The sequence below is a fragment of the Duganella aceris genome (assembly GCF_011090165.1).
Taxonomy (GTDB): Bacteria; Pseudomonadota; Gammaproteobacteria; order Burkholderiales; family Burkholderiaceae_D; genus Rugamonas; species Rugamonas aceris.
This window is the reverse complement of sequence record NZ_JAADJT010000009.1, coordinates 278,848-335,292: the sequence shown is the minus strand read 5'-3', so window position 1 is coordinate 335,292 and position 56,445 is coordinate 278,848. Positions and strand designations below refer to the sequence as shown.

53 protein-coding genes (2 of these 53 cut by a window edge) are annotated in these 56,445 nt (G+C 65.3%); 35 read left to right on the top strand and 18 right to left on the bottom strand.

Annotation, left to right across the window (positions count from 1 at the left end; translation table 11 throughout):
- On the bottom strand, window positions 1-1,130 hold the 5' portion of the coding sequence (locus tag GW587_RS20950) for an FAD-dependent oxidoreductase (RefSeq protein ID WP_166106539.1). Its footprint begins 358 nt before the window's first position; 1,130 of the gene's 1,488 nt are visible here — the first part of the coding sequence; the start codon lies at window positions 1,128-1,130; the stop codon falls past the left edge of the window.
- Between the two features lie 81 nt (window positions 1,131-1,211).
- On the opposite strand from GW587_RS20950, the gene GW587_RS20945 reads away from it, so the two are divergent.
- From GW587_RS20945 to GW587_RS20930, 4 genes are all read left to right on the top strand, one after another.
- Window positions 1,212-1,682, top strand: coding sequence for a MarR family winged helix-turn-helix transcriptional regulator (locus GW587_RS20945; RefSeq protein ID WP_229259569.1), 471 nt, complete (start codon window positions 1,212-1,214; stop codon window positions 1,680-1,682).
- Window positions 1,683-1,738: 56 nt separating this feature from the next.
- Window positions 1,739-2,089 (top strand): hypothetical protein, encoded by a 351-nt coding sequence (locus tag GW587_RS20940; RefSeq protein WP_166106538.1) that lies wholly within the window; start codon window positions 1,739-1,741, stop codon window positions 2,087-2,089.
- 529 nt (window positions 2,090-2,618) lie between these two features.
- On the top strand, window positions 2,619-3,620 hold the full coding sequence (locus GW587_RS20935) for a transcriptional regulator (RefSeq protein WP_166106537.1): 1,002 nt from the start codon (window positions 2,619-2,621) through the stop codon (window positions 3,618-3,620).
- Window positions 3,621-3,717: 97 nt separating this feature from the next.
- A complete protein-coding gene (locus GW587_RS20930; RefSeq protein ID WP_166106558.1) occupies window positions 3,718-4,233 on the top strand; it encodes a YggT family protein in 516 nt (171 codons plus the stop codon).
- Window positions 4,234-4,386: 153 nt separating this feature from the next.
- Here GW587_RS20930 and GW587_RS20925 read toward each other — a convergent pair whose 3' ends face one another.
- From GW587_RS20925 to GW587_RS20890, 8 genes are all read right to left on the bottom strand, one after another.
- Entirely contained in the window at window positions 4,387-5,325 is a 939-nt protein-coding gene (locus tag GW587_RS20925) for a carbohydrate kinase family protein (protein ID WP_166106536.1), read from the bottom strand.
- A 9-nt stretch (window positions 5,326-5,334) separates the two neighbouring features.
- Entirely contained in the window at window positions 5,335-6,912 is a 1,578-nt protein-coding gene (locus GW587_RS20920) for a DUF3426 domain-containing protein (RefSeq protein WP_166106535.1), read from the bottom strand.
- Window positions 6,913-6,920: 8 nt separating this feature from the next.
- Window positions 6,921-7,853 (bottom strand): 50S ribosomal protein L11 methyltransferase, encoded by a 933-nt coding sequence (gene prmA / locus GW587_RS20915; RefSeq protein ID WP_166106534.1) that lies wholly within the window; start codon window positions 7,851-7,853, stop codon window positions 6,921-6,923.
- Window positions 7,853-9,232 (bottom strand): acetyl-CoA carboxylase biotin carboxylase subunit, encoded by a 1,380-nt coding sequence (gene accC / locus GW587_RS20910; RefSeq protein WP_166106533.1) that lies wholly within the window; start codon window positions 9,230-9,232, stop codon window positions 7,853-7,855. The genes prmA and accC overlap by 1 nt, the downstream gene beginning before the upstream one ends.
- Before the next feature lie 111 nt (window positions 9,233-9,343).
- Window positions 9,344-9,808 (bottom strand): acetyl-CoA carboxylase biotin carboxyl carrier protein, encoded by a 465-nt coding sequence (accB, locus tag GW587_RS20905; RefSeq protein WP_166106532.1) that lies wholly within the window; start codon window positions 9,806-9,808, stop codon window positions 9,344-9,346.
- 86 nt (window positions 9,809-9,894) lie between these two features.
- Window positions 9,895-10,332 (bottom strand): type II 3-dehydroquinate dehydratase, encoded by a 438-nt coding sequence (gene aroQ, locus GW587_RS20900; RefSeq protein ID WP_166106531.1) that lies wholly within the window; start codon window positions 10,330-10,332, stop codon window positions 9,895-9,897.
- Between the two features lie 83 nt (window positions 10,333-10,415).
- On the bottom strand, window positions 10,416-10,961 hold the full coding sequence (locus GW587_RS20895) for a TlpA family protein disulfide reductase (RefSeq protein WP_166106530.1): 546 nt from the start codon (window positions 10,959-10,961) through the stop codon (window positions 10,416-10,418).
- Window positions 10,958-11,602, bottom strand: a complete 645-nt coding sequence (locus GW587_RS20890) for a hypothetical protein (protein WP_166106529.1) — start codon at window positions 11,600-11,602, stop codon at window positions 10,958-10,960. The genes GW587_RS20895 and GW587_RS20890 overlap by 4 nt, the downstream gene beginning before the upstream one ends.
- 78 nt (window positions 11,603-11,680) lie before the next feature.
- Here GW587_RS20890 and mpl point away from each other — a divergent pair, with 78 nt between their 5' ends.
- The 9 genes from mpl (at window position 11,681) to corA (ending at window position 20,223) form a co-directional block, all read left to right on the top strand.
- The gene (gene mpl / locus GW587_RS20885) at window positions 11,681-13,045 is read left to right on the top strand and encodes a UDP-N-acetylmuramate:L-alanyl-gamma-D-glutamyl-meso-diaminopimelate ligase (protein ID WP_166106528.1); all 1,365 of its coding nucleotides are present in this window, start codon (window positions 11,681-11,683) and stop codon (window positions 13,043-13,045) included.
- Window positions 13,045-13,623, top strand: coding sequence for a YqiA/YcfP family alpha/beta fold hydrolase (locus GW587_RS20880; RefSeq protein WP_166106527.1), 579 nt, complete (start codon window positions 13,045-13,047; stop codon window positions 13,621-13,623). The genes mpl and GW587_RS20880 overlap by 1 nt, the downstream gene beginning before the upstream one ends.
- A complete protein-coding gene (locus tag GW587_RS20875) occupies window positions 13,620-14,210 on the top strand; it encodes a chorismate--pyruvate lyase family protein (protein ID WP_166106526.1) in 591 nt (196 codons plus the stop codon). The genes GW587_RS20880 and GW587_RS20875 overlap by 4 nt, the downstream gene beginning before the upstream one ends.
- The gene (locus GW587_RS20870) at window positions 14,207-16,213 is read left to right on the top strand and encodes a ribonuclease catalytic domain-containing protein (RefSeq protein ID WP_166106525.1); all 2,007 of its coding nucleotides are present in this window, start codon (window positions 14,207-14,209) and stop codon (window positions 16,211-16,213) included. The genes GW587_RS20875 and GW587_RS20870 overlap by 4 nt, the downstream gene beginning before the upstream one ends.
- A 165-nt stretch (window positions 16,214-16,378) precedes the next feature.
- Window positions 16,379-17,266 carry a TonB family protein gene (locus GW587_RS20865; protein WP_166106524.1) on the top strand — a complete coding sequence of 296 codons (888 nt, stop codon included), beginning with the start codon at window positions 16,379-16,381 and terminating at the stop codon, window positions 17,264-17,266.
- A 3-nt stretch (window positions 17,267-17,269) separates the two neighbouring features.
- Entirely contained in the window at window positions 17,270-18,088 is an 819-nt protein-coding gene (gene aroE, locus GW587_RS20860; protein ID WP_166106523.1) for a shikimate dehydrogenase, read from the top strand.
- Entirely contained in the window at window positions 18,085-18,789 is a 705-nt protein-coding gene (gene mtgA / locus GW587_RS20855) for a monofunctional biosynthetic peptidoglycan transglycosylase (RefSeq protein ID WP_166106522.1), read from the top strand. The genes aroE and mtgA overlap by 4 nt, the downstream gene beginning before the upstream one ends.
- Before the next feature lie 10 nt (window positions 18,790-18,799).
- On the top strand, window positions 18,800-19,177 hold the full coding sequence (locus tag GW587_RS20850) for a DUF4124 domain-containing protein (protein WP_166106521.1): 378 nt from the start codon (window positions 18,800-18,802) through the stop codon (window positions 19,175-19,177).
- Between the two features lie 80 nt (window positions 19,178-19,257).
- Window positions 19,258-20,223, top strand: a complete 966-nt coding sequence (corA, locus tag GW587_RS20845) for a magnesium/cobalt transporter CorA (RefSeq protein ID WP_166106520.1) — start codon at window positions 19,258-19,260, stop codon at window positions 20,221-20,223.
- Here corA and GW587_RS20840 read toward each other — a convergent pair whose 3' ends face one another.
- On the bottom strand, window positions 20,224-21,861 hold the full coding sequence (locus GW587_RS20840; protein WP_166106519.1) for a methyl-accepting chemotaxis protein: 1,638 nt from the start codon (window positions 21,859-21,861) through the stop codon (window positions 20,224-20,226).
- A gap of 277 nt (window positions 21,862-22,138) precedes the next feature.
- Here GW587_RS20840 and GW587_RS20835 point away from each other — a divergent pair, with 277 nt between their 5' ends.
- Together GW587_RS20835 and GW587_RS20830 are read left to right on the top strand one after the other, a co-directional pair.
- Window positions 22,139-23,869 carry an ABC transporter permease gene (locus tag GW587_RS20835; RefSeq protein WP_166106518.1) on the top strand — a complete coding sequence of 577 codons (1,731 nt, stop codon included), beginning with the start codon at window positions 22,139-22,141 and terminating at the stop codon, window positions 23,867-23,869.
- Between the two features lie 10 nt (window positions 23,870-23,879).
- The gene (locus GW587_RS20830; RefSeq protein WP_166106517.1) at window positions 23,880-25,184 is read left to right on the top strand and encodes an ABC transporter ATP-binding protein; all 1,305 of its coding nucleotides are present in this window, start codon (window positions 23,880-23,882) and stop codon (window positions 25,182-25,184) included.
- Between the two features lie 90 nt (window positions 25,185-25,274).
- Here the strand turns inward: GW587_RS20830 and hemL are convergent, their stop codons facing one another.
- Together hemL and thiD are read right to left on the bottom strand one after the other, a co-directional pair.
- Window positions 25,275-26,567, bottom strand: a complete 1,293-nt coding sequence (gene hemL / locus GW587_RS20825) for a glutamate-1-semialdehyde 2,1-aminomutase (RefSeq protein ID WP_166106516.1) — start codon at window positions 26,565-26,567, stop codon at window positions 25,275-25,277.
- A 33-nt stretch (window positions 26,568-26,600) separates the two neighbouring features.
- Complete coding sequence (thiD, locus tag GW587_RS20820; RefSeq protein ID WP_166106515.1) at window positions 26,601-27,455, bottom strand: bifunctional hydroxymethylpyrimidine kinase/phosphomethylpyrimidine kinase; 855 nt, start codon at window positions 27,453-27,455, stop codon at window positions 26,601-26,603.
- Window positions 27,456-27,551: 96 nt separating this feature from the next.
- Between thiD and GW587_RS20815 the strand changes: the two genes are divergently transcribed.
- The 6 genes from GW587_RS20815 to GW587_RS20790 all read left to right on the top strand — a co-directional run bounded on the left by GW587_RS20815 (window position 27,552) and on the right by GW587_RS20790 (window position 37,542).
- Window positions 27,552-27,704: a rubredoxin gene (locus GW587_RS20815; protein WP_166106557.1), complete on the top strand. Its 153-nt coding sequence runs from the start codon at window positions 27,552-27,554 to the stop codon at window positions 27,702-27,704.
- Window positions 27,705-27,767: 63 nt separating this feature from the next.
- Window positions 27,768-28,175, top strand: a complete 408-nt coding sequence (locus GW587_RS20810; RefSeq protein ID WP_166106514.1) for a response regulator — start codon at window positions 27,768-27,770, stop codon at window positions 28,173-28,175.
- 20 nt (window positions 28,176-28,195) lie between these two features.
- Window positions 28,196-28,564, top strand: a complete 369-nt coding sequence (locus tag GW587_RS20805) for a response regulator transcription factor (protein WP_166106513.1) — start codon at window positions 28,196-28,198, stop codon at window positions 28,562-28,564.
- Window position 28,565: 1 nt separating this feature from the next.
- Window positions 28,566-29,135, top strand: coding sequence for a chemotaxis protein CheW (locus GW587_RS20800; protein WP_166106512.1), 570 nt, complete (start codon window positions 28,566-28,568; stop codon window positions 29,133-29,135).
- A gap of 79 nt (window positions 29,136-29,214) precedes the next feature.
- A complete protein-coding gene (locus tag GW587_RS20795; protein WP_229259568.1) occupies window positions 29,215-31,512 on the top strand; it encodes a methyl-accepting chemotaxis protein in 2,298 nt (765 codons plus the stop codon).
- Between the two features lie 39 nt (window positions 31,513-31,551).
- Window positions 31,552-37,542, top strand: a complete 5,991-nt coding sequence (locus GW587_RS20790) for an Hpt domain-containing protein (protein ID WP_166106510.1) — start codon at window positions 31,552-31,554, stop codon at window positions 37,540-37,542.
- Here the strand turns inward: GW587_RS20790 and GW587_RS20785 are convergent.
- Window positions 37,511-38,962 (bottom strand): cryptochrome/photolyase family protein, encoded by a 1,452-nt coding sequence (locus tag GW587_RS20785; protein ID WP_166106509.1) that lies wholly within the window; start codon window positions 38,960-38,962, stop codon window positions 37,511-37,513. The two genes, GW587_RS20790 and GW587_RS20785, sit on opposite strands and share 32 nt — an antisense overlap.
- Before the next feature lie 133 nt (window positions 38,963-39,095).
- On the opposite strand from GW587_RS20785, the gene GW587_RS20780 reads away from it, so the two are divergent.
- The 6 genes from GW587_RS20780 to GW587_RS20755 all read left to right on the top strand — a co-directional run bounded on the left by GW587_RS20780 (window position 39,096) and on the right by GW587_RS20755 (window position 43,707).
- Window positions 39,096-39,752, top strand: a complete 657-nt coding sequence (locus tag GW587_RS20780) for a YqgE/AlgH family protein (protein ID WP_166106508.1) — start codon at window positions 39,096-39,098, stop codon at window positions 39,750-39,752.
- Window positions 39,753-39,824: 72 nt separating this feature from the next.
- Window positions 39,825-40,154 carry a Holliday junction resolvase RuvX gene (gene ruvX, locus GW587_RS20775; protein ID WP_229259575.1) on the top strand — a complete coding sequence of 110 codons (330 nt, stop codon included), beginning with the start codon at window positions 39,825-39,827 and terminating at the stop codon, window positions 40,152-40,154.
- A 3-nt stretch (window positions 40,155-40,157) separates the two neighbouring features.
- Window positions 40,158-40,667 carry a bifunctional pyr operon transcriptional regulator/uracil phosphoribosyltransferase PyrR gene (gene pyrR / locus GW587_RS20770; RefSeq protein ID WP_166106506.1) on the top strand — a complete coding sequence of 170 codons (510 nt, stop codon included), beginning with the start codon at window positions 40,158-40,160 and terminating at the stop codon, window positions 40,665-40,667.
- Window positions 40,668-40,672: 5 nt separating this feature from the next.
- The gene (locus tag GW587_RS20765) at window positions 40,673-41,638 is read left to right on the top strand and encodes an aspartate carbamoyltransferase catalytic subunit (RefSeq protein WP_166106505.1); all 966 of its coding nucleotides are present in this window, start codon (window positions 40,673-40,675) and stop codon (window positions 41,636-41,638) included.
- 11 nt (window positions 41,639-41,649) lie between these two features.
- Window positions 41,650-42,948 carry a dihydroorotase gene (locus GW587_RS20760; RefSeq protein WP_166106504.1) on the top strand — a complete coding sequence of 433 codons (1,299 nt, stop codon included), beginning with the start codon at window positions 41,650-41,652 and terminating at the stop codon, window positions 42,946-42,948.
- 9 nt (window positions 42,949-42,957) lie between these two features.
- Complete coding sequence (locus GW587_RS20755; RefSeq protein ID WP_166106503.1) at window positions 42,958-43,707, top strand: lysophospholipid acyltransferase family protein; 750 nt, start codon at window positions 42,958-42,960, stop codon at window positions 43,705-43,707.
- Here the strand turns inward: GW587_RS20755 and GW587_RS20750 are convergent, their stop codons facing one another.
- Window positions 43,708-44,565, bottom strand: coding sequence for a symmetrical bis(5'-nucleosyl)-tetraphosphatase (locus GW587_RS20750; protein WP_166106502.1), 858 nt, complete (start codon window positions 44,563-44,565; stop codon window positions 43,708-43,710).
- Window positions 44,566-44,706: 141 nt separating this feature from the next.
- On the opposite strand from GW587_RS20750, the gene rfbB reads away from it, so the two are divergent.
- The 8 genes from rfbB to waaA all read left to right on the top strand — a co-directional run bounded on the left by rfbB (window position 44,707) and on the right by waaA (window position 53,208).
- Entirely contained in the window at window positions 44,707-45,780 is a 1,074-nt protein-coding gene (gene rfbB / locus GW587_RS20745) for a dTDP-glucose 4,6-dehydratase (RefSeq protein ID WP_166106501.1), read from the top strand.
- Window positions 45,777-46,673, top strand: a complete 897-nt coding sequence (gene rfbA / locus GW587_RS20740) for a glucose-1-phosphate thymidylyltransferase RfbA (protein WP_166106500.1) — start codon at window positions 45,777-45,779, stop codon at window positions 46,671-46,673. The genes rfbB and rfbA overlap by 4 nt, the downstream gene beginning before the upstream one ends.
- Window positions 46,670-47,218 carry a dTDP-4-dehydrorhamnose 3,5-epimerase gene (gene rfbC, locus GW587_RS20735; RefSeq protein WP_166106499.1) on the top strand — a complete coding sequence of 183 codons (549 nt, stop codon included), beginning with the start codon at window positions 46,670-46,672 and terminating at the stop codon, window positions 47,216-47,218. The genes rfbA and rfbC overlap by 4 nt, the downstream gene beginning before the upstream one ends.
- Window positions 47,215-48,072, top strand: a complete 858-nt coding sequence (gene rfbD / locus GW587_RS20730) for a dTDP-4-dehydrorhamnose reductase (RefSeq protein ID WP_166106498.1) — start codon at window positions 47,215-47,217, stop codon at window positions 48,070-48,072. Before rfbC ends, rfbD begins: the two co-directional genes overlap by 4 nt.
- A gap of 292 nt (window positions 48,073-48,364) precedes the next feature.
- Complete coding sequence (locus GW587_RS20725) at window positions 48,365-49,459, top strand: glycosyltransferase family 4 protein (protein ID WP_166106497.1); 1,095 nt, start codon at window positions 48,365-48,367, stop codon at window positions 49,457-49,459.
- A gap of 77 nt (window positions 49,460-49,536) precedes the next feature.
- Window positions 49,537-50,919, top strand: coding sequence for a phosphomannomutase/phosphoglucomutase (locus tag GW587_RS20720; RefSeq protein ID WP_166106496.1), 1,383 nt, complete (start codon window positions 49,537-49,539; stop codon window positions 50,917-50,919).
- Between the two features lies 1 nt (window position 50,920).
- On the top strand, window positions 50,921-51,931 hold the full coding sequence (gene waaC / locus GW587_RS20715; RefSeq protein WP_166106495.1) for a lipopolysaccharide heptosyltransferase I: 1,011 nt from the start codon (window positions 50,921-50,923) through the stop codon (window positions 51,929-51,931).
- Window positions 51,931-53,208: a lipid IV(A) 3-deoxy-D-manno-octulosonic acid transferase gene (gene waaA / locus GW587_RS20710; protein ID WP_166106556.1), complete on the top strand. Its 1,278-nt coding sequence runs from the start codon at window positions 51,931-51,933 to the stop codon at window positions 53,206-53,208. The genes waaC and waaA overlap by 1 nt, the downstream gene beginning before the upstream one ends.
- A gap of 56 nt (window positions 53,209-53,264) precedes the next feature.
- Here waaA and GW587_RS20705 read toward each other — a convergent pair whose 3' ends face one another.
- The 4 genes from GW587_RS20705 to gmhB form a co-directional block, all read right to left on the bottom strand.
- Window positions 53,265-54,689: an alpha/beta fold hydrolase gene (locus GW587_RS20705; RefSeq protein WP_166106494.1), complete on the bottom strand. Its 1,425-nt coding sequence runs from the start codon at window positions 54,687-54,689 to the stop codon at window positions 53,265-53,267.
- A 16-nt stretch (window positions 54,690-54,705) separates the two neighbouring features.
- Window positions 54,706-55,650 carry a M48 family metallopeptidase gene (locus GW587_RS20700; protein WP_166106555.1) on the bottom strand — a complete coding sequence of 315 codons (945 nt, stop codon included), beginning with the start codon at window positions 55,648-55,650 and terminating at the stop codon, window positions 54,706-54,708.
- Window positions 55,651-55,667: 17 nt separating this feature from the next.
- Complete coding sequence (locus GW587_RS20695; protein WP_371875631.1) at window positions 55,668-56,360, bottom strand: lysophospholipid acyltransferase family protein; 693 nt, start codon at window positions 56,358-56,360, stop codon at window positions 55,668-55,670.
- Between the two features lie 70 nt (window positions 56,361-56,430).
- A protein-coding gene (gene gmhB / locus GW587_RS20690; protein WP_166106492.1) for a D-glycero-beta-D-manno-heptose 1,7-bisphosphate 7-phosphatase crosses the window boundary here: on the bottom strand, window positions 56,431-56,445 show its end. The gene runs 552 nt beyond the window's last position; only the last 15 of its 567 coding nucleotides appear in the window; its start codon lies off the right edge, out of view — the gene reads right to left on this strand; its stop codon occupies window positions 56,431-56,433.

Genomic DNA, 56,445 nt, shown 5'->3' with positions numbered 1-56,445 from the left:
GACAGCGGCGACGAGCGATAACCCAGGTCGAGCTGCTGCGTCTCGCGTCCGCGCCGCAGGTCGCCATCCTTGCGCGCGGCGTCGAGCAGCTTGGCGGAGAGTCCCAGCATGTCGGCGGCGATGCCGCGCCGCTCGGCCTCATAGCTGTCGAGCAGCGCATCCGGCGCGCCGGCCAGCACCGCCGCCAGCTTCCATCCCAAGTTCCACGCGTCCTGCACGCTGGTGTTCAATCCCTGGCCACCGGTCGGCGGATGGATGTGGGCCGCGTCGCCGGCGATGAAGACGCGGCCGACCCGGTAGCGTTCCGCCAGCCGGGAACTCATCGCATATACCGACCGCCAATGCACACCCCGCGCGGCGATGTCGTCACGTCCGGTGCGTTCGGCGATGATGGCGGCGAGTCCGGTATCGGACGCGTCGAAATCACCCTCCAAAGGAATAGGCATCTGCAACTGGAACAGCTGGGTACCCATCAACGGACAGAGACTGATCTGTCGCGGACCATCCCCCCAGCGATGCCACGCCTCGCGCGACAGTCCGGTGAGCGACAGGTCGGCCACCACCGCGCGCATCGCCAGCGCTTCGCCGGCAAAGCCGATCGCCAGCGTCTTGCGCACCAGGCTGCGGCCACCGTCGGCGCCGACCAGGTAGCGCGCCCTGATCGTGACGACGCCGTCGGCCGCCGCCACGCGCGCGTCGACGCCATCCGCGTCCTGGTCGAAACCGTCCAGCGCGTGCGCATAGCGCGGCGCGTGTCCCAGTTCCGCCAGCCGCGCGCGCAGGATCGCCTCGGTCATCTGCTGCGGCAGCATCAGCGGCTGGCCGTATGGTTCGGCCGGCGAGGGCGGCGTCGCTTCGACCACCGGCTGCTCATCGTAAGCACCGTCGGCGCGGTATTTTCGCTGTGGTGGATAGTGGCCGCCGGCGGCGGCCATGCGGTCGGCCACGCCCAGCGCTTCGAAGATCTCCAGCGTGCGCGGTTGGATCCCCTTGCCGCGCGAACCGTCGAATGGCTGCTCCGCCTTATCGATCAGCACGAAGTCGACATGGCGCCGAGCGAGGTCGATGGCGAGCGTCAATCCGGCGGCGCCGGCGCCGCAGATGAGGATGTCGGTGTCGATGGTGTGCATGCTTCACTCCTGTATATGTGTATTATGCACATAATATTCCGACGCCAAAATCGTGTCAATAACTATGTGTATAATGCACATATGAATAAAGATATCCGCGATATGCATGACGCGCTGCTCGACATCATCGGCTTCATGAGCCGTCCCGAGCCCGACGTCGCACTGATGGCCGACATGTCGATGCCGCTCGAACGCGCGCTGCTTCCTTTGCTGGTGCGCATTGATCGTCGCGGTCCGATCGGCGTGGTGGAGCTGGCCGAAGTGGTCGGCCGCGATTACACGACAGTGAGTCGGCAGGTGGCGCGGCTGGACGAACTGGGGCTGGTGGTGCGGCGCGCCGGCGCGCGCGACAAGCGTGTGCGCGAAGCCGAAGTGACCGAGCTGGGACGCGAGATGGCCGACGCCATCGACCGTATGCGCGAGGAACTGGTCGGCGAATTGATGGCCGATTGGAGCGCCGCCGAGCGCCGCGATCTGGCGCGACTGTTGAAGCGCTTCGCCGCCGGCATGAACCACTGGCTGGTCCAGCGCAAGCACGGCGACGCCGAATAATCCTTCACGTCGCGCCGCATGCTGGCCATGCTTAACGCCGATTTACAATCACCAACATGAGCGTGACTGCGCATGCGAAACGCAGACGTGCCGCGGCGCGGCGCAGTATTGTGCTTGCCAATCGTCGCACTCTGTCTCATAATCGCGACGAATTTAAAAACAGTGAGCAGCGACAGCGCGCCAGCGATGCGGCGGCGCTCTCGGATTCGGAAGCGGGTCGCGCGGTGCGCGCGGCGGCGATGGCGACATCGAAGAAACCCAGGCGTCATAAGGCGCGCTTTGATGCGCGGATTTTCCGCGCGACGCGCGCGGCGTCCTTCCGAACACGATTGAGCGCGCACATCGCGAACGCGGCGTCGCAAGCAAGCAGGTGGAAGCGGCGCGCGTATGTGAGTTGGCGAGCTTAAGCCGAAAAAAAAGCGCGCGATATCTATCGTGCCGGTTGCGCTCCGACAAGGTTTTCGTGTACTTTACGAGAATGAAAATGCGTGAATGTAAATGCTGCGTTTTTTAAAGCGCGCAGGCCGCACAAATGATCGCGATACGGGATTCGATTCACACAGATATGCACAAGACCACACCGTTTTTGTTCAACCGTCTTGCCTGATTAGGTTCGGGCTGGGCGGTTTTTTCTTTGAAAACGAAAACCGTGAATGGCTGCGACGTAGGTCCCAGGAGCTGAGTACACGCCCGAGACCACCCGCAACGTCGCAACAAGATTAGTACCTGCACGCCGCGCCGGCCTCGGACGGCGGGCAGGTCGATGGCTGAAGCGCTGCACTCGTGAGGGGTTGCAGCAGTTCAGCCGGCGCCGAATTCATTAGCGCAAACGTCGTTGGTTTGTGCCGATGAATAATTCGCCTGGCCCAATTCCGGGCTGGACGGGTTTAAATCTTGTAATGAATTTTTCCCATCCCCGATGAAGGAGAACTAAAAATGGCAACAGCCGCAAAGAAACCAGCAGCAAAGAAACCGGCCGCTAAAGCCGCCGCCCCAGCGAAAAAGCCTGTCGCAGCGAAAGCCGCCGCCAAGCCAGCAGCAAAAGCTGCCGCCAAACCAGCAGTGAAAAAAGCAGCCGCCAAACCGGCCGCTAAACCAGCCGCGAAAAAAGTAGCCGCTAAACCAGCAGCGAAAAAAGTCGTCGCCAAAGCAGCAGCTAAACCAGCAGCGAAAAAAGTAGCCGCCAAGCCAGCAGCGAAAAAAGTCGTCGCCAAAGCAGCAGCGAAACCAGCAGCGAAAAAAGCAGTAGCCAAGCCAGCAGCGAAAAAAGTAGCCGCTAAACCAGCAGCGAAAAAAGTCGTCGCCAAAGCCGCCGCCAAACCAGCCGCTAAAAAAGCAGCCGCCAAGCCAGTCGCTAAAAAAGCAGCCGCCAAGCCAGTCGCCAAAAAAGCGGCAGCCAAACCAGCCGCCAAGCCAGCAGCTAAAAAAGTAGCCGCCAAACCGGCAGCGAAAAAAGTCGCCGCGAAGCCAGCAGCGAAGAAGCCGGTTGCCAAAGCAGCCGCTAAACCAGCAGCCAAAAAAGCTGTCGCCAAAAAACCAGTGGTAAAAGCAGCAGCCAAACCGGCTGCAAAGGCAGCGGCTAAGCCAGCAGCAAAAAAGCCGGTTAAAGCAGCGGCTAAGCCGGCTGCTAAACCAGTCGCCGCCAAGCCAGCAGCTAAACCAGCCGCCAAGCCAGCCGCCAAGAAGGTCGCCGCCAAACCGGCAGCCGCTCCAGCGCCGGCTCCGGCCGCCGCACCGGCACCGGCAGCAGCAGCGCCAGCCGCCGCAGCTCCAGTAGCAGCTAAACCAGCCGCGAAAAAAGCAGCGCCGAAAAAGCCTGCCGCACCGAAGAAGGAAGCTGTCGCCAAGCCAGCCGCTCCAGCCGCTGCGCCAGCAGCAAAAACCGTGTTGGCGCCGGCAGCAGCATGGCCGTTCCCAACCAGCACGCGTCCTTCCTAAGCGTCCGCGCTTAGGTGCCTGCTGAGGCAACCGGCCGCTGTGTGAGACAATCACACAGCGGCTTTTTTATTGGAGGGGATTCGTGCTTAGTATTGTCATGTTGATTGTCGACGCCATCGCCACCCTGTTGGGCGGGGCCTTGTTGCTGCGCTTCTGGATGCAGGCGATCCGCGTCCGTCCGCCATCGTCGGTGGCGCAATTCACTTTCCAATTATCGGATTGGCTGGTGCGGCCGTTGCGCCGCATCGTACCCGGTGTGGGCGGCTACGACTGGGCCAGCCTGATCGGGGCCTTCCTGATCGTGCTGCTGGCGACCTCGGTGCTGTTGTTGGCCGGCTGGCCGCCGCAGGCGATGCTGCTGATGGCGTGCCAGCGCTTCCTGCAGTGGATCCTGTACGGTTTCATGGCGCTGCTGGTGGTCGAGGCGATCTTCAGCTGGATCAATCCGCATGCGCCGCTGGCGCCGTTCGTGCGCGCGCTCAACGAGCCGCTGCTGCGTCCGCTGCGTCGCGTTGTGCCGCTGGTGGGGAATCTGGATCTGTCGCTGCTGGTGGCGCTGATCCTGCTGCAGATCGCCAACATCCTGCTGGGCATGGCGTTCGGCGGCCGCTGAAATCCGCCGCCGCAAATGAAAAGCCCCGTCGGCACTGAGCGCGATCTTGAGCGCGTTCAGGCTGGCGGGGCTTTCTTACATCCGGTGTCAGTGCCGACATTCGGACATGAGCTCGTGTCCGAATGTCGGCACTGACACCGAGAAGGGGGGCTGTTAGTAGCGGTAGCCGAAGGCGGCTTCGAACTTGTCCGCGATCTCGGCGGCGGTCGGCGTGTGGTTCTGTGCGCCCTTGCTGGCGATCTTGATCGCGCCCAGCAGGCTGGCCAGGCGGCCGGTGGTTTCCCATTTCCAGCCGTTGGTGATGCCGAACAGCAGGCCGGCGCGGTAGGCGTCGCCGCAACCGGTCGGGTCGATCGCTTCGGCCACCGGCACCGCCGGGATTTCGATGCGCTCGCCCTTGGTGTAGATCTCCGAACCCTGCTCGCCGCGCGTGATGATCAGCGCTTCCAGGCGGCCGGCGATGTCCGGGATCGTGAGGCCGGTGCGGTCCATCAGCAGTTCGATCTCGTAGTCGTTGGTGGTGACGTAGGTGGCCTGGTCGATGAAGGCGATCAGCTCCGCGCCGTTGAACATCGGCAGTTGCTGGCCCGGGTCGAAGATGAACGGGATCTGCAGCTTGGCCAGGTCGGCGGCGTGCTTCTGCATGCCGAGGTGGCCGTCCGGCGAGATGATGGCGATCGCCGCCGGTCCGGCCTTGGCGACGTCGTTCTCGTGCGCGTACGACATCGCGCCCGGGTGGAAGGCGTTGATCTGGTTGTTGTCTTCGTCGGCGGTGACGAAGCACTGGGCGTTGTAGGCCTCGGGCTTGATCAGGATGTTGTCGGTGGCGAGACCCAGCTTGCGGAAGCGCTCCATGTACGCGGCGTTGTCCTGGCCCATGACGCCGACGATGCGCGGCGCGCCGCCCAGCAGTTGCAGGTTGTAGGCGATGTTGGGCGCGCAGCCGCCGAATTCCGTGCGCATTGTCGGCGCCAGGAACGAGACGTTCACCTTGTGCAGCTGGTCGGCCAGCAGGATGCTGTCGAAGCGGCCCGGGAATTGCAGGATGGTGTCGATGGCGATCGAGCCGCAAATCAGAGAGGTCTGGGTCATGATAGATCTTTATGGATAGAAGACTGCAATGTGATAGCCGGATGCTTTCAGCTGCTTCAGTTCGAAGTACAGTTTAACGGATTGCTCGGTGTGCGGAGCGAAGCCGCGGTCGGGCGCGGCGTCGGGGCCGAGGTAGTCGCGCGGGGTGAAGACGCGGCGCAGGATGTGCTTGTCGGCGGCGTCGTCCAGCATCAGTTCGATGTGCGGCCAGGCTTGCGCGCTGGCGCCTTGGTTGCGCAACAGCGTGGTGAAGGAGAAGGTGGTGTCGCTCAGGGTTTGCAGTTCGCCTTGTTCGATGGTGAGGTCGTCGATCTGGGCCGGCAGTTCGATCTTGCAACCCAGCGTGGTGCAGGCGGCCAGCAACGCGGGCTTCAGCGCCGGGATGGCGGCGGCGATCTGGTTGCGGTAGGTGGTCAGGCCTTGCGCGATCAGCGCGGCGGTCAGCAGCACCGAGCCGAGGCTCATGGCGATGGTGGCGGCCTTGCCGAACTTCTGGCGGCGGCGGTCGCGCTTGATGAAGCCGGGTTCGCTGTCTTCGGCTTCGTCTTCGTCTTCAACGTCGGGCGCGGGTTCGTCGGCCGCCACCGCGGCTTGCAGGTAGGCGTGGGCGCTGGCGGTCTTGGCTTCGGCCAGGCCGGCGCTGGAGAGTTGGATCAGCGCTTCTTCGTCGACCTCGTCCAGTTCGTCGTCGCGCAGGCGGTGTGGCGGTGGCGCGGCGGCGGCGATGTCGTCGGCGGCGCTAGGTACGCCCCAGGTCGGTTCGCGGCGGTGGTCGGGGGCCGGCTCCGGCTCCGGCTCGGCGGCCACGTCCTGTTGCTGGTCGGAGGCGATTGATTGCTCGATCGCCTTCAGCTCGGCTGCCAGAGCGGCTTCCAGTTCCTCGTGCGTCAGCGGCCGGTCGCGCAGGGTCTCTTCGAAGACTTGCTCGCCGTCGGACGGCTCTGCTTCGATGGCCGGCCCGGGTTCGGCAGGTGGCTCGGACTCGTGCGCCGATGCCGGTTCGGCGGCCGGTTCGATGTCCAGATCGAGATCCAGGTCGAGATCGAGGTCGAGCGGTGCTTGGGCCGCCGGCTCGGGGTCGTGCGCCTGTTCGTCGGGCGGCGGCGAAACCGAAGCCGATTCCTGCTCGTTTATGGGGGCTGGCTCGGGCTCCGGCGTCGGCGCGGTCTGCTGCGCGGCAGCCGGTTCGGGCTGCTGATCGCGCTCCGGTTCCGGCTGCGCCTCCGGCTCGTGCTGCGGCGCGTCCGGCGCCAGTTCGAGGTCGAGCTCGATGTCGATGGCGGTGGGCGGCGTGGTGTCGGCCGGCTCCAGCGCGGTATCGAGTTCCAGCGTGTGGATCGGTTCGTTGCCCAGCACTTCGGCGGCGCGGGTGTCCAGCGCGGCCATCGTCTGGTCGAAGGGGAGAGGTGTCGCCGGCGGCGGGATGACCACCGGCTGGGGTTTGGCGATCGGCTCCAGCAAAGCCGCGTTGCCGTCGAAGACTTCATTGCAGGAGCCACAGCGCACTATGCCCCCACGTAATTTCAACTGGTCATGAGCGACCCGAAATGTCGTGTTGCAGTGGGGGCATTTGGTGGCGAGCGCCATTGCCGTGGTTAGCGTGCCGCCGGTGCCGTGTCGCTACCGAGGCGGCCGTGCAGCGCCACCCAACCTTCTTGCTCCGCCCACACGCCCAGCTGGATGAACGGCGCATACGCGGCCGCCACTTCCTCCGCCTGGCGCGCCAGCACGCCGGACAGGATCAGCGCGCCGCCGTCGGCGACGCGGCCGGACAGCATCGGCGCCATCAGCTTCAGCGGGCTGGACAGGATGTTGGCCACCACGATGTCGAACTTCTGCGTCGCATGCTTCGACTCGGCGAAGCTGTCCGGCAGGAAGAACTCGATCTCGCACTGGTTGCGCTGGGCGTTGTCCGCCGCCGATTCGATCGCCTGCGGATCGATGTCGACGCCGACCACTTCCCCGGCGCCGACCTTCTTGGCCACCATCGCCAGGATGCCGGAACCGCAGCCGTAGTCGAGCACGGTCTTGTCCGGCGCCGGATGCGCCTCCAGCCACTCCATGCACAGACGGGTGGTCGGATGGCTGCCGGTGCCGAAGGCCAGACCGGGGTCCAGCTCCAGGATCAGCGCGTCGGGATTCGGCGCCTCGTGCCAGCTCGGCACGACCCAGATGTTCTTGCCGATATGAATAGGCGCGAACTGCGACTGGGTCAGACGCACCCAGTCCTGTTCCTCCACCTTGCGGGTGGTGAACTTCGGCAGCGTCGCCAGGCCGATCTGGCCGGCGGCGGCGGCGACGATCACCGCCTGGTCGTCATCTTCGTTGGTCAGGGCGACCACGCGGCTGTGGTCCCACGCCGCCTCGGTCGGTTCCATGCCCGGCTCGCCGAACAGCGGTTTTTCCGCGTCGGTGCCTTCGTCCGCGTCTTCCACGGACACCGACAGCGCGCCCACGTCCATCAGCGCTTCCGACAGTGCTTCCGCGTGGTCGCGGGCGATTTCGATGACGATTTCAGTCCAGCTCATTATTGTGCAGCCTTCAAGCTCAGTTTGTGCAGATCCGGCATGTCGGCCAGTTTCTGTTCCAGGTAATGGATGTTGGTGCCGCCTTCGATGAAACGGGCGTCGACCATCAGCTCGCGGTGCAGCGGGATGTTGGTCGAGATGCCTTCGACCACCATTTCCGACAGCGCGATCTGCATGCGGCGGATCGCCTGCTCGCGGGTGGCGCCGTAGGAGATCACCTTGCCGATCATCGAATCGTAGTGCGGCGGTACATAATAACCCGCGTAGGCATGCGAGTCGACGCGCACGCCCGGACCGCCCGGCACGTGCCAGGAAGTGATGCGGCCCGGCGACGGCGTGAACTTGAACGCGTCCTCGGCGTTGATGCGGCACTCGATGGCGTGACCGGACAGCATCACGTCGCGCTGGCGGAAACGCAGCTTCTCGCCGGCGGCGATGCGGATCTGCTCCTGCACGATGTCGATGCCGGTGATCATTTCGGTGACCGGGTGTTCGACCTGGACGCGGGTGTTCATCTCGATGAAGTAGAACTCGCCGTTCTCATACAGGAACTCGAAGGTGCCGGCGCCGCGATAGCCGATCTTGCGGCAGGCTTCGGCGCAACGGTCGCCGATCTTCTCGATCAGCTTGCGCGGGATGCCCGGCGCCGGCGCTTCCTCGATCACCTTCTGGTGGCGGCGCTGCATCGAGCAGTCGCGTTCGCCCAGCCAGACGGCGTTCTTGTGTTCGTCGGCCAGGATCTGGATTTCCACGTGACGCGGATTTTCCAGGTACTTCTCCATGTAGACTTCCGGATTGCCGAAGGCGCTGCCGGCTTCGGTCTTGGTCATCGCGACCGCGTTGATCAGCGCCGCTTCGGTATGCACCACGCGCATGCCGCGACCGCCGCCGCCACCGGCCGCCTTGATGATGACCGGATAGCCGACCTTGCGCGCGATTTGCACGATGGCTTTCGGATCGTCGGGCAAGGCGCCGTCGGAACCGGGCACGCACGGCACGCCGGCCTTGATCATGGTCTGCTTGGCCGAGACTTTATCGCCCATCAAACGGATCGATTCCGAACGCGGGCCGATGAAGACGAAGCCGGATTTCTCGACGCGCTCGGCGAAGTCGGCGTTCTCCGACAGGAAGCCGTAACCGGGATGGATCGCTTCGGCGTCGGTGACTTCGGCCGCGCTGATGATGGCTGGCATGTTCAGATAGCTGAGCGATGACGGCGCCGGGCCGATGCACACCGATTCATCCGCCAACTTCACGTATTTGGCGTCTTTGTCCGCTTCCGAGTGGACCACAACCGTCTTGATGCCCATTTCGCGGCAAGCGCGCTGGATACGAAGGGCGATTTCGCCACGGTTGGCAATAAGGATTTTTTCAAACATGATAGGTTCGCGTATGTCTGTGAGTGCCGGCGGACCGGCGACGTCAGGTAGAGGAGGGAATGCGGACCAAGCCGGAGCGCCCGTCACCGACGGGGAGGGCGCGAGCCGGTCTTAGCCTATCACAAACAGCGGTTGGCCAAATTCGACCGGCTGGCCGTTCTCGACCAGGATCTGGGTGATCGTGCCGGACTTGTCGGCATCGATTTCATTCAGCAGCTTCATCGCTTCGATGATGCACAGGGTGTCGCCTTCCTTGACGGTGGCGCCCACTTCGACATACGCGGCGGAACCCGGCGCCGACGAACGGTAGAAGGTGCCGACCATCGGCGATTTCACGATGTGGCCGGTCGGCTCGGCGGCGACGGCCACCGGTGCGGCGGCGGGCGCGGCTGCGGCTGGGGCCGGAGCCGAGTGGTATTGCTGCATGCCTTGCGGCTGCATCATCACCATCTGGTTTTGTGGCAGGGCGGACGACTTGACGATGCGGACTTTGCTTTCGCCCTCGGTCACTTCGAGTTCGGCGATGTCCGATTCGGCGACCAAATCAATCAAGGTCTTCAGCTTGCGTAGATCCATGTAACCCCCAGGAATATCTTGTTATGTGGTGAGCGGTGGCGCCTTGTGGGCGGAACCGAGCTTAAAATAAGCGCAGATCGCGTAGATTAACGCCTTTTAAGGACGAAGTCGATGGCAAACCGATATCCTTCGATACCCAGTCCACAGATCGTGCCTAGTGCGATCGCGCTCAGGAATGAGTGGTGACGAAACGACTCGCGCTGATAAATATTCGAAATATGCACTTCCACGAACGGTATCGCCACCCCCGCCAGGGCGTCGCGCAAGGCCACGCTGGTGTGGGTCAGGCCGCCCGGGTTGATGACAATGGCGTCCACGCCTTCGCTTCTGGCGGCGTGGATGCGGTCGATCAGTGCGCCCTCGTGGTTACTCTGAAAGCAGGACAAGCTCGCGCCGGCGGCCTGGGCTTGTGCCTGGGCCGCCTGTTCGATGTCGGCCAAAGTGCTAGCGCCGTAGACCTCGGGCTCGCGGCTACCCAGCAAATTCAGGTTGGGGCCGTTGAGCAGTAAGAGGTTTTTTGCCATGGTTCAAGACCGTTTTCCGCGAAAGTTCCGCATTTTGCCGCCAACTGCCGGCATTGGCAAGAGAAAAAAACTTATGAATCTGCTTACAGAGTTGCCAGGTCCTTGCGCAGCTCTTCAAACTTCAAGCGGCCCAGATAGGTCTTCTTGACCTGGCCGTCGGCGCCGATCAACACCGTGTACGGCAAGCCGCCGCCGCTGTTGCCGAACTGGCGCGACAGGTCGGTGCCGCTCATGCCGGCCACCAGCACCGGGTAGGTGATTTTGTATTTGTTGCTAAATTCGGCGATATTAGTCGGCGAATCGATACCGATACCGATAACTTGCAGCTTCTTGCCCTCTTCTCCGGCGGCCAGCTGCGACAGCTCCGGCATCTCCTGCACGCACGGGCCGCACCACGGCGCCCAGAAATTGACCAGCATCGCCTTGCCCTTGTACTGCGCCAGCGGCGTGGCGGCGCCTTTGGCGTCCGGCATGGTTTGCTTGAACAGCTCGGCCACCGGGCCGGTCACGCCGGCCGGGACGGTGGTGGTCAGGGGCGCGGCGTTTTGTTTGGTGTAGCCGACATAGGCGCCGGAGGCGGCGAATAACAAAGCGACAACGATGTAGGCGGTCAGGTGTTTTTGGTTCATGGTGTGGGTGGTTCGCTTGGGGTCTCGTGAGTACTGTTAACTAATAGGGCGCGCACGGCGGCCAGGTCGGCGCGCAGCAACCTGCCGTCGCCGCGGGTCTTGACCGCGCCGCGCAAATCGTCGAGCTCATACAGCGCGGCGTGCACGCCTTCCTTGTGCCACATGAAGCTGACCGTTTCGACGGCGCCGTAACGCGGTCCCTTGAAGTGCGGCGTCTCGGAGATGTCGATCTGCAAATTCCGGTTCAGCAGGAAGATCTCGACTTCCTTGGCGCTGTCGGCGAACAGTTGCAAATGGATGTCGTCGTGCGGCCCGGCCGTGCCGTTCAACACCGCGCCGGTCAGGTAGGGATGGAAGGCGCTCAGACCCTCCATGATATCCACCGCCAGCGTGCGCAGCCGGAACAGCCGCGCCGGCTGGGTGTCGGCATGGAACAGCGACTGGTAGATCCGCACCTCGGCCTCGATCTGCGCATTGTCCGGCAGCAGATTCAGCGGCGGCTGGGTGTCGCCCAGTATCTGTTTGGCGGCCTTGCGCTTGGCCGAATTGTAATCGTGGCCATCCTGCGCGATCAGGCGAGCGGCGGCGGCGGCGATCTCCGCGCGCAGCAACAGGACTTCTTCGATAACATTCGGCGTCATGGACGAGATAATACTCCGAACCGGGAAAACGGCGGCGGGTCGGGTAAAATCGCGTATTCATCCGTCCTGTTATTCACCATGCACATTCATATCCTCGGTATTTGCGGCACCTTCATGGGCGGCCTGGCCGTCCTGGCGAAAGAGGCGGGCCACCGCGTCACCGGCTGCGACGCCAACGTTTATCCACCGATGAGCACCCAGCTGGAAGCCCAGGGCATCGAACTGATCCAGGGCTTCGGCCCGGAACAGATCGCGCTGAATCCCGACCTGTACGTGATCGGCAACGTGGTCTCGCGCGGCAATCCGCTGGTCGAGGAGATCCTGAATCGCGGCCTGCCGTACGTCTCCGGCCCGCAGTGGATCGGCGACCACATATTAAGAGACAAATGGGTGCTGGCCGTGGCCGGCACGCACGGCAAGACCACCACCTCGGCCATGCTGACCTGGATCCTGGAAGACGCCGGCTACGCGCCCGGCTTCCTGATCGGCGGCGTGCCGAGGAACTTCGGCGTCTCGGCGCGGCTGGAGGGCGACAAGGAATCGATCTTCTTCGTCATCGAGGCGGACGAGTACGACACCGCCTTCTTCGACAAGCGCAGCAAGTTCGTGCACTACCACGCCAAGACCGCGATCCTGAACAACCTGGAATACGACCACGCCGACATCTTCCCCGACCTGGGCGCGATCGAGACCCAGTTCCACCACCTGGTGCGCACGGTGCCCGGCATCGGCCGCGTCGTCTTCAACGGCGACGAAGCGTCGCTGCAGCGGGTGCTCAAGCGCGGCTGCTGGAGCGAGAAGGAAAGCTTCGGCCGCGACGACGGCGCCGACTGGGCGCTGAACGAATACGACGACGGCAGCTTCGACGTGATCTTCGGCGGCGAAGTGGCCGGCCGCGTCGAATGGTCGCTGACCGGCAAGCACAACCGCGCCAACGCGCTGGCCGCGATCGCCGCCGCCCGCCACGTCGGCGTGCCGGTGGCGCAGGCGGCCAAGTCGCTGGCCACGTTCGAGAACGTCAAGCGCCGCATGGAAGTGCGCGGCGTGGTGAACAATATTACCGTGTATGACGATTTCGCCCACCATCCGACCGCGATCGCCACCACCGTCGGCGGCCTGCGGCAGAAGGTCGGCAACAGTGGCCGCATCCTGGCGGTGCTCGAGCCGCGCTCCAACACCATGAAGCTGGGCGCGATGAAGGATGCGCTGCCGGGCAGCCTGGTCGACGCCGACCTGGTGTTCGGCTTCGGCAGCCAGCAGGCGCTGGGCTGGAGCATCGGCGACGCGCTGGCGCCGCTGGGCCAGGCCGCCAGCGCCTATGACGATATCGGCGTCCTGGTGTCCGCCGTCGCCAAGGCCGCGCGGCCGGGCGACCACATCATCGTGATGAGCAACGGCGGCTTCGGCGGCGTGCACGACAAGATCCTGGAAGCGCTGGCCTGATGATTCTCTACCTGCACGGCTTCCGCTCCTCGCCGAAATCGATGAAGGCGCGCCTGGTGGGCGAGCGCATGGCGGCGCTGGGGCTGGCCGACCAGCTGCAATGTCCGCAATTGCCGGCCTCGCCGAAGGCGGCGATGGAACTGGCGCTGTCTTTAATAGAGGGCGTGCCGGCCGCTGAGCTCAGTATCGTCGGTTCCTCGCTGGGCGGCTATTACGCCACCTGGCTGGCCGAGCGCACCGGCTGCCGCGCGGTCCTGCTCAATCCGGCCATCGTGCCGCTGAAGAATCTGGAACAGCACATCGGCGTGACCACGCAATACCATTCCGACGAGCCGTTCGAATTCAAGCGCGAATACGGCGACGAGCTGCGCGCGCTGGCGGTCGACCGGATCACCCGGCCGGAACGCTATTTCCTGATCGCCGCCACCGGCGACGAAGTGCTGGACTATCGCGACATGGTGGCGCACTATGCGGGCGCGCGCCAGCACGTGATCGCCGGCAGCGACCACGCGATCTCCGAATTCCCCGACTATCTGGATGCGGTGCTGGCATTCTGCGGCGTCGAGGCCGGCCGTTGAGCGCGCCGTCGCTGCGGCAAACGCAATGGCGGCCCCATGTGCTGGCGCTGAACGCGCCGGCGGCCTTCCGGCCCTGGCTGACGGCGGCCGGTTCGCTGACCGCCCGGCTGAAGGCGCACAGCGCTCAGTTCCGCGTGCAGTGCCTGCACCAGCGCACCGCGCGCTGCCTGTCGGACGAGGCGGCGGCGATCGGCATGCATCGGCCGGGCCGCGTCTGGGAGCGGGAAGTTCTCCTGAGGTGTGATAATACGCCGGTGGTGTTCGCGCACACGGTGGTGCCGATGTCGGCCACGGCCGAGGATTGGCCGCTGTTCAGCGCGCTGGGCGAACGTTCGCTGGGCACCACGCTGTTCGGCGATCCGCTGGTGCGGCGCGGTGTGCTGGAATTTGCAAGGTTGCGCGAAGGTCATCCGTTGGCGCAGCGCGCGCGCAAGGCGCTGGGGCTGGAAGGTCTGGACGGCGCCGATGAACTCTTATTATATGCACGACGCTGTTTATATCGGCGTCGCCGAGGTACCCTGCTGGTGACGGAAGTGTTTTTGCCCTCCGTCCTGGAATTAATATCAACGAACAAAAGCAAGCAATGAATCTATTTTTCGAAGAATCCGGCGACTTCAAGGTCGGCACCATGATGTCGCAAGCCGGCGAGGCCTACCAGGTTGAGATGGCCAGCGGCAAGCGCACCAAGGTCAAGATCAAGGACGTGCTGCTGCAATACGAGAAGCCGTCGCCGGCCGAGCTGATGGAGCAGGCCAAAGCCGTCGTCGCCGACATCGATCTCGAATTCCTGTGGGAAGTCGCGGGCGAAGAGGAATTCGGCTTCGCCGAGCTGGGCGCCGAATACTTCGGCCACACGCCGCTGCCGGCCGAAGCGGCCGGGCTGATTCTGTGCCTGCATTCGTCGCCGATCTACTTCTACAAAAAAGGCCGTGGCCGCTACAAGGCCGCGCCGGAGCAATCGCTGCGCGCCGCCCAGGCCGGCATCGAGAAAAAGAAACAGCAAGCGCTGGTGCAAGCCGAGTACGTGGAAGAGCTGAAGGCCAACAAGCTGCCGGCCTCGATGCAGAACATCGTCATGCAGCTGCTGTTCAAGCCGGACAAGAACTCGATCGAGTACAAGGCGCTGGAAGCGGCCTGCAACGAGCTGCACACCAACCCGCAGCGGCTGATACTGGCGGCAGGCGGCGTCGCCTCGCCGAAGGCGCTGCATATGGCCAAATTCCTGTTCGAGAATTTCCCGCGCGGCGCCGGCTTCCCGGACGTGCCGGTGCCGGCGACGCCGACCAAGCTGCCGCTGGCCGACGTGCAGGCGTTCTCGATCGACGACGTCACCACCACCGAGATCGACGACGCCTTCTCCGTCACCAAACTGGCCGACGGCAACGTCAGGATCGGCATCCACATCGCCGCGCCGGGCCTGGGCATCAAGCCGGACGACGCGGTCGACAAGATGGCGCGCGCGCGCATGTCGACCGTGTATATGCCGGGCGATAAGATCACCATGCTGCCGGACTCGATCGTCGAAGCGTTCACGCTGGCCGAGGGCAAGACCTGCCCGGCGCTGTCGTTGTACGCGACCTTGAACCCGGCCGACTGGTCGGTGCTGTCCACCGAGACCCGCGCCGAGATGGTGCCGATCGCCAGCAACCTGCGCCACAACGACCTGGACGATCTGGTCAACGAAGAGACGCTGGCCAGCGGCGAGGGCGAGTACAAGCACAAGGAAGAGCTGGGCCTGATCTGGAAATGGGCGCAGGTGCTGGAAGCGGCGCGCATGGTCAAGCGCGAAGGTTTCGGCCTGAAGCCGGAACAGAACAACCGCGTCGACTTCAACTTCTATGTCGAAGACGACGTGGTCACGGTCAGCCGCCGCAAGCGCGGCGCGCCGCTGGACAAGATCGTCGCCGAGCTGATGATCTTCGCCAACAGCACCTGGGGCAAGCTGATGCACGACCACGGCGTGCCGGGTATTTACCGCAGCCAGGGCCAGGGCGTCGGCGGCTGGGCCGCCAAGATGCAGGTGCGCATGGTCACGCACGCGGCGCCGCACCAGGGCCTGGGCGTGGACCAGTACGCGTGGAGCACCTCGCCGCTGCGCCGTTACACCGACCTGGTCAACCAGTGGCAGATCCTGGCCTGCGCCGAGCACGGCGTGACCGCGCCGCTGGTGGCGCATTTCAAGCAGAAGGATGCCGGCTTGTTCGCCATCGTGTCGCAGTTCGACGCGGCGTATGCGGCGTACGGCGATCATCAATCGAATATGGAGCGTTACTGGTGTCTGCGTTGGCTGGGCCAGCAGGAGCAGCGCCAGGTCGAGGCGGTGGTGTTGAAGGACGAGGTGTTGCGCCTGGTGGACATCCCGCTGATCATCCGCCTGCCGGGCATGCCGTCGGTGGCGCGCGGCGCGCAGGTCAAGCTGGACATCCTGCGCTGGGACGAGGTCGACCTGACCATCGAAGCGCGCATCCTGGAGATCCCGACCACCGAAGCGGTGGCTGCCGACGCGGAGCTCGATTACGAGGACGAGGAAGCCGTCGACGCGCCGGAAGTGGCGGTCGAAGCCGCTGCGGAGGCGCCCGCGGCGGAGTAGCGACCCCCAAGCCAAACCGGGGTCAGACCCCAGGGTCTGGTGAGGGGCTTTGCCCCGCAGCTCCTGTCGGAGCTGCCCCCATCCGGCGAAGCCGCCGGGTTTGGCAGACGCGGCGTCCGCTTTGACGTAAAATCAGCCCAATCTTTTCTCAGCCCGGCCCGTCGCGTGAAGTCTTACAAAGAAAATCGGTTCCTGTACCTCGCTATCGGCGCCTCGCTGCTGGCCCACGGCGCACTGCTTGCGGTGCGTTTCGTCGTCCCGCAACCGACGCCGGTGCAGGCCACCGATCCCGGGCTGGAAGTCATCCTGGTCAACGCCAAGCACGCCAAAGCGCCGCTGAAAGCCGACGCGCTGGCCCAGGCCAACCTGGACGGCGGCGGCACCGTCGACAAGGGCCGCTCCAAGTCGCCGCTGCCCGACATGCGCAAGGTGGAGGACGGCGACAGCATCAAGGCCGCCAAGCGCCGCATCGCCGAGCTCGAGGAACAGCAAAAGAACCTGCTGACGCAAGCCGCGAAGAAAACCCCGTTCACCGCCGCGCCGGTGACGGAAAACACCAAGCCCGATCCGCTGCCGAGCGGCGCCGACCTGCTGGACGCCAGCAAGGCCATCGCCCGCCGCGCCGCCGAGATCAGCGAAACCATCGAAGACCAGAACAAGCGGCCGAAGAAGACCTTCATCACGCCGAGCACGCGCGGGGTCGGCTACGCGATGTACTACAAGGCGATCCAGAAGCGCATCGAGGACATCGGCACGCTGAACTTCCCGCAGTCGAACGGCCGCAAGCTGTACGGCCAGCTAGTGCTGTCGATCCCGGTGTTCCAGGACGGGACCATCTACGACAAGGAAGGCGGCATCAAGGTCGACCGCAGCTCCGGCAACGCCGCGCTGGACGAGGCGGCGATGAACATCGTGCGCCGCGCCGCGCCGTTCGGCAAGTTCCCGCCGAATATGCTGTCGAGCGACAAGGACGACCTGTGGGTGATCGTCACCACCTTCAAATTCACCCGCGAAGACAAATTACAAGCCGACTTGAGCGGCGGAGGACGATAACAGATGGACCGCTACTGCGTATTCGGCAACCCGATCGCCCACAGCAAATCGCCCGAGATCCACGCCGCCTTCGCGGCGCAGACCGGGCAGGAGCTGCACTATGAACGCCGGCTGGCGCCGATCGACGGCTTCGCCGACGCGGTGCGCGGCTTCATCGCCGAAGGCGGCAAGGGCGCCAACGTGACGGTGCCGTTCAAGCTGGAGGCGGTCAAGGTGGCGCAGGCGCTGACCATCCGCGCCCGCGCGGCCGGCGCGGTCAACACGCTGCACTTCACCGAGGACGGCATCGTCGGCGACAACACCGACGGCGCCGGTCTGGTGGCGGACATCGTCGCCAACGCCGGCGTGCCGATCACCGGCAAGCGGGTGCTGCTGCTGGGCGCCGGCGGCGCGGCGCGCGGCGTGGTGCTGCCGCTGCTGGAACATCGCCCGGCGCAGCTGGTGATCGCCAACCGCACCGTGGCCACCGCCGAGGCGCTGGTCGAACAGTTCGCCGCGCTGGGCGGGGAGGGCGTGGTCTCGGCGTGCGGCTTCGCGCAGATCGAGGGCGCGTTCGACATCGTCATCAACGCCACCGCCGCCAGCCTGAGCGCGGAAGTGCCGCCGGTGTCGCCGTCGGTATTCGCACCGGGCGCTTTGGCTTTCGACATGATGTACGCGGCATCCCCCACCGTATTTTTACAGTTCGCGGCGCGGCACGGCGCACAGTTGCGCGACGGCCTGGGCATGCTGGTGGAGCAGGCGGCCGAGGCGTTCAGCCTGTGGCGCGGCGTGCATCCGGCCACGGCCGAGGTCTTGCAACGGCTGCGTGCGCAGCTATGAAAGCGTCGGCCGGCAAATGGCGCTGGGTGAAGTGGCTCTTCATCGTCCCTATCCTGCTGTTCCTGGTGGTGCAGCTGTACTTCTTCCTGCAGATCTGGTGGTGGGTCGGCCATAACCCGTCGATGACCAGCTTCATGCGCGAGCAGCAGTCGGCGCTGCGCGAGAAGAATCCCAAGGCGGATATCCAGCAGGTGTGGGTGCCGTACAACCGCATCTCGAACAACCTGAAGCGCGCCATCATCGCCTCCGAGGACGCCAACTTCTCCGAGCACGAGGGCGTCGACTGGGAAGCGCTGCAAAAAGCCTACGAGAAGAACACCAAGAAGAAAAAGGTGGTCTCGGGCGGTTCCACCATCACCCAGCAGCTGGCCAAGAACCTGTTCCTGTCCGGTTCGCGCAGCTATGTGCGCAAGGGGCAGGAGCTGATCATCACCTATATGCTGGAAACCTTGATGGACAAGGAGCGCATCTTCGAGATCTACCTGAACGTGGTTGAATTCGGCAAGGGCACTTTCGGCGCCGAGGCGGCGGCGCGGCACTATTACGGCGTCAGCGCGGCCAACCTGGGCGCGGCGCAGGCCGCCAAGCTGGCGGTGATGCTGCCGAATCCGCGCTTTTTCGATGCGCACCGCGATTCCAACTATCTGGCGCGGCGCACCGGCGTGATCCTGCGCCGCATGGGTTCGGCCGAACTACCCTAGGAGCGTGACTATGCACGGCAAGCAGCGCGGTATCGGTTTGATCCAGGTGGCCATCGTCATGGCCTCGCTGGCGGCGGTGGCGATGGCGTTTTTGATGTCGGCCCGGCATGAGCGCAACTTCTTCGCCGAGGGCCTGGCCAAGCTGACCGGCAAACCTGCGGCGACGCCGGTGGCGGAAATCATCGCTCCGGCGGCGCCGGCCGGCGTGCTGCGCAAGTGCGTCGTCGACGGCAAAACCGTGCTGTCCGACGTCGCCTGCAAGGACGGCAAGGTGGTCAAGGCCATCGACACCCGGGGCATCGAAGCGCCCAAAGTCCCCAAGCCGGACCCTGCCGAGTCGGCGCCGCAGTCCGCAACCGACAAAATGATCGAAAAAGCCACCCGCTAGGATGAAAAACCGCATGGCAGGCTGGCCTCGGCGGGGGCTTTGCGGGTACACTTGCGCTGTTTTCCAAAGGCTGCGTACCCATGATTAATGTATTCGTTCTCCAGAATGGCCGGCTCAACCAGGTGCCTATCGACAGTCGCGCCGACCTGGAACAGGTCGAGCCGGTATGGGTCGACCTGACCGACCCGACGGACGACGAACGCGCGTGGGTCAAGACCATCTACGGCGTCACGCTGCCGGGCGAGGACGAAGTCAAGGACATCGAGGCGTCGGCCCGCTACTACGAAGCGGAAAACGGCGACCTGCACCTGCGCACCGATTTCCTGCTGGAGGAAGAGGACGGCCCGTCGCGCATCGTCACGGTGGCGTTTATCCTGGCGCGCAAGATGCTTTTCTCGGTGCACACCGACGACCTGCCGGTGTTCCGCCTGGTGCGCATGCGCGCCCGCTCGCGTCCCGGCTCGATCGCCGATTACATGGACGTGCTGCTGGACCTGTACGCCACCGACGCCGAATATTCGGCCGATGCGCTGGAAGGCATTTATCAGAACCTGGAAGAAGTCAGCAGCCGGGTGCTGCAGGAAGAATTCACCGATACGGACGCGGCGGCCACGCTGAACGCCATCGCCCACGAGGAAGACTTGAACGGCCGGATCCGCCGCAACATGATGGACACGCGGCGCGCGGTCAGCTTTTTGATGCGCGGCCGGCTGCTGAATTCCGAGCAGTTCGAGGAAGCGCGCCAGATTCTGCGCGATATCGAATCGCTGGACGGCCACACCTCATTCCTGTTCGATAAGATCAACTTCCTGATGGACGCCACGGTAGGTTTCATCAACATCAACCAGAACAAGATCATCAAGATCTTCTCGGTGGCCAGCGTCGCCTTCCTGCCGCCGACGCTGATCGCCTCGATCTACGGCATGAACTTCAAGTGGCTGCCGGAGCTGGAATGGCAGGCCGGCTACCCGTTCGCGCTGGCGCTGATGGTCACCAGCGCGATCGCGCCCTTCCTCTACTTCCGGCATCGCGGCTGGTTGAAGTAATCAGCCGTGCGCCAGGCGCAGGCTGGGCGGGCGGTGTTTGCCGCCACGGCCGTCGGCGATCGTCACCGGTGCCGCCACCACCTCGTGGTGCGCATCCAGCTTGAATAAACCCACCACATCGGCCAGGCCGGCCGCCTGCTGACGCAGTTCCTGCGCCGCCAGCGAGGCTTCCTCGACCAGCGCGGTGTTCTGCTGGGTCATGCTGTCCATCTCGCCGATGGCGCCGCTGACTTCCTCGATGCCGCTGCTTTGCTCGGCGCTGGCGACGCTGATCTCGCCCATGATCTCGGTCACGCGCTGCACGCTGGCTACCACCTCGTGCATCGTGGTGCCGGCCTTCTGCACCAGCTCCGAGCCGTTGTCGACCTGGGTCACCGAATCGGCGATCAGGGTCTTGATCTCCTTGGCCGCCGCCGCGCAGCGCTGCGCCAGGTTGCGCACCTCGCTGGCGACCACGGCGAAGCCGCGTCCCTGTTCGCCGGCGCGCGCCGCCTCGACCGCCGCGTTCAGCGCCAGGATATTGGTCTGGAAGGCGATGCCGTCGATGACCGAAATGATGTCGACGATCTTCTTCGACGAGGTGGTGATCGATTCCATGGTCTCGGTCACCTGGCGCATCACCTGGCCGCCCTGTTCCGACACGTCCGACGCCGAGCGCGCCAGCGTGTTGGCCTGCTGCGCGTTGCTGGCGTTTTGCTTGACGGTGGAGGTCAGCTCCTCGATCGCGCTGGCGACCTTCTCCAGCGACGCCGCCTGGTGCGCGGTGCGCGTCGACAGCTCCTGGTTGCCGTGCGCGATCTCGTTCGAGGCGGTGGCGATGGCGTGGGTGCCGTGACGCACCTGGCCGACGATGGAGGCGAGGCTGTCGCGCATGGTCTTGATCGAGAACAGCAGGCTGGAATTGTCGCCGGACTTGAGGTCGACGTCGAGCGCCAGATCGCCCTGGGCGATGCGGTTGGCGATGTCGCCGGCGTAGGCTGGTTCGCCGCCCAGCTGCTTGAGCAGCACCCGCTTGATCAGCGACGCGATCAACATGCTCAGCGCGAACGCCGCCACCGTCAGCGCCAGCGTCCAGGTGCGCGCCACATCGGCGCGGCTTTCGGACAGCGCGGTCGCCGTGTCGACGTCTTTCTGCGCCTGGCTCAGCACCGCCGCCATGTCGGCGACGATCTGGCGCCGCAGCGGGCTGCAATCGTTGACCAGGAACTGGCCGAAGGCCTCCATCTTGCCGGCCTCGCGGAACTGGCGCGGCTTGTTCAATGCCTCGGCCATCGCCAGCAGGCCGGTACGGACCTTGTCGAACTGGGCGTCGCCGGCGAAGGCCGGGGCCATTTTCTCCAGCGTCGCCAGGTACAGCGCCTTTTGCTCGTCGACGATCGCCAGTTCCTTGGCGGCTTGCGCGTCGTCGGTGAAGATGTAGGCGTTGCGCGCGGCCAGGCCGGTCTGGTCCAGCGCCTCGCGCGCCACGTACAGCGGATCGAGCCGGTCGGAGACGATCTTGTCCTGCTTCTGGAAAGCGGCGCCGATGTTGGAGAAGCCCAGCAGCGACACCGCCGCCAGGATCAGCATGAAGGCGGTGAGCATACCGAAGCCCAACGACAGCTGGGTCCCGATATTGAGTTTTTTGAACGAGTTCATTTGATTTCCTGGAAACGTGACAGTTTCCACAACGGCCAGCAATGGGGCGGGCATGGGGAAACGGCGCCGCAAGCGGCTTCAGACTTGAATTGGGGGATTGACGGTCGCGTTGATTGGGGGCCGTCGGAAGGATTACGTATTATTACTCAGTCTAGAGTAATTACCTAGTGGAAACAACCTAAATTTTTGCCACGTTGCGGGTCGGCTTACCCGACCGTAATAATCCGGTCGCAAAACAACATTAAAATGGCGGGCTGCAAGCCGGAGAGGATACGACATGAACAAGAAGCGGCAATTTTTCCCCCGCCAGGTGGTCGAAGCCGGCGGCAATCGCTGGGATTGGGCGCTGCTGCCGATCGTGCTCGCCGTGTTCGTGCTGCTGGCCTACGGCGGCCAGCAGATGGCGCGCCCGTATCAACTGGGGCAGGCGTTGCCGCTGTCGCTGGATCCGGGCTACCTGCCTTACTACCTGCTGCGCACCACGCTGCGGATGTTCATCGCGCTCGGTCTGTCGGTGGTGTTCAGCTGCGTGTTCGCCGCGCTGACCACCAAATACCGCACCGCTGAAAAAGTGCTGGTGCCGCTGCTCGACATCCTGCAATCGATCCCCATCCTCGGCTTCCTGTCGATCACGGTGACGGCCTTCATCGCGCTCTTTCCCGGCAACCTGCTGGGGGTGGAGTGCGCCGCCATCTTCGCCATCTTCACCTCGCAGGCCTGGAACATGGCGTTCTCCGCCTACCAGGGCTTCCGCAACGTGCCGGCCGAATTGTCGGAGGCCGCCAGCGTGTTCCAGCTGTCGGGCTGGCAGCGCTTCTGGCGGCTGGAGCTGCCGTTCGCCATGCCCGGTCTGTTGTGGAACATGATGATGTCGATGTCGGGCGGCTGGTTCTTCGTGGTCGCCTCGGAGGCGATCTCGGTCTCGAACCAGAACATCAAGCTGCCCGGCATCGGCTCGTACATCGCGCTGGCGATCGAGCGCAGCGACCTGGGCGCGATCGGCTGGGCCATCGGCGCCATGCTGGTGGCGGTGCTGATGTACGACCAGCTGTTCTTCCGCCCCCTGCTGGCGTGGGCCGACAAGTTCCGTTTCGAGGAAACCGGCGGCGACACCGCGCAGCAATCGTGGCTGCTGACCTGGCTGCGCCGCACCGAGCGCACGCAGGCGCTGGTGGACTGGTTCGGCGCCATGCTGTCGCGCTCCATCGCGCTGTTCCGCCTCGGCCACGACGGCACCTCGATCCGCGCCCGCCGCGACAAGCCGACGCTGGTGCCGCAACGGGTGTGGGACGCGGTGATCGCCGCCGTGGTGTTCTACGCCTTGTGGAGCCTGGTGCACTTCATCAGCACCGAAGTCGGTTGGGCCGAAGTGGGGCACGTGCTGACGCTCGGCTGCTACACGATGATCCGGGTGGTGGTGCTGCTGGCGCTGGCCGCGCTGGTGTGGGTGCCGGTCGGGATCTGGATCGGCATGAATCCGCGCTGGGCCTCGCGCACGCAGGCGGTGGCGCAATTCCTCGCCGCCTTCCCGGCCAACCTGGTGTTCCCGGTGGCGGTGATCCTGATCGTGCGCTACCACCTGAATCCGGATATCTGGCTGTCGCCGCTGATGATCCTCGGGACGCAATGGTATTTGCTGTTCAACGTCATCGCCGGCGCCTCGACGATACCGACCGAGCTGCGTCACGCCGCCAGGAATTTCGGCCTGACCGGCTGGCTGAAATGGCGCCGCTACCTGCTGCCGGCGATCTTCCCCAGCTTCGTCACCGGCGCCATCACCGCGTCGGGCGGCTCGTGGAACGCCGCCATCGTCTCGGAGTTCGTCAGCTGGGGCCCGACCACGCTGAAGGCGCACGGCATCGGCAGCTACATCCAGGAGATGACCATCAACGGCGACTTCCCGCGCATCGCGCTGGGCATCGGCGTGATGTGCATCTTCGTCATGGGCTTCAACCACTTCGTCTGGCGCCGTCTCTACACCCTGGCCGAAAGCCGGCTGCACTTCTAGGAATCGAATCATGAGCACACCCATCGTCGAATTGAAAGCGGTCGGTAAGCACTTCCTGGCCTCGGACGGCACCGCGCGGTCGGTGCTGGAAGGCGTCGACTTCACGCTGCGCGAAGGCGAGATCGTCGCGCTGCTGGGGCAATCCGGTTCCGGCAAGTCGACCATGCTGCGCATCATGGCGGGGCTGATCCAGGCCGATAGCGGGCAGGTGCTGTATCGCGGCATGCCGCTGTACGGCACGGCGCGCGGCATCCGCATGGTGTTCCAGTCGTTCGCGCTGTTCCCGTGGCTGACGGTGCAGAAGAACGTCGAGCTGGGGCTGGAGGCGCAAGGCATGCCGGCCGACGAACGGGCGCGCCGCGCCGAAAAGATGATCGATCTGATCGGCCTGTCGGGTTTCGAAGGCGCGCTGCCGCGCGAGCTGTCGGGCGGCATGCGGCAACGGGTCGGCATCGCCCGCGCGCTGGTGATGGAACCGGAAGTGCTGCTGATGGACGAAGCGTTTTCGGCGCTGGACGTGCTGACCGGCGAGCGCCTGCGCGAAGAGATTTTGCAGCTGTGGCAGTCGGGCCGGATTCCGACCAAGGCGATCCTGGTGGTGTCGCACAACATCGAAGAAGCGGTGATGATGGCGGACCGGGTGTTGATCTTCGCCAGCGATCCGGGCCGGGTGCGCGCCGAGCTGCCGATCTCACTGCCGCAGCCGCGCAAGGCCGAAGGTCCGGAAGTGCGCCAGCTGATCGACAAGGTCTACGAATTGATGACGGCCGGCGCCGGACGGCGCGGCTTGATCAGCGAGAAGGAGGTCAAGCTGCAGCTGGGCGATCGCTTGCCGCAGGCCGGCATCGCGCATATGGAGGGTATCCTCGAGTTGCTGGCCGAGGAACCGTTCTCCGGCCGCGCCGACCTGCCGAAGCTGGCGGAGGAAACCGAGCTGACCGACGCCGAACTGCTGGAAGTATTGAACGCCTTGCTGCTGCTGGGGTTTGCCTGGCTGACCAACGGCGACATCCTGATGACGGAGCTGGGCAGCCGCTACGTCGCCGCCACCAACACCGAGCGGCAGGAGCTGTTCGGCAAGCAGCTGCTGGAGCATGTGCCGCTGATCGCCTACATCTGCCATGGGCTGGAGCAGGACAAGTCGGGCGACTTGCCGGAAGACCTGTTCCTGAAGCTGCTGCGCTTCACGCTCAGCGAAGAAGAAGCCGAGCGCGCGCTGCGGGTGGCGATCGAATGGGGCCGCTACGGCGACCTGTTCGAATACAACTTCAACACCGGCGTGATCCAGCTCCCCGAAGCGGCAAGCGACGCGTAACCCGGTGTCAGTGCCGACATTCGGACATTCACGAACTTTCGGACGCAAGAAAGTTCCACTGATGTCCGAATGTCGGCACTGACACCGAAGTTAGGCGGCGAGTTTCTTGAACACGCGGCTGGCGGCGGCGATGGTTTCGTCGATCACGTCGTCGCTGTGCGCCGCCGAGACGAAGCCCGCTTCGAATGCCGCCGGTGCGAAGTACACGCCTTCGTCCAGCATCGCGTGGAAGAATACGTTGAAGCGCGCGCGGTCGCCCGCCATCATTTCGGCGTAGTTGTTCGGCGGCGTCTCGCTGAAGTACAGGCCGAACATGCCGCCCACCGAGTCGGCGCAGAACACCACGCCCGCTTCCTTGGCCGCCGCCGTCAGCCCGGCCGCCAGCCGCGCCGCCGTCGCGCTCAACTTGTCGTGGAAGCCCGGCTGCTGGATGATCTTCAGGGTCGTCATGCCGGCCGCCACCGCCACCGGATTGCCCGACAGCGTGCCGGCCTGGTACACGGCGCCCAGCGGCGCCATCTTGCTCATCAACTCGGCGCTGCCGCCGAATGCCGCCACCGGCAAGCCGCCGCCGATCACCTTGCCCAGCGCCGTCAGGTCAGGCTTGATGCTGTACAGTTCCTGCGCGCCGCCCAGCGCCACGCGGAAGCCGCACATCACTTCGTCGAAGATCAATACCGATCCGTGCTTGCTGCACAGCGCGCGCATCGCCTCGAGGAAGGCTACACTGGCCTTGATCAGGTTCATATTGCCGGCCACCGGCTCGACGATCACGCAGGCGATCTCGTCGCCGAATTCGGCGAACGCTTCCTCCAGCTGTTCGACGTTGTTGTAGTCCAGCACCAGCGTGTGCTTGACGAAGTCCTCCGGCACGCCGGCCGACGTCGGGTTGCCGAAGGTGAGCAGGCCGCTGCCCGCCTTGACCAGCAGCGAGTCGGCATGGCCGTGGTAGCAGCCTTCGAACTTGACGATCTTGTCGCGTCCCGTGTAGCCGCGCGCCAGGCGCAGCGCGCTCATGGTCGCCTCGGTGCCCGACGACACCAGGCGCACCTGTTCGATCGATGGCACCAGGCGGCAGATCTCTTCGGCCATTTCAACTTCGCCTTCGGTCGGCGCGCCGAACGACAGGCCGCGCGCGGCGGCGTCCTGCACCGCCTTCACCACCACCGGATGCGCGTGGCCGACGATGGCCGGACCCCACGAGCCGATGTAGTCGATGTAGCGCTTGTCGTCCGCGTCCCAGAAGTACGGGCCTTCGGCGCGGGTGATGAAGCGCGGCGTGCCGCCCACCGAGCGGAAGGCGCGCACCGGCGAGTTGACGCCGCCGGGCGTGGTTTTCTGGGCGCGTTCGAACAGCGTGTCGTTTTTCGAGATCGTGGTCATGATGGCATCTTCAATATCAGGTTGGTAAGCAAGCTACTGCATGTCCGCTGCGGTCGTCAGCAGATGGAAGAATCGGTTGGGCACGAATTTGCCCATGCCGTAGCGCTGCGCGTGCGCCAGCGCGCCGACAGTATATTCCTGCGCCGCCGCCACCGCTTCCGGCACGTCGGCGCCGCGCGCCATGAAGGCGGTGATCGCCGCCGACAGCGTGCCGCCGGCGCCGATGAACGGGCCGGGCAAATGCTGCCAGGCGTCGTGGCTGATCATGCCGTCGGCGCCGAACAGGGTGTTGGCCAGCGTGTTCGGCGCAACGCTTTCGCCCTGCGCCGTGGCGGCGGCCGGCGTGCCGGTGACCAGCACGAATTCGCAGCCCAGGGCCAGCAGGTGCTCGACGTCCGATTCCAGCGTGTCCTCGGCGCCTTCGCGCCAGGTCTCGGCCAGCCGGCCCAGTTCCACCGTCGACAGCATCAGCAGCGTGGCCTGCGGCACCAGCAGCTGGCGCAGCGCCGTCAGCAGTTCTTCGACGTCGTCGTCGGGCGGATCCGGCAGGCGCGAACTGAAGGGGTCGAGGATCAGCGGGGCGTCCGGATAGTCGGACAGGATCTCGGCGATCGCCGCCACCTGCTCGACATTGGCCAGCGCGCCGACCTTGAAGGCGGCCATGGTCATGTCCTCCAGCACCACGCGGGCCTGGTCGGAGACCCAGTCGGCGTCGATGTCCTGCACGTCTTCGATGCGCGCACTGTCGCCGATCAGCAACGCGGTGGTGACCGCGAGTCCGGTGCAGGAGAGGGCGGAGAATGCCGCCAGGTCGGCCTGGACGCCGATCGCGCCGGCGGGATCGGCGGCGCCGAAGCTTAATATGAGAGGAGAAGTTTGGTTTTGCACGGCGGGTAGATTAAGATACCTAATTCAGCATTTTACTTGATTGAAGGGTGGCAGAACGTGAGTAGCAATGAAACAACGCAGGAGTTCAAGACCTGGATGTGCCTGATCTGCGGCTGGATCTACGACGAACAGGCCGGCTTGCCGGAAGAGGGCCTGGCGCCCGGTACCCGTTGGGCCGACGTGCCGATGAACTGGAGCTGTCCGGAATGCGGCGCCCGCAAGGACGATTTCGAGATGGTCGCAATCTGATCTCCGCCGCGCACCCGTTGCCCTCCCTGTGCTATGGTATAGCACCATTCCAGCGATCCGACTATGACCACCACGCCGCCAGCTAATGCCCTGAAAATCATGGTGATCGACGACAGCAGCACGATTCGTCGCTCGGCCGAGATCTTCCTGACCCAGGCCGGCTACCAGGTGGTGCTGGCCGAGGATGGCTTCGACGCGCTGGCCAAGATCAACGACCATCACCCGGCGCTGGTGTTCTGCGACATCCTGATGCCGCGCCTGGACGGTTACCAGACTTGCGCGCTGATCAAGAAAAGCGCGAAATTCCATACCACGCCGGTACTGATGCTGTCTTCCAAGGACGGCCTGTTCGACCGCGCGCGCGGCGCGATGGTCGGCTCGGCCGCCTACCTGACCAAACCTTTTACCAAGGACAGCCTGCTGACCGCCGTGCGCGAGCACACCGGCGGCGCTGTCGCATCAGCCGAATAAGAAAGCCGCAAGGGGGAACCATGGCCATACAGAGAATTTTGATCGTCGACGATTCGCCCACCGAGCGCTATTACCTGACCGACATCCTGGTCAAGAACGGTTTTTCCGTGTCGGTCGCCGAAAACGGCGAGGAGGCGCTGGCCAAGATCAAGGCCGACAAGCCGCAGCTGATCCTGATGGACGTGGTCATGCCAGGCGCGAACGGCTTCCAGGTCACGCGCTCGATCGCCCGCGATCCGGAGCTGCAGGACGTGCCGGTGATTATCTGCTCCAGCAAGAACCAGGAGACGGACCGCATCTGGGGCCTGCGCCAGGGCGCGCGCGATTACCTGGTCAAGCCGGTCGACGCGGCCGAGCTGCTGGCGAAAATCGCGGCGCTCGACACGTAAGATGAGCAGCCAAACGCTCGACACCTCCAACTCTTCGGCCGGCCCGGAACGCCGCAGCCGCTTGCGCCAATATCAAGTGCAGCTGCTGGAGCGCATGCAGGCCGCCAAGACCGGCGCTGCGGAAAGCGGACGTGAACTGGGCGTGCGGATCGGCGACAGTCTGTGTCTGCTGGACCTGACCCAGATCAGCGAGATCGTGCCGCAGCAGGCGGTGACGCCGGTGCCGCTGGCGCGCGACTGGTATCTGGGTCTGGCCAATATTCGCGGCAACCTGACCGGCGTGATCGACCTGGCGCGCTACCAGGGCCAGGCCGCCGGCGCCGGCGATGCCGCCGCCGAGCGTCGCCTGATCACCTTCGCGCCCGGACTGGGCTTCAACTGCGCGCTGCTGGCCGAGCGCGTGCTGGGCCTGCGCAAGCTGGCCGACATGGAACCGGTGGAGCAGGACGCCGATGATGCGCCATCATGGCGCAACCAGCATTTCCGCGATGGCGAGGGCCAGCAATGGATCCGCATCGATCTGGCGCAGCTGGTGCGTGAAGCCCGTTTTTCACAGGTAGGTCTCGTGTAGGTATCATCAATCCGGAGAGGGTGTAATGGCTTTCAACATGGGTATTTTCTCGCGCGGCAACCGGAATGCCGGCCAGGACATGGCAGCGAATTCAGAATTCGGCGAAGCGGGCGACTCGCAGTTCCTGCGCGCCGCGCCAACGTCTCCATTCGCTGCGGCGCCGGCGCAAGCCGATGCGGCCGGCGCCGTCGGAGGCAACGACAGCGAAGCGCCGCTGCGATTGCGCGATGCGCTGGGCCGCCGCGCCGCCGGCAGCGCCGCCGCAAACGCGGAAGCGGGCGCCGGCTTCAAGCTGCCGCTGATCGGCCATCTGCCGGCGCAGCGTCAACTGAGCGTGCTGTCGTCGGCGCTGGCGATCAGCCTTGCGCTGAGCGCGGTGTTCGTCGCGCTCAACACCCTGCACGGCGCCAACCGCTCGGCGCAAACCCAGGTGGCCAGCGATGCGCTGATGCACTCGCAGCGCATCGGCAAGGCGGCGCCGAACGCGGTGCAGGGCAGCGCCGAAGGCTTCCGCCAGCTGGAGGAAAGCCGCAAGGAGCTGAATCAGGACATCACGCTGATGACGCGCGGCGGCCAATACCAGGGCCGCGACATCGGCGAGCCGACGACGGCCGTCGCGCCGGTGGTGGCGGCCGCGCGCAAGCAGTGGACCGCGACCGACCTCGCCGCCGGCACCATCCTGACGCTGAAGACGGAGCTGAGCGGCGTCGATAAAACGCTGCAGAAGCTGAACGCGATGTCGCCCGACCTGCTGTCGCGCACCGAAGAGATCAGCGCGCTTAAGGTGCAGCGCGGCGGTTCGGCGCGCGAGATCGCGGCGCTCGGCAAGCTGACCATGCTGACCCAGCGCATGAGCCGCAGCGCCGGCGAATTCCTCACCGCCGGCGGCATCAGCTCGGAAACGGCGTTCCAATTGGGCCGCGACACCACGGTGTTCCGCAACACCATCGACGGCTTCCTCAACGGCAGCGTGCCGCTGGGACTGGGCGCGGTGCGCGACGCCGACCTGCGCGAAAAATTCACCGCCTTGAAGACCGACTTCGAGGAATACCAGAAGCTGGTTACCGCCATTCTCGACAAGCTGGATAAATTCAGCGCGGCGAAAGTGGCCGAGCAGCTGATCTTCACCGAGAACGAAGCGTTGCGCCAACGCCTGTCGACCGCGCAGGCGGCCTACCGCGACGCCCAGGATTCGCTCGACATGACCTTCTGGCTGATGGTGGCCGGCGGCATGCTGACGCTGATCTCGGCGGCGGCCATCGGCCGCGTGCTGCTGATGGATTCGTACAACCGCACCCGTGGCGCCGACCGCCGCCGCCAGGAAGCCGACACCATGCGCCAGCAGTCGCAGCGCAAGGAAGAGGAAGCCAAGGCGATGAACGACCAGAACCAGGCGGCGATTCTGCGCCTGATGAACGAGTTGCAGGAAGTGGCGGACGGCGATTTGACGGTGCAGGCCACGGTGTCGGAAGACATCACCGGCGCCATCGCCGACTCGGTCAACTACACGGTGGAGGAGCTGCGCGGGCTGGTGGGCCGCGTGACCGCGACCGCCGAGCAGGTGACCAAGGCGTCGACGCACGCGCAAAGCATCTCCAGCGATCTGCTGCAGGCGTCGCAGCAGCAGTCGCGCGAAATCCAGGACGCGTCGGCGACGGTGGCGAAGATGGCCAGCGAGATCACCGACGTGTCGCGCTCCGCCAGCGAATCGGCCGACGTGGCGCGCCAGTCGGTGGCGGCGGCGCAGCAGGGTTCGACGGCGGTGGAGAACGCGATCAAGGGCATGCACGAGATCCGCGAGCAGATCCAGGACACCTCCAAGCGCATCAAGCGCCTGGGCGAATCGTCGCAGGAGATCGGCGAGATCACCGAGCTGATTTCCGACATCACCGAGCAGACCAACGTGCTGGCGCTGAACGCGGCGATCCAGGCCGCGTCGGCCGGCGAGGCGGGACGCGGCTTCTCGGTGGTGGCGGAGGAGGTGCAGCGGCTGGCGGAACGCTCGGCCGGCGCGGCCAAGCAGATCGGCGCGCTGGTGCGCACCATTCAGACCGATACCCACGACGCCGTGGCGGCGATGGAAAAATCGACGCAGGGCGTGGTCGAAGGCGCGCGCCTGTCCGACGCGGCCGGCGCGGCGCTGAACGACATCTCGCAGGTGTCGAACCGGCTGGCGGAACTGATCTCCGGCATCTCGCTGGCGACCGGCCAGCAGGCGACGTCGGCGACCGGCGTGGCGCAGAACATCCAACACATTTTGACGGTGACCGAGCAGACGCAGGACGGTACCCAACAAACCGCACAATCGATTCACAAGCTGTCGGTGCTGGCGCAGGAACTGAAAAACTCGGTGGCGCGATTCCGTATCGCGAACTGACCTGCCATCACTGAAGGATTGAAGGACAGAGAGAAGCGCATGACCACAACTGATTTTTCGACATCGCCGCAACCGCAATTTGACACCGGACCCTTGTCTTGGGTGATGGTGGAGATCCGCGAGTCGCTGGCGCGCTCCCGCACCGCGCTGTTCGAGGCCGGTGGACGGGCGCCGGAAGATCAGGCGACCCAGTTGCAGCATGCGAAGTCGCATTTGCACCAGGCGCACGGCGCCTTGCAGATGGTGGACGTGGACGGCGTCAGCTTGATGACCGAGACGGCGGAGGCGGCGCTGGACCGCTTCAAGGCCGGCACGCTGAAATGCAGCACGGACAATGCGGAGACGCTGGCGCTGCTGTACCGCGCGCTGGTCGAGTATCTGGAGGAGCTGCTGGAAGGCGCGCCGTCGCAGCCGGCCAGGCTCTTTCCATACTATCGCGCCGTGCTGGAAATGATGGGGGCGGAGCGCATCCATCCGGCCGATCTGTTCTATCCCGATTTGTCGCGGGCGCCGCAGTTGCCGCCGGCGCCGGCGCCGGCCGGCGATGCCGATTACGCCGCCTATCGCCAGCGTTTCGAACGCGCGCTGCTGCCGTACATGAAGAGCGCCGATGCGGCGCAGCAGCGCGAGCATGCGGCGGCGCTGCTGGAGGCGGTCAAGCTGGTGGCCGATGCGCAGCAGGACGACAAGGCGCGCGCCTTCTGGCTGGCGATGCAGGGCTTCGCGGAGCTGGTCGCGAGCGGCGAGCTGGCGGGCGGCTTGTACATCAAGCAGTTGTTCGGTTTGATCAATCTGCAGATACGCCGTTTGAGCCAGGGCCAGGGCGCGTTGCCGGATGCGATGCTGCGCGATGCGTTGTTCTTCATCGCGGCGGCGCCGGATTCGGCGTCGGCGACGGTGTGGCAGTTGCGCGGCGCCTATGGACTGGACGGCCTGGTGCCGGCCGATTACGAGGCGCGCCGTTACGGCCAGATCGATACCGAAGCGCTTGAGCGGGCCAAGGCCGGCATGGTGCAGGCCAAGGCGAACTGGGACCGTCTGGCCAACGCGGAAATCGATCCGGCGCTGGACGCGGCCTTCGGCCAGTCGCTGGCGGAGGTCGCGGCCGAATGCGATCAATTGAACATACCGGCGTTGAGCGCGCTGCTGCGGCAGTTGGCCGATGTGGCGCGCACGGCGGTGTCGGTGGGCCGCAGCGAGGAGCTGGCGCTGGAGATGGCGACCGCCTTGCTGTTCGCCGAGCATGGTCTGGAACAGATCCGTCATCTGCCGGACGACTTCACCGCGCACGCCGATACCATCGGCGCGCGCTTGCTGGCGCTGGTGTCCGGCGATACGCCGCCGGAGCCGGCGCAGTGGCAGAACGGCCTGGCGCATCAGATGCGGCAGGACGATACGGTGATCGCGCTGGCGATGGAAATGAAGACCGGCCTGCGGCAGGTGGAGAAGGTGCTGGACGAGTATTACGCCGATCCGTCGCATCGGCCGGCGCTGGTGGAACTGGCGTCGGTGCTGCATCAGTTGCAGGGTGCGCTGGCGATCCTCGACCAGGAGGATGCGATGCGGGCGGCGCTGCATGTGAAGGCGGCCGTGGCGGCGCTGGCGAACGGCGGCGGCGATCCGGCGCTGGAGCCGAAGGCTTTGGACGATATCGCGCAGAACGTCGGGGCGTTGGGCTTCTTTGTCGATATGCTGGCGCAGAATCCGGCAGGTGCGCGCGAGCGCTTTGCGTTCGATGCGGAGCATGGGACCTTCCGTTCGGTGCCGTTCAAGAAGATGCCGGCGTCGGAGTCGATTCCGGTGCTGGAGGAGCGGGTGCCTTCGCCGGCGCCGGCGGCGATGCCGGCCGAGGCGCCGCCGCCGGCCGCCAGCGATGCTGCGGTCGAGGCGGAGCTGCTGGAGATCTTCATCACCGAGGCGCGCGAGGTATTGGAGTTTGTCGATGCGACGCTGGGCAAGCCGCGCGCGGAGTCGGGCAGCGAGGAGAATCTGACCATGTTGCGGCGCTCCTTCCATACGCTCAAGGGTAGCGGGCGGATGGTGGGCTTGAATCAGTTCGCCGATGCGGCGCATGGGGTTGAGCGGGTCATGAATACGTGGCTGGCGGATGGGCGTCCGGCGACGGATGCGTTGTTCGCGCTGTTGCATCATGCGGCTGTCGATATGGGCGCTTGGGTGGCGGAGCTGGCGACGGCCGGCGTTTCGTCGCGCAATGCGGACGCGTTGTCCGCCGCCGCCGCGCGGGTACAGGAGGGTGGCGATTTCTCCATCGATGCTCCGGCGCCGACGCCTTCGCCGGCCACCGAGGCGCCGCCCGCAAGCGACGACGCGGTTTCGTCGCTTGAGCCGGCGGAGCATGCGCCGCTGGCGGCCGACGAGGAAATCGAGGCGCTTGCGCCGCCGGAGGAGGAGCTGGAGGACATCGCTTTCGAGGCCGCCGAACCTGCGTTGCCGCTGGTGCCGCTGGTGCCGCTGGTGCCGCCAGTGCCGCCAGTGCCGCCCGTGCCGCCGCTGCCCGCCGCGCCGGTCGTTCACGGCAACGTCATCGAATTCCCGAGCATCGCACAGCCGGCGCCGCGCGACGACAACGTCAAACATATCGGCGAGCTGGAAATTCCTCTGCCGCTGTACAACATCTACTTGCACGAGACCGACGACCTGGTTCGGCTGCTGGTGCAGGACTTCGGCGAATGGCGGCATGAGCCGCGCCGTCCGGTCAATCCGGAAGCGTTGCAGGCGTCGCACACGCTGGCCGGCACGTCCGGCACGGTGGGCTTCAAGTCCTTGCGCGAGCTTGCGTTGGCGCTGGAGGCGACGCTGGAATCGCTGCTGCCGCCGGCGCCGCATCTGGACCAGGTGCAGCACGATCTGCTGGACTTCACGATCGAGCGCATACGTCAGATGCTGCAAAGCTTCGCGGCGGGCGAGATGCCGGCCGCGCAGCCGGAACTGATCGCCGCGCTGCACGAGTTGCGCGCGGAACTGGCGGCCACGCCGCCTGCGGCCAGCGATGATATCGAGTCGCGGCTGGACGATCTGGTGGCGGAGACGATGGACAGCATCACGGCGCCGCCGCCCGCCGCCGCGGAATCGCCGCTGGATCTGCTGTTCCGCGAGGCTTACAACGCCATCAGCGGGACGGTGCCGGAATCGGAGGCCTTCACGCCGCCGCCGGCCAAGAAGAAGCCGGAGATCCACGTCGACGATGGCATCGACGATTTGTTCAACGCCGCCTTCGACGACGCCTTCGCCGACCCACCGCTCAAGATGGCCGAACCGATCGCGCCACCTTCCGCGCCGGAGCCGGAGCCGGAGCCGATCGCGCCGCCGCCGGCACCAGAGATGGAGCCAATCGCGCTGCCGCCGGTACCAAAGCCGGAGCCGGTCGTTGAGCTGGAGCCGGCCGGCGAGCCAGAGCCGATCGCGCCGCAGCCGGTACCAGAGCCGGAGCCGGGCGCTGAGCTGGAGTCGGCCGCCGAGCCAGAGCCAGAGGCGGCCACGGAGCCGCAGCCGACCGTCGAGCTGGAGCCAGGTGAGCCAGATCTGGCCGAAGCGGCGCCGCAGCCTGAATCCGAGTCGCCGCCGCTCGCCGAGCCGACCGAGTCCGACTCCGACGCCGACTCCGAACTCGACGCCGAAGTGCTCACGCTCGCCCCTGCCGAACCAGAAATCCTGACCGCCGCGCCGGCCCTGTTCAACGACGAACTGGACGCCGACCTGCTGCCGGTCTTCCTCGAAGAAGGCGCGGATCTGCTGCCGCAAGTGGGCGAAGCATTGCGCGCCTGGCAGCACAACCCCGCCGACACGCCGCAAGCCCAAAGCCTGCTGCGCCTGCTGCACACCGTGAAGGGTAGCGCGCGCATGGCCGGCGCGATGCGTCTCGGCCAGCACGCCCACGAAATCGAAACGCACATCGAAAACATGGTGCACGCCAGCTCCGCCACGCCGCAGGCGTTCGACGAGCTGATGGCGCACTACGACCACGCGCTGCTGCTGTTCGAACAATTGCAGCACCCGGACGCCCTGCAAGCCGCCGCAGCCCAGGCAGCGGACGCCACCGGCAAGGACGGAAACGCGCCGGCCGTCGTCGGCGGAAGCGCCGACGGCTCGGCAACCACCAGCCAGGAAGCCACCGCAGCGGACCAAGGCGGTGGCGCGATCGCAGCGCAGGGCCCCGCCGCCGCACCGTTCGACGAGATCCAGCCGGGCGTCAAATCCCCGCTGGTCCGCGTGCGCGCCGATATTCTCGATCGCCTGGTCAACCAGGCCGGCGAAGTGTCGATCTCCCGCTCCAAGCTGGAGAACGAAGTTGAAACGCTGCGCTCCTCGCTGTTCGACTTCTCAGAGAACCTGACCCGCCTGCGCCGCCAACTGCGCGAAGTCGAAATGCAAGCCGAATCGCAAATCGCCTCGCGCATGTCGATCTCCAGCGAGCGCGAATTCGACCCGCTCGAATTCGACCGCTTCACCCGCCTGCAGGAACTGACCCGCATGATGGCGGAAAGCGTCAACGACGTCGCCTCCTTCCACGAAAGCCTGACCCGCAGCGTCGACAACGCCGGCGCCGACCTGGTGCTGCAAGCCCGCCTCACCCGCGACCTGCAACGCGATTTGATGCGGGTGCGGATGGTCCCATTCGCCAGCATCTCCGAACGCCTGTTCCGCGTCGCCCGCCAAAGCGCCAAAGAAGTCGACAAGCGCGTCAACCTCGACATCCGCGGCAGCGCGGTCGAAATCGACCGCAGCGTGCTGGAACGCATGGCCGCGCCGTTCGAACACCTGCTGCGCAACGCCATCGCCCACGGCGTGGAATCGCGCCAGGCGCGCGGCGACGCGGGCAAGAACGAAACCGGCGAACTGCTGGTGCAGGTCGCGCAGCAGGGCAATGAAGTCGTCATCGAATTCAGCGACGACGGCGCCGGCCTCGATCTGGAGCGCATCCGCACCAAGGGCATCGCCCTCGGCCTGCTGGAAAAAGACGAGGAAGTCAGCGACGCCCAGATCGCCGACCTGATTTTCGAACCCGGCTTCTCCACCGCCGAAGCGCTGACCGAACTGTCCGGGCGCGGCCTCGGCATGGACATCGTGCAGTCCGAGGCGCAGGCGCTGGGCGGCCGCATCGACCTGTTCTCCGATCCGGGCAAGGGCACCCGCTTCACCATCCGCCTGCCGTTGACGCTGGCCGTCACGCAGGTGGTGCTGCTGTCCGCAGGCGGCAGCACCTACGCCGTGCCGGCCACCCTGGTCGAGCAGGTGCTGCAAATGAAGGAAGCCGCGCTGGCCGAGGCCCACGGCAACGGCCACGTGCCGATCCAGGGCCAGCAAGCCGCGCTGCATTATCTGCCGACTTTGCTGGGCAGCGCCGACGCGCATCCGCCGGCACAGCGCTCATCGCCGGTGATGATGCTCAAGAACGGCAACGACCGGCTGGCGGTGCAGGTCGACGAAGTGCTGGGCAATCGCGAGGTCGTCATCAAGAACATCGGACCGCAGTTGTCGCGCATGGTCGGCATCTCCGGCGCGACGGTGCTGGGGTCGGGCGAGATCGTGTTGATCCTGAATCCGGTGGCGCTGGCGCAGCAGCTTGCGCATCACCCGGAAATGAAGCCGCCGGTCGCGCAGGCGGCCGGCGAAAACCCGGCGCCGCGCGCGCCGGGACGCAACATCATGGTGGTGGACGATTCGATGACGGTGCGCCGCGTCACCCAGCGCCTGCTGGAGCGCGAGGGTTATCACGTCACACTGGCCAAGGACGGCGTGGACGCGCTGGAGCAGTTGCAGGGCATGTCGCCGGACCTGATGCTGGTCGATATCGAGATGCCGCGCATGGACGGCTTCGACCTGACGCGCAATGTGCGCGGCGACGACCGCACCAGGGACATCCCGATCATCATGATCACCTCGCGCAGCGCGGACAAACACCGCAACTACGCGCTGGAACTCGGCGTGAACGCCTACTTCGGCAAGCCGTTCCAGGAGCCGGTGCTGCTGGAGGCGATCACTGGTCTGCTGAAGGACCGGGCTTCTTGACCATTTCGTAGCGCTCGAGCGTCAGCTTGCGCGCTTCGTCGTGCATCACGATCGGACCGGGATAATCCAGCGGCAGCATGCGCGGCACCAGCCACGGCGCGTGGATTTCCTTGTCGCTCAAGTCCTTCAGCTGCGGCAGGTAGCGGCGGATGAACTTGCCGCTGGCGTCGAACTTCTGCGACTGCGTGATCGGATTGAAGATGCGGAAGTAAGGCTGTGCGTCGCAGCCCGACGACGACGCCCACTGCCAGCCGCCGTTGTTCGACGCCAGGTCGAAGTCGTTCAGGTGCAGCGCGAAGTAAGCCTCGCCGCGCCGCCAGTCGATGCCCAGGTCCTTGATCAGGAAGCAGGCCGTGACCATGCGCAGGCGGTTGTGCATATAGCCGGTCTGGTTCAGCTGCGCCATCGCCGCGTCGACCAGCGGATAGCCGGTGCGGCCCTCGCACCAGGCCGCGAACAGTTCGTCGGCCTCCGGCCCGGTCTCCCACTGGATCGCATCGTAGGCGGGCTTGAACGCGCCGCCCACCACGTGCGGATTGTGGAACAGGATCATGGCGTAGAACTCGCGCCAGATCAGCTCCGCCAGCCACACCGGCGCGCCTTCGCCGCCGGCGCCGCGCGCCATCACGTCGCGCACCGTGCGCACCAGGTGCCGCACCGACAGCGTGCCGAAACGGAAATGCAGCGACAGATACGACGGCCCCTTCAGCGCCGGGAAGTCGCGCGCGTCCTTGTATTGCGCGATGCGCGGCAAAAAATCCTCGAACAGCCTGGCGGCGCCGGACATGCCGGTCGGGATATTCAGCTCGGCCAGGTTGCTCGGCTCGAAGCCCAGCTCGGCCAGCGTCGGCAACGCGGGGGCAGGCGAGGGCGGCGGCGCCAGCCGCGCCGCGTGCGGTTCGATGTGGTACGGCGCCAGCACCGACGGATCGGCGTCCAGCTTTTTCAGCCAGGCGTTCTTGTATGGCGTAAACACCGAGAACACGCCGCCGGTCTGCGACAGCACTTCGCTTTTTTCAAAGATCACCTGATCCTTGAAGCTCAGGAAGCGGCGGCCGGCGTCGCGCAGCGTCCGCGCCACCGTGGCGTCACGCTCCAGCGCTTGCGGTTCATAATCGTGGTTGCAGTAGACCGCGCCGACGCCCAGCTCGGCCGCCAGCGCCGGGATCTCGGTGGCCGGATCGCCATGCCGCACGATCAGGTGGCCGCCCAGTTCCGCCAGCTCGGCCGCCACTTCGGCGATGCTGGCGTGGATGAAATCGACCCGGCGGTCGCGGCGCGGCAGCGCGTCGAGGATGGTTGTATCGTAGACAAAAACGCAATGCACGACCGCGCTGTCCTGTAGCGCCTGATGCAGCGCCACGTGGTCGAAAACGCGTAAATCGCGGCGCAGCCATACGAGGGAGGAAGTCGGTTTCATTCGGTCTGTATCAATCTTGTGTGGGACTCAATCATGGCGGCTTGCATATTTCAGTGTAAACTATCGTTTAGCCGCGCGAATACTACAGTAATTGTCCGCAGCACAGAGAACCCCAGCAGAGAGAGCAACGCGTATGAAGAAGAGCAAAATCGGCCCAACTCTACCTGTACCTGGCCTGTTACAGGACGTCGTGGATCCGTTGGCGCCTATCGCCGCCAGCGCGGACGGCGCCATGAACCTGGCTAATCATTTCCTGATAGCAATGCCATCGATGCAAGATCCAGTGTTCGGCGGCACGGTGGTGTACGTGTGCGAGCACAATGAAAACGGCGTTCTCGGCGTCGTCATCAACAAGCCGACCGACATGACCATGCAGACGCTGTTCGAGCGCATCGACCTGAAGGTCGAGTCCGGCCTGGAGGGCCACGACGACGAGCCGGTGATGTTCGGCGGCCCGGTCCAGGACGACCGCGGCTTCGTGCTGCATACGCCGGGTCACCATTATTCGTCGTCGCTGACGGTGACCAAGGATGTGGCGTTCACCACCTCGATCGACGTGCTGGAGGCCGTGGCCAACGGCGAAGGCCCGCCGCAGATGCTGGTGTCGATCGGCTATTCGGGCTGGAGCCCGGGTCAGCTGGAGGACGAGATCAGCCGCAACGGCTGGCTGACCGTCGGCGCCGACCCGCGCATCCTGTTCAACCTGCCTATCGAGGAACGCTACACGGCGGCCATGCGGCTGCTGGGCATTGATCCCTTGATGCTGACTTCCGAGGCCGGCCATGCATAAACTGATGTGCCAGCCGTGAGCATCGAAACCATCTTCGCATTCGATTTCGGCGTCAAACGCATCGGCGTGGCAATGGGCAACACCATGATCCGCCAGGCCGAGCCGGTCAAAGTCATTTCCGCCATCGACAACGCCACCCGCTTCGCCGACATCCAGGCGTTGCTGGACGAGTGGAAGCCGTCGCGCCTGGTGGTCGGCCTGCCGATGCATCCCGACGGCGCCGAACACGAGATGACCGCGCGCGCGCGCAAGTTCGCGAATCAATTGCACGGCCGCTTCAGCCTGCCGGTGGAGCTGGTCGACGAGCGCTACTCCTCGGCCGTGATCTCCGCCAAGCGTGGCGAAGTCATCGACGACCGCGCCGCCGCCATTATTCTGCAACAATACTTCGATACCATTTAAACCATGTCCACACTGAACCCCAACCAACTCGATGCCGAGGCGTTGTACGCGGCGCTGCTGGCCGACGTCAAGGCCGGCTTGGCCGGCGTGACCGATGTCGCCATCGTCGGCATTCACTCCGGCGGCGCCTGGATCGCCGAACGCCTGGCGGCCGACCTCGGCCTGTCCGCCCGCTGCGGCGTGCTCGACGTCTCCTTCTACCGCGACGATTACGCCAAGAAGGGCCTGCCGGCCGACGTCAAGCCGACCAACATCACCTTCGACGTCGCCGCCGCCAACATTCTGCTGGTGGACGACGTGCTGTACACCGGCCGCACCACCCGCGCCGCGATCAACGAACTGTTCGACTACGGCCGCCCGGCGCGCATCATGCTGGCCGCGCTGGTGGACCGCGGCGAGCGCCAGTTGCCGGTCGCCGCCGACTTCGTCGCCGGCCACGTGCAAGTGCCGCAAGGGCAGGCGCTGGTGCTGAAACGCGCCGACGATGGAAAATTCACGCTAACCATAGAATAGTCACCATGCTTAATCCGCAACTGAACAAACACGGCGAGCTGCAGCACTTGCTGTCGATCGAAGGGCTGCCCAAGTCCATCGTCAATCACATCCTGGACACCGCCACGTCCTTCGTCGGCATCTCCGACCGCGATGTGAAGAAAGTCCCGCTGATGCGCGGCAAGTCGGTGTTCAACCTGTTCTTTGAAAACTCGACCCGCACGCGCACGACATTTGAAATCGCCTCGAAGCGTTTGTCGGCCGACGTGATCAACCTGAACATCCAGGCCTCCTCGGCCAGCAAGGGCGAATCGCTGCTGGACACCATCGACAACCTGTCGGCCATGCACGCCGATATGTTCGTGGTGCGCCACGCGCAGTCGGGCGCGCCGTACCTGATCGCCAAGCACCTGCACGACACAAAGCAGTCGCACGTCCACGTGGTCAACGCCGGCGACGGCCGCCACTCGCACCCGACCCAGGGTCTGCTGGACATGTACACCATCCGTCACTACAAGAAGGACTTCACCAACCTGACGGTGGCGATCGTCGGCGACATCCTGCACAGCCGGGTCGCGCGTTCGGACATCCACGCGCTGACCACCTTGGGCGTGCCGGAAGTGCGCGCCATCGGCCCGCACACCTTGCTGCCGGGCGGCCTGGAGCAGATGGGCGTGCGCACCTTCACCAACATGGACGAGGGCCTGAAGGGCGTCGACGTGATCATCATGCTGCGCTTGCAGAACGAGCGCATGAGCGGCGCGCTGCTGCCGTCGGCGCAGGAATACTTCAAGAGCTACGGCCTGACGCCGGAACGGCTGGCGCTGGCCAAGCCGGACGCGATCGTCATGCACCCGGGCCCGATGAATCGCGGCGTCGAGATCGACTCGGCGGTGGCGGACGGTCCGCAGGCGGTGATTCTGCCGCAGGTGACGTTCGGGATTGCGGTACGCATGGCGGTGATGAGCATTGTGGCAGGGACTCAGGGATGATGAACGCAGTGATGAAACTTCATATTAAGAACGGCCACCTGATCGATCCGGCCAACGGCATCGATGGCAAGAACGACCTTTACGTCGCCGACGGCAAAGTGCTGGCGGTGGGCAGCGCGCCGGCCGGCTTCGTCGCCGACCAAACCATCGACGCGAGCGGCCTGATCGTCTCGCCCGGCTTCGTCGACCTGTCGGTGCGCCTGCGCGAGCCGGGCTACGAATACAAGGCCACGCTGGAATCGGAAATGCAGGCGGCGATGCAAGGCGGCGTCACCAGTCTGATCTGCCCGCCGGACACCGATCCGGTGCTGGATGAACCCGGCCTGGTGGAAATGCTGAAGCACCGCGCGCGCGGCCTGAATCAGGCACACGTGCATCCGCTGGGCGCGCTGACCGTCGGCCTCAAGGGGCAGGCGCTGACCGAGATGGCCGAGCTGACCGAAGCCGGCTGCATCGGCTTCGCGCAGGCCGAGGAACCGATCGAAGACACCAACGTGCTGCTGCGCGCCATGCAGTACGCCAAGACCTTCGAATACACCGTATGGCTGCGTCCGCAGGACGCGCATATCGGCCGTGGCGGCATCGCGGCCAGCGGCCCGCTGGCCTCGCGGCTCGGCCTGTCCGGCGTGCCGGTGATGTCGGAAACCATTGCGCTGCACACGATCTTCGAACTGATGCGCGCCACCGGCGCCCGCGTCCACCTGTGCCGCATGTCGTCGGCCGCCGGCATCGAGCTGGTGCGCAGCGCCAAGAAGGAAGGCTTGCCGGTCACCTGCGACGTCGGCGCCCACCACATCCACCTGACCGACGCCGACATCGGCTTCTTCGATTCGAACGCGCGCGTCACGCCGCCGTTCCGCAGCCAGCGCGACCGCGACGCGATCCGCTTCGGCCTGCTGGACGGCACGGTCGACGCCTTGTGCTCGGACCACACGCCGGTCGACGACGACGAGAAGCTGCTGCCGTTCGGCGAAGCCTCGCCGGGCGCCACCGGGCTGGAGCTGCTGCTGTCGCTGAGCCTGAAATGGGCCGACGACTACGCCAGCACCCAGGACACCGGCAAGGTGCGGCCATTGGCGCGCGCCGTGGCGCGCATCACCTCGGACGCGGCACGCGTCGCCGGGCTGGACGCCGGCACGCTGTCGGTCGGCGCCATCGCCGACGTCTGCCTGTTCGATCCGGAGGCGCGCTGGACGGTGGAAGCGTCGGCCTTGGCCAGCCAGGGCAAGCACACGCCGTTCCTGGGCTACAACCTGGCGGGCCAGGTGCAAACCACCATCGTGGCCGGCCACGTTGCTTATCAGCGTTGATCAGGCCGCATGAAATCATCGATGATTTTCCGCCTGGCGCGGGTGATGTTGCACGTGTTCTGGGGCATGGCGATTTGCGCCACGGTGTTTCCGTGGATCGGGCAGGAAAAGCGTAACGGCCACATCCGCCGTTGGTCGACCCGGCTGCTGCGCATGTGTAACGTGACGGTGGAGCAGCGGGCCGGCGGCGCGCCGGTGCTGGAGCGGGCGATGGTGGTGGCCAACCACGTGTCGTGGCTGGACATCTTCGTCATCCACAGCCTGCATCCGAGCCATTTCGTGGCCAAGGCCGAGATCCGCGCCTGGCCGCTGGCCGGCTGGCTGGCGGAGAAGGCGGGCACCGTGTTCATCGCGCGCGGTAACCGGCGCGATCTGCGGCATATCTTCAAGGGACTGGTCAGTAGCCTGGAACGTGGCGAGCGGGTGGCCTTCTTCCCGGAGGGGACCACCTCGGCGCAGGGCAATCTGCTGCCGTTCCATGCCAATCTGTTCGAGGCGGCGATCGACGCGCAAGTGCCGGTGCAGCCGTTCGCCTTGCGTTACGAGGATGAGGCCGGGCGCTTGCACGCGTCGGTGGATTTCATCGGCGAGATGACGTTCGCCGCCAGCATCGTCGCGATCCTCGGCGGGCCGCCGGTCAAGGCCCGGCTGGCGATCCTGGCGCCGGTCGACACTGTGGGCGCGCACCGGCGCGATCTGGCCGAGGTCACGCACCAGGCCGTGGCCGCCGCGCTGGGCGTGACGGCCGCCGCGCACTAGCTACTTTTTGCCGCCGGGCGTCTGGAATTCCGGGCACTGCACCTGCAACAGGCTGCGGTCTTCCAGGCACACCGCCGACAATTGGCCGCCCCACACGCAACCGCTGTCGAGCCCGATCAAATGCGGCTTGATGGTCAGCCCCAACGCCGACCAGTGACCGAACACCACCGTCTCGCGCGCGCTGCGCCGGCCCGGCACGTCGAACCACGGCATCAGGCCGGAAGCTTCGTCCGCCGTGCCGCTTTCCTTCATCTTGAAATCCATCACCCCGTCGGCGCTGCAGAAGCGCAGCCGTGTCATCGCATTGATGATGCAGCGCAGCCGGTCCGCGCCCTGCAAATCGTCCGACCACTGATCCGGCAGATTGCCGTACATCTCGGCCAGGAACTCCTCCAGTCCGTCGCCGCGCAGCATCTCGTGCACCTCGCCCGCCAGCGCGACCGCCTGCGCCGGCGTCCATTGCGGCAGCAGGCCGGCGTGCACCAGCACATGGCCCGGCAGCCGGATCGCCAGCGGCCGGTGCCGCACCCAGTCGATCAGCTCGTCGCGGTCCGGCGCGTGCAGAATCTCGGCCAAGGTGTCGGATTTGTGCTCGGGGCGGATGCCGTAGGCGACCGCCAGCAAGTGCAGGTCGTGATTGCCGAGCACGCTATCGATCAGGCCGCCGCTGGCCATGGCCAGCTTGCGCACATGGCGCAGCGTCGCCAGCGAATCCGGGCCACGGTTGATCAGGTCGCCTGCGAACAGGATGGCGGGCTCGGCCACGCCGTCCTCGGCCGCGTGCTCGCGGATGCGGTCGAGCATGGCCAGGGCCTGCTCGTGACAACCCTGCAAATCCCCGATTACATAGGTTTTCATATGGATGCTCACTGGTTCGTTGCTTTGGAATCTGCAATACCCTGAAATCAGAGTGAGCGATGTCGATTTTTGCCCGGTAGACGGGCAGTTTCACATAAAATCATGCTTAAGACTAATTTGACGCTTGCAGCGGGATACTAAATGATTTTTGTGACAGGTGGTGCTGGTTTCATAGGTTCGAATTTCGTGCTCGACTGGCTGGCCCAGTCGGATGAGCCTGTTATCAATTTCGACAAGCTGACGTACGCCGGCAATCTGAACAACCTGGCATCGCTGAAGCAGGACCCGCGCCACACCTTCGTGCGCGGCGATATCTGCGATCAGGCCCAGGTGCTGGCGCTGTTCCAGCAGCACAAGCCGCGCGCGGTGGTGCACTTCGCCGCCGAAAGTCACGTCGACCGCTCCATCGTCGGTCCGGGCGAATTCATCAACACCAACATCAACGGCACCTTCAGCCTGCTCGAAGCGGCGCGCGCCTACTGGACCGCGCTGGGCGACGACGACAAGGCCGCGTTCCGCTTCCTGCACGTGTCGACCGACGAGGTCTACGGCACGCTCGGCCCGGACGACGCGCCGTTCAGCGAAACCACCGCGTTCGCGCCGAACAGCCCGTATTCGGCATCGAAGGCCGCCTCCGACCATCTGGTGCGCTCGTACTTCCACACCTACGGCCTGCCGGTGCTGACCACCAACTGCTCCAACAACTACGGTCCCTACCACTTCCCGGAAAAGCTGATCCCGCTGATCATCGCCAACGCGCAGGCCGGCAAGCCGCTGCCGATCTACGGCGACGGCCAGCAGGTGCGCGACTGGCTGTACGTCAGCGACCACTGCGCCGCGATCCGTCGCGTGCTGGAAGCGGGCCGCCTCGGCGAGACCTACAACGTCGGCGGCTGGAACGAAATGGCCAACCTGGACGTGGTGCACACGCTGTGCGACATGCTCGACACGCTCAAGCCGAAGGCCGACGGCGCCAGCTACCGCGCGCAGATCACTTACGTCAAAGACCGTCCCGGCCACGACCGCCGCTACGCCATCGACGCCCGCAAGCTGGAGCGCGAGCTGGGCTGGAAGCCGGCCGAGACCTTCCAGACCGGCATCGCCAAGACGGTGCAGTGGTACCTGGACAACCAGGCCTGGGTGGCCGACGTGCAGTCGGGCGGCTACGCCAAATGGGTGGAAACCAATTACTTTAATCGCGAAGGCCAGGCATGAGCACTCCACAACGCAAAGGCATCATTCTGGCGGGCGGTTCCGGCACCCGGCTGTATCCGGTGACGATGAGCGTCTCCAAGCAGCTGCTGCCGATCTACGACAAGCCGATGATCTACCATCCGCTGACCACGCTGATGCTGGCCGGCATGCGCGAGATTCTGATCATCTCGACGCCGCAGGACACGCCGCGTTTCCAGGATTTGCTGGGCGACGGTAGTCAGTGGGGCTTGAGCATCAGCTACGCGGTGCAACCGTCGCCGGACGGCCTGGCGCAAGCCTTCATCATCGGCAAGGAATTCATCGGGGATGCGCCGTCGGCGCTGATCCTCGGCGATAACATCTACTACGGAAACGACCTCGACGGCTTGCTGCGCCATGCGACCGAACAGACCGACGGCGCCACCGTGTTCGCCTACCATGTGCAGGATCCGGAGCGCTACGGCGTGGTCGAGTTCGACGCTAGCCGCAGCGCCGTGTCGATCGAAGAAAAACCGCTGAAGCCGAAGTCAAACTACGCCGTGACCGGCCTGTACTTCTACGACAGCCAGGTGTGCGACATCGCTGCGTCGATCAAGCCGTCCGCGCGCGGCGAGCTGGAGATCACCGACGTCAACCGCGTCTACCTGGAAAAGCAGCAGCTCAACGTCGAGGTGATGGGGCGCGGCATGGCGTGGCTGGACACCGGCACCCACGAGTCCTTGCTGGATGCGTCGCAATTCATCGCCACCATCGAAAAACGCCAGGGCCTGAAAGTGGCGTGCCCGGAAGAGATCGCTTATCGCAAGGGCTATATCGATGCCGCGCAGTTGCGCAAGCTGGCCGAGCCGCTGAAGAAAAACAACTACGGCCAATACCTGCTGCAGATACTGGAAGATAAGGTCGTGCCACGATGAACGTGATTGCTACGCAGCTGGAAGGCCTGCTGGTGCTGGAGCCGCGCGTGTTCGGCGACGACCGCGGCTTTTTCTTCGAGAGCTTCAACGCGCGCCGCTTCGCCGAGCTGACCGGCGTGGCCGCCGACTTCGTGCAGGACAACCATTCGCGCTCCAGCAAGGGCGTGCTGCGCGGCCTGCATTACCAGATCCAGCAAGCGCAGGGCAAGCTGGTGCGCGCCACCGTCGGCTCGGTGTTCGACGTCGCCGTCGATTTGCGCAAGAGCTCGCCGACCTTCGGACTATGGCACGGCGTCGAGCTGTCGGCCGAGAACAAGCGCCAGTTGTGGATCCCGCCGGGCTTCGCGCACGGCTTCGTGGTCACCTCCGAGCACGCCGAGTTCCTGTACAAGACCACCGACTATTGGGCCCCCGAGCACGAACGCGCCATCTTGTGGAACGACCCGGCGATCGGCATCGAGTGGCCCGCCGAGCTGGGCACGCCGCTGTTGTCCGGCAAGGACCAGGCCGCCGCGTTGCTGGCCGACGCCGAGGTGTTCGCATGAAGATCCTGCTGACCGGCGGTACCGGCCAGGTGGGCTATGAGCTGGCGCGCAGCCTGCAGGGTGTGGGCGAAGTGGTGGCGGTGGACCGCGAGGTGATGGACCTGTCCGACCTGGACCAGGTGCGCGACGTGATCCGCCGCGTCAAGCCGGGCCTGATCGTCAATCCGGCCGCCTACACGGCGGTCGACAAGGCCGAGAGCGAGCCGGAGCTGGCGTACCGCGTCAACGCCGAAGCGCCGGGCCTGATGGCGCAGGAAGCCAAGCTGCTGGGCGCGGCGATGGTGCACTATTCGACCGACTACGTGTTCGACGGCTCGCAGCCGGCGCCGCGCGTCGAGGACGATGCGACCGGGCCGCTCAACGTCTACGGCGCCAGCAAGCTGGCCGGCGAGCGGGCGATCGCGGCGGCCGGGATTCCGCACCTGATCTTCCGCACCAGCTGGGTGTACGGCATGCGCGGCAAGAACTTCCTGCTGACCATGCTGCGCCTGGCCAAGGAACGCGACGAACTGAAAGTGGTGGCCGACCAGGTCGGCGCGCCGACCTGGAGCCGGACCATCGCCGACGTTTCGGCGCAGGTGCTGTCGCAGGCGCACGCCGGCGGACGCGAATGGTGGGTGCAGAATAGCGGCGTCTACCACCTGAGCGCGCAGGGACAGACCACGTGGTTCGAATTCACCCAGGCCATCGTCGAAGCGGCGGGGCTCGAATGCCGCGTGCTGCCGATCTCCACCGCCGACTATCCGACCCCGGCCAAGCGGCCGCACTACTCGGTGATGTCGTCGGAACGGCTGACCGCGCGCTTCTGCCGCTTGCCGGAGTGGAAGGAAGCGCTGCATCTGTGCATGCAATAACCGGGGTCAGTTCCGGCATCGTGCCACGAACTCTGCGGTAGCATGCGCTACGGCAGAGTTCGTGGCACGATGCCGGAACTGACCCCGGACTTGTATCGATTGGTAAGCAATCCCACCAAGCCAAACCACTACTGGTATCATGCCGTCGCCGTTGCAAATGCGTTATTTTTGCCGCTGACGCAGCATTCCTGGCGATCAATTGAAGTCAGCCATTCTTAATCCGGTACAATCGCCAATTGGCGCGCTGACAATGCTTCATGTTGCGATGCAACGCAAAAAAACCAAATAAAATATGTTTTCCTTCCTACTGAGCTTTGTCGCTTCCGCGCTGCTAACCCTGCTGGTGATTAAAGAAGCGCGATTGCACGGTCCAGCGCTGGATTCCGACTTCCAAGGTGTGCAAAAAGTGCACAAGCATCGCGTCGCCCGCATCGGCGGCCTGTCGATCTTCCTTTCCGTGGCGCTCAGTTCCTGCATCTCCATCTGGCGCGTGCCGGCCATGAGCCAGTGGTTGCTGTCGCTGCTGGCCTGCTCGGCGGTCGCCTTCATCGGCGGCATCGTCGAAGATTACACCGGCCGCGTCAGCGCCGCCCGCCGCCTGATCCTGACCATGGCCGCCGCCGCCCTCGGCTATTTTCTGCTCGACGCCCGGGTCGACCGCATCGACTGGGCCTTTTCCGTCTGGCCGATCCAATACGTGTGGATCACGCTGCCGCTGACGGTGCTGGCGGTGGCCGGCATCGCCAACGCCATCAACATCATCGACGGCTTCAACGGCCTGGCCAGCGTGGTGTGCATCTGCATGCTGCTGTCGCTCGGCTATGTGGCCTTGCAGGTCAACGATATGTTCGTGCTGATCGCGGCGCTGATGGTGGCCGGCGCCACCGCCGGCTTCCTGATCTGGAACTACCCGGTCGGCATGATCTTTCTCGGCGACGGCGGCGCGTACTTCATCGGCTTCATGCTGGGCGAACTGGCGCTGCTGCTGGTGATGCGCAATCCGCAGGTGTCGACCTGGTATGCCGCGCTGCTGCTGATTTACCCGACCTTCGAAACCCTGTTCTCGGTCTACCGCCGCATGTTCGTGCGCGGTAAATCGCCGGCGATGCCGGACGGTATCCACCTGCACAGCCTGATCTTCCGCCGCATCGTGCAATGGGCGGTGGGGCGCAAGGAGGCGCGCGCGCTGATCCGCCGCAATTCGCTAACCTCGCCCTACCTGTGGATGTTTTCGCTGATGGCGGTGATTCCGGCCACCGTATTCTGGCGCTATACCTGGGTGCTGATGATTTCGTGCCTGCTTTTCATCGGCAGCTATATCTGGATTTACGTGCGCATCGTGCGCTTCAAATCGCCGCGCTGGATGATCCGCCACAAGAAAGATTAATCCGGTATCAAACGATATAATATTGACTCGTCTTCTCCCTTCAATCGCGCTTTGTCGCGCATCTCGCACATTCCAATATGGTCACCTTATCCAAAACGATTTTCAAAGCTTACGATATCCGCGGCATCATCGATAAAACCCTGGATGCCGGCGTGGCGCGCCAGATCGGCCAGGCGTTCGGCCGGGCCGCCTTGGCCAAGGGCGAAAACAAAGTGGTGATCGGCCGTGACGGACGCCTGTCCGGCCCCTACCTGGCCGCCGCGCTGGCCGAAGGCCTGCAGGCCGCCGGCGTCGACGTGATCGACCTGGGTGTGGTCGCCACGCCGATGGTCTATTTCGGCACCAACGTGCTGGGCGCCGCGTCCGGCATCATGGTCACCGGCAGCCACAATCCACCGGACTATAACGGCTTCAAGATGGTGCTGGCGGGCGAGGCGATCCACGGCGACTCGATCACCGGCCTGTACGACAGCATCGTCGCGCACGACGGTTCGTCGGCGGCCACGCTGGGCGCCTACAGCACCCATGACATCCGCGCCCAATACCTGGAGCGCATCATCGGCGACGTCAAGGTCTCGCGCCCGATCAAGATCGCGGTCGACTGCGGCAACGGCGTGGCCGGCGCGTTCGCGGGCGACCTGTATCGCGGCATGGGCTGCGAAGTGATTGAGCTGTTCTGCGAAGTGGACGGCAATTTCCCGAACCACCATCCCGATCCGGCGCATCCGGAAAACCTGCAGGACCTGATCCGCTGCCTGCAGGAGACCGACGCCGAGATCGGCCTGGCCTTCGACGGCGACGGCGATCGTCTGGGCCTGGTCACCAAGGATGGCCAGATCATCTATCCGGACCGCCAGATGATGTTGTTCGCGGCCGATGTCCTGTCGCGCAACCAGGGCGCGCAGATCCTGTACGACGTGAAGTGCACCCGCCACCTGGCGCCGTACATCGAGAAATCGGGCGGCGTGCCGCTGATGTACAAGACCGGCCACTCGCTGGTCAAGGCCAAGCTGAAGGAAACCGGCGCGCCGTTGGGCGGCGAGATGAGCGGCCATATCTTCTTCAAGGACCGCTGGTACGGTTTCGACGACGGCTTGTACGCCGGCGCGCGCATGCTGGAGATCCTGACCAAGGAAACGGATCCATCGGCGCTGCTGAACGCGCTGCCGCAATCGGACAGCACGCCCGAGCTGCATCTGCACCTGAAGGAAGGCGAGAATTTCATCGTGATGGACCACCTGCGCGCGAACGCCGAATTCCCGGGCCACAAGCAGATCATCACCATCGACGGCCTGCGCGTGGAATACGAGGACGGCTTTGGCCTGGCTCGTTCGTCCAACACCACGCCGGTGATCGTGATGCGCTTCGAAGCGGAGACGCCGGAAGCGCTGGCGCGCATCCAGGGCGAGTTCAAGCGCGTGATCCTGGCCGCCAAGCCGGACGCGGAACTGCCGTTCTAAGATGGCGACGCGGGCGGGCGGCGGCAAGCCGTTGAACATCTTGCTGGTGCGCGTCTCCTCGCTGGGCGACGTGCTGCACAACCTGCCGATGGTGGCCGACATCGCCCGCCATTTCCCGGACGCGAATATCGACTGGGTGGTGGAGGAGGGCTATGTCAGCCTGGTGCGCCTGAATCCGCGCGTGCGCAACATCATCCCGTTCGCGCTGCGGCGCTGGCGCAAGAGCCTCGGCAAGCCGGAAACGCGGGCCGAGATCAAGGGCTTCTTCCGCACCCTGCGCGCGCAGCAGTACGACTATGTATTCGACACCCAGGGCCTGCTCAAGACCGGCGTCATCATGGGCGCGGCGCGCGTGGTGAAGGGCGGCCGCAAGGTCGGCCTGGCCAACGGCAGCGAGGGTTCGGGCTATGAGGGCATCTCGCGCGTCTTCCATAATTTGAGCATTTCGACCGATCCGCGCACCCACGCGGTGGCGCGCGGCCGCATCGTCGCCGGCGCTGCGCTGGGTTACGCGGTCGATACGCCGGCCGATTTCGGGCTGCCGCCGGTGTCCGCCGACGAGGCGCGTCCGGCGTGGATGCCGGCCGAGCCTTATGCGGTCTACTTCCACGGCACCGCGCGCGATCCGAAGAAGTGGGCGCCCGACAACTGGATCGCGCTCGGGCGCGAGCTGGCGCCGATGACCATCCTGCTGCCATGGGGCTCGCCGAAAGAGAAGGCGGAGGCGGAGCATGTCGCCGCCGCATTGCCGAACGCGCGCGTGCTGCCCAAGCTGTCGATGGCGGACGCGATGCTGCTGGCGCGCCACGCCTCGCTGGTGATCGGCGTCGACACCGGCCTGACCCACATCGCCGCCGCCTTCGTGCGGCCGACGGTGGAGATCTACGCCGATTCGCCGCGCTGGAAGACCGAAGGCAACTGGTCGCCGCGCATCATCAACCTCGGCGACCGTGGCGCGCCGCCGTCGGTGCCCGAAGTGCTGGCCGCCGCCAAGAGCTTGCTGGCCTCATGATGCGCCTACTTTATTCTTTCGCCTGGTGGCTGGCCTTGCCGCTGGTGCTGACGCGCCTGTGGCTGCGCGGCCGCAAGGAACCGGGCTATCGCCAGCATTGGGGCGAGCGGCTGGGTTTCTATGGTGGCGCCGCTTCCGCCGCGCAGACTTTGTGGGTGCACGCCGTCTCGGTCGGCGAGACCCGCGCCGCCGAGCCGCTGATCGATGCGCTGCTGGCCGAGTATCCGTCGGCGCGCGTCGTCCTGACGCACATGACGCCGACCGGCCGCGCCACCGGCAAGTCGCTGTTCGCCCGCCACGGTGCACGGCTGGTGCAGTCCTACCTGCCGTACGACACCGGCTTCATGGTCAGCAGCTTCATCAAGCATTTCAAACCGTCGGTCTGCATCCTGATGGAGACCGAGGTCTGGCCCAACCTGATCGCCGGCTGCAATGCGCGCGGTGTGCCGGTGGTGCTGGCCAACGCGCGCTTGTCTGAACGCTCGCTGCGCAAGGCCGTGCGTCTCGGATCGCTGATGCTGAACGCGGCGCGCGGCATCTCGCTGGTCGCCGCGCAGACCGAGGCCGACGCGCAGCGCATACGTTCGCTGGGCGTGCCGCGCGTCGAGGTCACCGGCAGCATCAAGTTCGACGTGGTGGTGCCGGAAGCGGCGCTGGCCATCGGCGCATCGCTGCGCGCCAGCATCGGCACCCGTCCGGTGCTGCTGTGCGCCAGCACGCGCGAGGGCGAGGAGGAGCTGATCCTGGATGCTTATCGACAGGACCGGTCGTCGTTGCCGGCGCGGCTGCTGCTGCTGATCGTGCCGCGCCATCCGCAGCGCTTCGGCGAAGTGGAAACCATGATCGGCGCGCACGGGCTGAACGTGCAGCGGCGCAGCAAGCTGGCCTTGGACGGCAGCCCGCTGGCCGGGCATGTGGATGTGCTGCTGGGCGATTCGATGGGCGAGATGTTCGCCTACTACGCGGCCTGTGACGTGGCCTTTGTCGGCGGCAGCCTGATGCCGTTGGGCGGGCAGAATCTGATCGAGCCGGCGGCGCTGGGCAAGCCGGTGCTGATCGGGCAGCACACCTTCAACTTCGCCGAATCGACGGAAGATGCGCTGAAGGTGGGCGGCGCCGAGCGCGTCGCCGACGCCGCCGGCTTGATCACCGCGACCTCGCGCCTGCTGCGCGACGACGCCGCGCGCGCAGCGATGGGCCGCAATGCGCTGACCTTCGCCAACCAGTATCGCGGCGCCACCAGCCGCACCCTCGCGCTGCTGCCCCCGCTCCTCTAATAACCCCCGGTGTCAGTGCCGACATTCGGACATGGGCTTGGACGTGAGCGGCGCGCCTACTTCAGCGTGAAGACGAACTTGTCATGTTCCGGCGAGAGGCAGGACAGGTCCGGCGCCGCCGACGGATCGCGCAGGTAGGCGCGCACCAGGCTGCGGGTGCAGGCGCTGGTGCGGAAGGCGCCGTGGGTGACGTTCGGGATCTGCGCCAGCTGGCCGTGGCTGAACAATTTGGCGGTGGCGGCCGCCATTTCGGGCGGGCAGCCGGGATCGATCTCGGGCGCGATGAACAGCGTCGGCACCGCGCTGCGCAGCGGTTTGGCCTCGCCCGGGTCGATGGCGCCGACCGGGTACGACGGGCAGACGTCGAAATAGCGCTGCAACGACGCCACCGCCAGTTGCGCCACCGGATCGCCGGCGGTGCCGTCGGCGACGTGGTCGCGCCGCTCGAACGGGATCTCTTCCTTGCACAGGAAGGCCATGTGCTGCGCCTTGGCGTAGCCGCGCGTGAACGCTTGCGCGTCGATGGCGCTGAAGTCGCCGGCGGCGATCGCCGCGACGTCGCGCGGCAGGCTGCGCGCGCCGTCCGGATCGTAGACCGCGTCCATCAGGAAGGCGCCCAGGTCGGTCGCGCTGTAGCTCTGGCCCGAGGCAGATTTCTGCGGCGCATCCAGGAAACGCTGCGCCGTCTGCCGCAACAGCGCGGCCGGATCCGGATAGGCCGCGTGGCAGGCCGGGTCGGCGCCGCACAAGCGGAAGATCAGCGCCACCGCGCGCGACACCACCAGCGGCGAGCCTTCGGTCCAGGTGGCGTCCGGCGACCATACCGAATCCAGCACCGCCGCGCGCACGCCCTGCGGCGCGTGGCTCAGCACCGCGAAGCCCACCCGGGTGCCGTACGACACGCCGAACAGGTCGAAGCGCTCCAGCTTCAGCGCGCGGCGCAGATCCTGCACGTCGCGCGCCACCGCCGTCGAGTTGTAGCTGCCCAGGTCGACGCCGGCCGCCGCGTGGCGCGCGCCGCAGGCGCTCAGCTGGCGCGCCGATACGTCGGACAGCGGCCCGAGGTCGTTCAGCGCGGCGTCGCCGCAATCGAGCACCGGCGCGGTCAGGTGGCCGCCGCGCTGGTCGAAGAAGATCCAGTCCTGGTCCTGCGCCACCAGCTCGCGGCCGACCGGTCCGCGCAGCATGTCCGGCAGGTTGGCCAGCGCGCTGCTGCCCGGCCCACCGTGCAGGTAGATCACCGGCGGCTGGCCGGCGCGCGGATGCGCGGCGCGCACCACCGCGACCGGCATCGCTACCCGTCGTCCGTTCGATTTGCCGGCGGTTTCATCGACGCTGAGCGTGCCGCATTCGACTTTCTGCGCGACGCCGGAAAAGTCGCCGATGCACGGGGAGGCGGTGTATCGGGGCGCGGCGGCGCTGGCGCTGAGGCAGAAGGCAAGCAGCAGCGACGCCTGCGCAAGGCGGGTAAACAGTGTCATGACGACTTTCGTGGAGTTAGAACAGGACCGGAAGCTCCTGCGCGCGCTTGCGCAGCAGGTTCTTGGCTTCTTCGTATTCGGGGTAGATGCTGCCGACCGTGTTCCAGAACTGCGCGCTGTGGTTCATCTCCAGGATGTGCGATAGTTCGTGGGCGATGACGTAATCGATCAGCGGTTGCGAGAAGTGGATCAGTTTCCAGTTCAGGCGGATCTTGCGGTCGGCCGTGCACGAGCCCCAGCGGGTGCCGGCCGACGACAGGCCGAAAGAGTGATAGCGCACCCCAAGCCGCTCGGCGTAGACGTCCAGCCGCTGCTCGAACAGCACCTTGGCCTCCTGCTGATACCAGGCCTTGACGCGCTCGCGCAGCAGCGTCTCGGTGGCGCCGGGCACCAGCACCATCGACAGTTCGCGCGTCGCCGGATTGTAGCTGCTGCGATTACGGCCGCCGACCAGCAGCCGCAGCGTGATGTCGGCGCCGAGATAGGGCAGTTGCGCGCCGTCGATCCATTCGATCGGCGGCTTTTCCAGCCGCGCGGCGCGGCGTTCGCGCCGTTCTTTCAGCTTGCTGAGGATCCAGTGCTGCTTGGTGCGTATGGCGTTGTCGATTTCGGCGATGCTGATGCGCTTGGGCGCGGTCACGCGCAGACCGTCGTCGTCGATCATGAAGCCGATCGAGCGCCGCGTCGAGCGACGCAGTTCGTATTCGAGGATGAATTCGCCGACCATCAGCTGGCGCTTGGGCGGCTGGTCCGACGGCGGCACCACCAGCGCGCGCGGCTTGACCGGCACGGCGGTCGCGGGTGGCGCGACATAGGGAGAAACGGGAGGAGGGGAATTCGATGCGGATGGCGCGGGCACCGTCCAGACAGGGGCGGTATACACCGGCTTCACAGCAGCCGGCGACTGTGCCTCCCGTCCGAACAGGTCAAGCTGGTTGACATCGGGCGACGCCGGCTTCACCAGCGTCGCGAGGTCGTCTAGCCAGCGCTGTAGGCGTGGGGCGAAATGACGCGCATTTCTGATTCTATCCAATTTTCCACCTGTTGCATCATGCCGTCCGGCGTCTGGCCTTCCGGCGAAATTGGCTTACCTATCGATACTGTAACAAGGCCGGGCCGTTTGATGAAAGAGTTTTTTGGCCAGCACTCGCCGGAGTTGTGGGCAATCGGCACCACCACCGCGCCGGTCTCGATGGCGAGGCGGGTGCCGCCGCTCTTGTACTTGCCGGCCTGGCCGACCGGGATCCGCGTCCCCTCCGGGAACATGATAATCCACTGGCCGTCCGCGAGGCGGCGCTTGCCGTGGTTGACCACGTGCTTGAACGCGTTCTTGCCCTGCGAGCGGTCGATCGGGATCATGCGCAGCAGCGCCATCGCCCAGCCGAAGAAGGGAATGTACAGGATCTCCTTCTTGAACACGAACACCAATGGGCGCGGCATGTTCGGCAACAGGAAGATGGTCTCCCACGCCGACTGGTGCTTGGACAGCACCACCGCCGGCGCGTCCGGGAAATTCTCGGCGCCCTTGATTTCGTAGCGGATGCCGCAGATGACCTTGAGGCACCAGATCATGAACACGTTCCAGCGCGCGGTGACCCAGAAGCGCTTGTTGTACGGCAGCGGCGCCGCCAAAAAGCAGACGCAGGCCCAGATGATGGTCGAGATCACCATGATGATGGTGAACACCAGGGAACGTAAGAACAGAACGGGATGACCCAATGCAGACTCCAAAAAACTTGTATTAGCTAACGATGTG

Coding starts and splice junctions, on each gene's coding strand:
- GW587_RS20945 (WP_229259569.1), top strand. CDS start 1,212: ATGAATAAAGATATCCGCGATATGCATGACGCGCTGCTCGACATCATC.
- GW587_RS20940 (WP_166106538.1), top strand. CDS start 1,739: ATGAGCGTGACTGCGCATGCGAAACGCAGACGTGCCGCGGCGCGGCGC.
- GW587_RS20935 (WP_166106537.1), top strand. CDS start 2,619: ATGGCAACAGCCGCAAAGAAACCAGCAGCAAAGAAACCGGCCGCTAAA.
- GW587_RS20930 (WP_166106558.1), top strand. CDS start 3,718: ATGTTGATTGTCGACGCCATCGCCACCCTGTTGGGCGGGGCCTTGTTG.
- GW587_RS20925 (WP_166106536.1), bottom strand. CDS start 5,325: ATGACCCAGACCTCTCTGATTTGCGGCTCGATCGCCATCGACACCATC.
- GW587_RS20920 (WP_166106535.1), bottom strand. CDS start 6,912: ATGGCGCTCGCCACCAAATGCCCCCACTGCAACACGACATTTCGGGTC.
- prmA (WP_166106534.1), bottom strand. CDS start 7,853: ATGAGCTGGACTGAAATCGTCATCGAAATCGCCCGCGACCACGCGGAA.
- accC (WP_166106533.1), bottom strand. CDS start 9,232: ATGTTTGAAAAAATCCTTATTGCCAACCGTGGCGAAATCGCCCTTCGT.
- accB (WP_166106532.1), bottom strand. CDS start 9,808: ATGGATCTACGCAAGCTGAAGACCTTGATTGATTTGGTCGCCGAATCG.
- aroQ (WP_166106531.1), bottom strand. CDS start 10,332: ATGGCAAAAAACCTCTTACTGCTCAACGGCCCCAACCTGAATTTGCTG.
- GW587_RS20895 (WP_166106530.1), bottom strand. CDS start 10,961: ATGAACCAAAAACACCTGACCGCCTACATCGTTGTCGCTTTGTTATTC.
- GW587_RS20890 (WP_166106529.1), bottom strand. CDS start 11,602: ATGACGCCGAATGTTATCGAAGAAGTCCTGTTGCTGCGCGCGGAGATC.
- mpl (WP_166106528.1), top strand. CDS start 11,681: ATGCACATTCATATCCTCGGTATTTGCGGCACCTTCATGGGCGGCCTG.
- GW587_RS20880 (WP_166106527.1), top strand. CDS start 13,045: ATGATTCTCTACCTGCACGGCTTCCGCTCCTCGCCGAAATCGATGAAG.
- GW587_RS20870 (WP_166106525.1), top strand. CDS start 14,207: ATGAATCTATTTTTCGAAGAATCCGGCGACTTCAAGGTCGGCACCATG.
- aroE (WP_166106523.1), top strand. CDS start 17,270: ATGGACCGCTACTGCGTATTCGGCAACCCGATCGCCCACAGCAAATCG.
- mtgA (WP_166106522.1), top strand. CDS start 18,085: ATGAAAGCGTCGGCCGGCAAATGGCGCTGGGTGAAGTGGCTCTTCATC.
- GW587_RS20850 (WP_166106521.1), top strand. CDS start 18,800: ATGCACGGCAAGCAGCGCGGTATCGGTTTGATCCAGGTGGCCATCGTC.
- corA (WP_166106520.1), top strand. CDS start 19,258: ATGATTAATGTATTCGTTCTCCAGAATGGCCGGCTCAACCAGGTGCCT.
- GW587_RS20840 (WP_166106519.1), bottom strand. CDS start 21,861: ATGAACTCGTTCAAAAAACTCAATATCGGGACCCAGCTGTCGTTGGGC.
- GW587_RS20835 (WP_166106518.1), top strand. CDS start 22,139: ATGAACAAGAAGCGGCAATTTTTCCCCCGCCAGGTGGTCGAAGCCGGC.
- GW587_RS20830 (WP_166106517.1), top strand. CDS start 23,880: ATGAGCACACCCATCGTCGAATTGAAAGCGGTCGGTAAGCACTTCCTG.
- hemL (WP_166106516.1), bottom strand. CDS start 26,567: ATGACCACGATCTCGAAAAACGACACGCTGTTCGAACGCGCCCAGAAA.
- GW587_RS20815 (WP_166106557.1), top strand. CDS start 27,552: ATGTGCCTGATCTGCGGCTGGATCTACGACGAACAGGCCGGCTTGCCG.
- GW587_RS20810 (WP_166106514.1), top strand. CDS start 27,768: ATGACCACCACGCCGCCAGCTAATGCCCTGAAAATCATGGTGATCGAC.
- GW587_RS20805 (WP_166106513.1), top strand. CDS start 28,196: ATGGCCATACAGAGAATTTTGATCGTCGACGATTCGCCCACCGAGCGC.
- GW587_RS20800 (WP_166106512.1), top strand. CDS start 28,566: ATGAGCAGCCAAACGCTCGACACCTCCAACTCTTCGGCCGGCCCGGAA.
- GW587_RS20795 (WP_229259568.1), top strand. CDS start 29,215: ATGGCAGCGAATTCAGAATTCGGCGAAGCGGGCGACTCGCAGTTCCTG.
- GW587_RS20790 (WP_166106510.1), top strand. CDS start 31,552: ATGACCACAACTGATTTTTCGACATCGCCGCAACCGCAATTTGACACC.
- GW587_RS20785 (WP_166106509.1), bottom strand. CDS start 38,962: ATGAAACCGACTTCCTCCCTCGTATGGCTGCGCCGCGATTTACGCGTT.
- GW587_RS20780 (WP_166106508.1), top strand. CDS start 39,096: ATGAAGAAGAGCAAAATCGGCCCAACTCTACCTGTACCTGGCCTGTTA.
- ruvX (WP_229259575.1), top strand. CDS start 39,825: ATGGGCAACACCATGATCCGCCAGGCCGAGCCGGTCAAAGTCATTTCC.
- pyrR (WP_166106506.1), top strand. CDS start 40,158: ATGTCCACACTGAACCCCAACCAACTCGATGCCGAGGCGTTGTACGCG.
- GW587_RS20765 (WP_166106505.1), top strand. CDS start 40,673: ATGCTTAATCCGCAACTGAACAAACACGGCGAGCTGCAGCACTTGCTG.
- GW587_RS20760 (WP_166106504.1), top strand. CDS start 41,650: ATGAAACTTCATATTAAGAACGGCCACCTGATCGATCCGGCCAACGGC.
- GW587_RS20755 (WP_166106503.1), top strand. CDS start 42,958: ATGAAATCATCGATGATTTTCCGCCTGGCGCGGGTGATGTTGCACGTG.
- GW587_RS20750 (WP_166106502.1), bottom strand. CDS start 44,565: ATGAAAACCTATGTAATCGGGGATTTGCAGGGTTGTCACGAGCAGGCC.
- rfbB (WP_166106501.1), top strand. CDS start 44,707: ATGATTTTTGTGACAGGTGGTGCTGGTTTCATAGGTTCGAATTTCGTG.
- rfbA (WP_166106500.1), top strand. CDS start 45,777: ATGAGCACTCCACAACGCAAAGGCATCATTCTGGCGGGCGGTTCCGGC.
- rfbC (WP_166106499.1), top strand. CDS start 46,670: ATGAACGTGATTGCTACGCAGCTGGAAGGCCTGCTGGTGCTGGAGCCG.
- rfbD (WP_166106498.1), top strand. CDS start 47,215: ATGAAGATCCTGCTGACCGGCGGTACCGGCCAGGTGGGCTATGAGCTG.
- GW587_RS20725 (WP_166106497.1), top strand. CDS start 48,365: ATGTTTTCCTTCCTACTGAGCTTTGTCGCTTCCGCGCTGCTAACCCTG.
- GW587_RS20720 (WP_166106496.1), top strand. CDS start 49,537: ATGGTCACCTTATCCAAAACGATTTTCAAAGCTTACGATATCCGCGGC.
- waaC (WP_166106495.1), top strand. CDS start 50,921: ATGGCGACGCGGGCGGGCGGCGGCAAGCCGTTGAACATCTTGCTGGTG.
- waaA (WP_166106556.1), top strand. CDS start 51,931: ATGCGCCTACTTTATTCTTTCGCCTGGTGGCTGGCCTTGCCGCTGGTG.
- GW587_RS20705 (WP_166106494.1), bottom strand. CDS start 54,689: ATGACACTGTTTACCCGCCTTGCGCAGGCGTCGCTGCTGCTTGCCTTC.
- GW587_RS20695 (WP_371875631.1), bottom strand. CDS start 56,360: ATGGTGATCTCGACCATCATCTGGGCCTGCGTCTGCTTTTTGGCGGCG.